The organism is Neobacillus sp. Soil_C_43, assembly GCF_057656715.1.
Window position 1 is genome coordinate 1 of the sequence record NZ_JBDGJV010000022.1, and the last position, 57,671, is coordinate 57,671.

General features: G+C 37.2%; 51 protein-coding genes, 1 tRNA gene and 1 pseudogene (1 of these 53 running past the window's edge). 34 read left to right on the forward strand and 19 right to left on the reverse strand.

The genetic code is table 11. The features are described from left to right. Window positions 1-586: 586 nt before the first annotated feature. The 3 genes from AC3A54_RS22080 to AC3A54_RS22090 all read right to left on the reverse strand — a co-directional run bounded on the left by AC3A54_RS22080 (window position 587) and on the right by AC3A54_RS22090 (window position 2,541). Window positions 587-1,477 carry a ClpXP adapter SpxH family protein gene (locus tag AC3A54_RS22080; RefSeq protein ID WP_420489840.1) on the reverse strand — a complete coding sequence of 297 codons (891 nt, stop codon included), beginning with the start codon at window positions 1,475-1,477 and terminating at the stop codon, window positions 587-589. Further along, on the reverse strand, window positions 1,449-1,859 hold the full coding sequence (locus AC3A54_RS22085; protein WP_487656252.1) for a globin domain-containing protein: 411 nt from the start codon (window positions 1,857-1,859) through the stop codon (window positions 1,449-1,451). The genes AC3A54_RS22080 and AC3A54_RS22085 overlap by 29 nt, the downstream gene beginning before the upstream one ends. Before the next feature lie 97 nt (window positions 1,860-1,956). Beyond that, window positions 1,957-2,541, reverse strand: coding sequence for a CYTH domain-containing protein (locus AC3A54_RS22090; RefSeq protein ID WP_487656253.1), 585 nt, complete (start codon window positions 2,539-2,541; stop codon window positions 1,957-1,959). Between the two features lie 118 nt (window positions 2,542-2,659). On the opposite strand from AC3A54_RS22090, the gene AC3A54_RS22095 reads away from it, so the two are divergent. From AC3A54_RS22095 to AC3A54_RS22110, 4 genes are read left to right on the forward strand one after another with little or no spacing between them, the layout of a single operon-like run. Next, entirely contained in the window at window positions 2,660-3,019 is a 360-nt protein-coding gene (locus AC3A54_RS22095) for a UPF0738 family protein (RefSeq protein ID WP_487656254.1), read from the forward strand. Window positions 3,020-3,037: 18 nt separating this feature from the next. Next, window positions 3,038-3,676, forward strand: a complete 639-nt coding sequence (gene yjbM, locus AC3A54_RS22100; protein ID WP_308080520.1) for a GTP diphosphokinase — start codon at window positions 3,038-3,040, stop codon at window positions 3,674-3,676. A 46-nt stretch (window positions 3,677-3,722) separates the two neighbouring features. After that, a complete protein-coding gene (locus AC3A54_RS22105; protein ID WP_308080519.1) occupies window positions 3,723-4,517 on the forward strand; it encodes an NAD kinase in 795 nt (264 codons plus the stop codon). A 12-nt stretch (window positions 4,518-4,529) separates the two neighbouring features. After that, window positions 4,530-5,435: an RluA family pseudouridine synthase gene (locus tag AC3A54_RS22110; RefSeq protein ID WP_487656255.1), complete on the forward strand. Its 906-nt coding sequence runs from the start codon at window positions 4,530-4,532 to the stop codon at window positions 5,433-5,435. 23 nt (window positions 5,436-5,458) lie between these two features. Here AC3A54_RS22110 and prpE read toward each other — a convergent pair whose 3' ends face one another. Next, window positions 5,459-6,199 carry a bis(5'-nucleosyl)-tetraphosphatase PrpE gene (gene prpE / locus AC3A54_RS22115; RefSeq protein WP_487656256.1) on the reverse strand — a complete coding sequence of 247 codons (741 nt, stop codon included), beginning with the start codon at window positions 6,197-6,199 and terminating at the stop codon, window positions 5,459-5,461. A gap of 95 nt (window positions 6,200-6,294) precedes the next feature. On the opposite strand from prpE, the gene AC3A54_RS22120 reads away from it, so the two are divergent. The 3 genes from AC3A54_RS22120 to AC3A54_RS22130 all read left to right on the forward strand — a co-directional run bounded on the left by AC3A54_RS22120 (window position 6,295) and on the right by AC3A54_RS22130 (window position 9,832). Next, on the forward strand, window positions 6,295-8,154 hold the full coding sequence (locus AC3A54_RS22120; RefSeq protein ID WP_487656257.1) for a cation:proton antiporter domain-containing protein: 1,860 nt from the start codon (window positions 6,295-6,297) through the stop codon (window positions 8,152-8,154). Between the two features lie 97 nt (window positions 8,155-8,251). Then, window positions 8,252-9,022, forward strand: a complete 771-nt coding sequence (gene fabI / locus AC3A54_RS22125; protein WP_335527089.1) for an enoyl-ACP reductase FabI — start codon at window positions 8,252-8,254, stop codon at window positions 9,020-9,022. Window positions 9,023-9,334: 312 nt separating this feature from the next. Next, window positions 9,335-9,832, forward strand: coding sequence for a CotO family spore coat protein (locus AC3A54_RS22130; RefSeq protein ID WP_487656258.1), 498 nt, complete (start codon window positions 9,335-9,337; stop codon window positions 9,830-9,832). Between the two features lie 49 nt (window positions 9,833-9,881). Here the strand turns inward: AC3A54_RS22130 and AC3A54_RS22135 are convergent, their stop codons facing one another. Continuing rightward, a complete protein-coding gene (locus tag AC3A54_RS22135; RefSeq protein WP_308080512.1) occupies window positions 9,882-10,391 on the reverse strand; it encodes a CotY/CotZ family spore coat protein in 510 nt (169 codons plus the stop codon). 151 nt (window positions 10,392-10,542) lie between these two features. Between AC3A54_RS22135 and AC3A54_RS22140 the strand changes: the two genes are divergently transcribed. The 7 genes from AC3A54_RS22140 to spoVIF all read left to right on the forward strand — a co-directional run bounded on the left by AC3A54_RS22140 (window position 10,543) and on the right by spoVIF (window position 14,218). After that, the gene (locus AC3A54_RS22140; protein ID WP_487656259.1) at window positions 10,543-10,899 is read left to right on the forward strand and encodes a DUF1360 domain-containing protein; all 357 of its coding nucleotides are present in this window, start codon (window positions 10,543-10,545) and stop codon (window positions 10,897-10,899) included. A 436-nt stretch (window positions 10,900-11,335) separates the two neighbouring features. Then, window positions 11,336-11,707: a sporulation protein gene (locus AC3A54_RS22145; protein WP_487656260.1), complete on the forward strand. Its 372-nt coding sequence runs from the start codon at window positions 11,336-11,338 to the stop codon at window positions 11,705-11,707. Window positions 11,708-11,722: 15 nt separating this feature from the next. Beyond that, window positions 11,723-12,202, forward strand: coding sequence for a stage V sporulation protein AC (spoVAC, locus tag AC3A54_RS22150; RefSeq protein ID WP_308080509.1), 480 nt, complete (start codon window positions 11,723-11,725; stop codon window positions 12,200-12,202). Further along, window positions 12,203-13,228 carry a stage V sporulation protein AD gene (gene spoVAD, locus AC3A54_RS22155; protein WP_308080508.1) on the forward strand — a complete coding sequence of 342 codons (1,026 nt, stop codon included), beginning with the start codon at window positions 12,203-12,205 and terminating at the stop codon, window positions 13,226-13,228. 6 nt (window positions 13,229-13,234) lie between these two features. After that, window positions 13,235-13,591: a stage V sporulation protein AE gene (gene spoVAE / locus AC3A54_RS22160; protein WP_308080507.1), complete on the forward strand. Its 357-nt coding sequence runs from the start codon at window positions 13,235-13,237 to the stop codon at window positions 13,589-13,591. A 105-nt stretch (window positions 13,592-13,696) separates the two neighbouring features. After that, window positions 13,697-13,810: a YjcZ family sporulation protein gene (locus AC3A54_RS22165; RefSeq protein ID WP_307289411.1), complete on the forward strand. Its 114-nt coding sequence runs from the start codon at window positions 13,697-13,699 to the stop codon at window positions 13,808-13,810. 153 nt (window positions 13,811-13,963) lie between these two features. Then, entirely contained in the window at window positions 13,964-14,218 is a 255-nt protein-coding gene (gene spoVIF / locus AC3A54_RS22170; protein WP_308080504.1) for a sporulation-specific transcription regulator SpoVIF, read from the forward strand. A gap of 32 nt (window positions 14,219-14,250) precedes the next feature. Here the strand turns inward: spoVIF and AC3A54_RS22175 are convergent, their stop codons facing one another. The 5 genes from AC3A54_RS22175 to AC3A54_RS22195 all read right to left on the reverse strand — a co-directional run bounded on the left by AC3A54_RS22175 (window position 14,251) and on the right by AC3A54_RS22195 (window position 18,815). Then, on the reverse strand, window positions 14,251-16,548 hold the full coding sequence (locus AC3A54_RS22175) for a UvrD-helicase domain-containing protein (protein WP_487656261.1): 2,298 nt from the start codon (window positions 16,546-16,548) through the stop codon (window positions 14,251-14,253). Between the two features lie 131 nt (window positions 16,549-16,679). After that, window positions 16,680-17,102 (reverse strand): GNAT family N-acetyltransferase, encoded by a 423-nt coding sequence (locus AC3A54_RS22180; protein WP_487656262.1) that lies wholly within the window; start codon window positions 17,100-17,102, stop codon window positions 16,680-16,682. Window positions 17,103-17,107: 5 nt separating this feature from the next. Further along, the gene (locus tag AC3A54_RS22185) at window positions 17,108-17,620 is read right to left on the reverse strand and encodes a YjcG family protein (protein WP_487656263.1); all 513 of its coding nucleotides are present in this window, start codon (window positions 17,618-17,620) and stop codon (window positions 17,108-17,110) included. A gap of 130 nt (window positions 17,621-17,750) precedes the next feature. Next, entirely contained in the window at window positions 17,751-18,473 is a 723-nt protein-coding gene (locus tag AC3A54_RS22190) for an alpha/beta hydrolase (RefSeq protein ID WP_487656264.1), read from the reverse strand. A gap of 117 nt (window positions 18,474-18,590) precedes the next feature. Beyond that, complete coding sequence (locus tag AC3A54_RS22195; protein WP_309865759.1) at window positions 18,591-18,815, reverse strand: hypothetical protein; 225 nt, start codon at window positions 18,813-18,815, stop codon at window positions 18,591-18,593. A 163-nt stretch (window positions 18,816-18,978) separates the two neighbouring features. Here AC3A54_RS22195 and AC3A54_RS22200 point away from each other — a divergent pair. From AC3A54_RS22200 to bla, 5 genes are all read left to right on the forward strand, one after another. Next, window positions 18,979-19,051: transfer RNA gene (locus AC3A54_RS22200), tRNA-Val, on the forward strand. Between the two features lie 424 nt (window positions 19,052-19,475). Beyond that, complete coding sequence (locus AC3A54_RS22205) at window positions 19,476-19,862, forward strand: BlaI/MecI/CopY family transcriptional regulator (protein ID WP_487656265.1); 387 nt, start codon at window positions 19,476-19,478, stop codon at window positions 19,860-19,862. Next, window positions 19,862-21,658 (forward strand): BlaR1 family beta-lactam sensor/signal transducer, encoded by a 1,797-nt coding sequence (locus AC3A54_RS22210; protein ID WP_487656266.1) that lies wholly within the window; start codon window positions 19,862-19,864, stop codon window positions 21,656-21,658. Before AC3A54_RS22205 ends, AC3A54_RS22210 begins: the two co-directional genes overlap by 1 nt. A 123-nt stretch (window positions 21,659-21,781) precedes the next feature. After that, the gene (locus tag AC3A54_RS22215) at window positions 21,782-23,833 is read left to right on the forward strand and encodes a peptidoglycan D,D-transpeptidase FtsI family protein (protein ID WP_487656267.1); all 2,052 of its coding nucleotides are present in this window, start codon (window positions 21,782-21,784) and stop codon (window positions 23,831-23,833) included. A 368-nt stretch (window positions 23,834-24,201) separates the two neighbouring features. Further along, on the forward strand, window positions 24,202-25,107 hold the full coding sequence (gene bla / locus AC3A54_RS22220; protein ID WP_487656301.1) for a class A beta-lactamase: 906 nt from the start codon (window positions 24,202-24,204) through the stop codon (window positions 25,105-25,107). Window positions 25,108-25,744: 637 nt separating this feature from the next. Here the strand turns inward: bla and AC3A54_RS22225 are convergent. Next, window positions 25,745-26,350, reverse strand: coding sequence for a TetR/AcrR family transcriptional regulator (locus tag AC3A54_RS22225; protein ID WP_487656268.1), 606 nt, complete (start codon window positions 26,348-26,350; stop codon window positions 25,745-25,747). Between the two features lie 308 nt (window positions 26,351-26,658). Between AC3A54_RS22225 and AC3A54_RS22230 the strand changes: the two genes are divergently transcribed. The 8 genes and pseudogenes from AC3A54_RS22230 (at window position 26,659) to AC3A54_RS22265 (ending at window position 34,015) form a co-directional block, all read left to right on the forward strand. Further along, on the forward strand, window positions 26,659-28,002 hold the full coding sequence (locus tag AC3A54_RS22230) for a GntP family permease (RefSeq protein ID WP_487656269.1): 1,344 nt from the start codon (window positions 26,659-26,661) through the stop codon (window positions 28,000-28,002). Between the two features lie 368 nt (window positions 28,003-28,370). Then, entirely contained in the window at window positions 28,371-29,903 is a 1,533-nt protein-coding gene (locus AC3A54_RS22235; protein ID WP_487656270.1) for a class I adenylate-forming enzyme family protein, read from the forward strand. 67 nt (window positions 29,904-29,970) lie between these two features. Beyond that, window positions 29,971-31,137: a thiolase domain-containing protein gene (locus tag AC3A54_RS22240; protein ID WP_487656271.1), complete on the forward strand. Its 1,167-nt coding sequence runs from the start codon at window positions 29,971-29,973 to the stop codon at window positions 31,135-31,137. A 2-nt stretch (window positions 31,138-31,139) separates the two neighbouring features. Further along, window positions 31,140-31,367: a Zn-ribbon domain-containing OB-fold protein gene (locus AC3A54_RS22245; protein ID WP_487656272.1), complete on the forward strand. Its 228-nt coding sequence runs from the start codon at window positions 31,140-31,142 to the stop codon at window positions 31,365-31,367. Window positions 31,368-31,378: 11 nt separating this feature from the next. Beyond that, complete coding sequence (fabG, locus tag AC3A54_RS22250) at window positions 31,379-32,119, forward strand: 3-oxoacyl-ACP reductase FabG (protein WP_487656273.1); 741 nt, start codon at window positions 31,379-31,381, stop codon at window positions 32,117-32,119. 152 nt (window positions 32,120-32,271) lie between these two features. Then, entirely contained in the window at window positions 32,272-33,123 is an 852-nt protein-coding gene (locus AC3A54_RS22255; protein WP_487656274.1) for an alpha/beta fold hydrolase, read from the forward strand. A 374-nt stretch (window positions 33,124-33,497) separates the two neighbouring features. Beyond that, complete coding sequence (locus AC3A54_RS22260; protein WP_487656275.1) at window positions 33,498-33,692, forward strand: hypothetical protein; 195 nt, start codon at window positions 33,498-33,500, stop codon at window positions 33,690-33,692. Beyond that, window positions 33,680-34,015 (forward strand): annotated as a pseudogene (locus AC3A54_RS22265) (M15 family metallopeptidase). The gene AC3A54_RS22260 and the pseudogene AC3A54_RS22265 overlap by 13 nt, the downstream one beginning before the upstream one ends. 215 nt (window positions 34,016-34,230) lie before the next feature. Here the strand turns inward: AC3A54_RS22265 and AC3A54_RS22270 are convergent. The 7 genes from AC3A54_RS22270 to AC3A54_RS22300 form a co-directional block, all read right to left on the reverse strand. Next, the gene (locus AC3A54_RS22270; protein WP_487656276.1) at window positions 34,231-35,319 is read right to left on the reverse strand and encodes a GerAB/ArcD/ProY family transporter; all 1,089 of its coding nucleotides are present in this window, start codon (window positions 35,317-35,319) and stop codon (window positions 34,231-34,233) included. A 13-nt stretch (window positions 35,320-35,332) separates the two neighbouring features. Next, a complete protein-coding gene (locus tag AC3A54_RS22275) occupies window positions 35,333-36,499 on the reverse strand; it encodes a Ger(x)C family spore germination protein (protein ID WP_487656277.1) in 1,167 nt (388 codons plus the stop codon). Then, window positions 36,496-38,019, reverse strand: a complete 1,524-nt coding sequence (locus AC3A54_RS22280; RefSeq protein ID WP_487656278.1) for a spore germination protein — start codon at window positions 38,017-38,019, stop codon at window positions 36,496-36,498. The genes AC3A54_RS22275 and AC3A54_RS22280 overlap by 4 nt, the downstream gene beginning before the upstream one ends. A gap of 389 nt (window positions 38,020-38,408) precedes the next feature. Continuing rightward, window positions 38,409-39,491 carry a Ger(x)C family spore germination protein gene (locus AC3A54_RS22285; RefSeq protein WP_487656279.1) on the reverse strand — a complete coding sequence of 361 codons (1,083 nt, stop codon included), beginning with the start codon at window positions 39,489-39,491 and terminating at the stop codon, window positions 38,409-38,411. Continuing rightward, window positions 39,484-40,569, reverse strand: coding sequence for a GerAB/ArcD/ProY family transporter (locus AC3A54_RS22290; RefSeq protein ID WP_487656280.1), 1,086 nt, complete (start codon window positions 40,567-40,569; stop codon window positions 39,484-39,486). The genes AC3A54_RS22285 and AC3A54_RS22290 overlap by 8 nt, the downstream gene beginning before the upstream one ends. A 20-nt stretch (window positions 40,570-40,589) precedes the next feature. Beyond that, window positions 40,590-42,080 (reverse strand): spore germination protein, encoded by a 1,491-nt coding sequence (locus AC3A54_RS22295; protein WP_487656281.1) that lies wholly within the window; start codon window positions 42,078-42,080, stop codon window positions 40,590-40,592. 217 nt (window positions 42,081-42,297) lie between these two features. Beyond that, entirely contained in the window at window positions 42,298-43,518 is a 1,221-nt protein-coding gene (locus AC3A54_RS22300) for a helix-turn-helix domain-containing protein (RefSeq protein ID WP_487656282.1), read from the reverse strand. 413 nt (window positions 43,519-43,931) lie between these two features. On the opposite strand from AC3A54_RS22300, the gene AC3A54_RS22305 reads away from it, so the two are divergent. After that, window positions 43,932-48,074: a S8 family serine peptidase gene (locus tag AC3A54_RS22305; protein ID WP_487656283.1), complete on the forward strand. Its 4,143-nt coding sequence runs from the start codon at window positions 43,932-43,934 to the stop codon at window positions 48,072-48,074. A gap of 60 nt (window positions 48,075-48,134) precedes the next feature. On the opposite strand, the gene AC3A54_RS22310 is transcribed toward AC3A54_RS22305, so the two are convergent. Then, a complete protein-coding gene (locus tag AC3A54_RS22310) occupies window positions 48,135-49,061 on the reverse strand; it encodes a LysR family transcriptional regulator (RefSeq protein ID WP_487656284.1) in 927 nt (308 codons plus the stop codon). Between the two features lie 142 nt (window positions 49,062-49,203). Here AC3A54_RS22310 and AC3A54_RS22315 point away from each other — a divergent pair, with 142 nt between their 5' ends. The 6 genes from AC3A54_RS22315 to AC3A54_RS22340 form a co-directional block, all read left to right on the forward strand. Beyond that, window positions 49,204-50,718: a long-chain-fatty-acid--CoA ligase gene (locus AC3A54_RS22315; RefSeq protein WP_487656285.1), complete on the forward strand. Its 1,515-nt coding sequence runs from the start codon at window positions 49,204-49,206 to the stop codon at window positions 50,716-50,718. Between the two features lie 73 nt (window positions 50,719-50,791). Then, entirely contained in the window at window positions 50,792-52,312 is a 1,521-nt protein-coding gene (locus AC3A54_RS22320) for an aldehyde dehydrogenase family protein (protein ID WP_487656286.1), read from the forward strand. Window positions 52,313-52,357: 45 nt separating this feature from the next. Then, complete coding sequence (locus AC3A54_RS22325; RefSeq protein WP_308080481.1) at window positions 52,358-53,566, forward strand: iron-containing alcohol dehydrogenase; 1,209 nt, start codon at window positions 52,358-52,360, stop codon at window positions 53,564-53,566. A 176-nt stretch (window positions 53,567-53,742) separates the two neighbouring features. Then, window positions 53,743-55,647 (forward strand): alkyl/aryl-sulfatase, encoded by a 1,905-nt coding sequence (locus tag AC3A54_RS22330; protein ID WP_487656287.1) that lies wholly within the window; start codon window positions 53,743-53,745, stop codon window positions 55,645-55,647. A gap of 155 nt (window positions 55,648-55,802) precedes the next feature. Next, window positions 55,803-57,074 carry an MFS transporter gene (locus tag AC3A54_RS22335; RefSeq protein ID WP_487656288.1) on the forward strand — a complete coding sequence of 424 codons (1,272 nt, stop codon included), beginning with the start codon at window positions 55,803-55,805 and terminating at the stop codon, window positions 57,072-57,074. 42 nt (window positions 57,075-57,116) lie between these two features. Then, window positions 57,117-57,671: the 5' portion of a hypothetical protein gene (locus AC3A54_RS22340; protein ID WP_487656289.1), read on the forward strand. Its footprint extends 156 nt past the window's final position; only the first 555 of its 711 coding nucleotides appear in the window; it begins with the start codon at window positions 57,117-57,119; its stop codon lies off the right edge, out of view.

Consider the following 57,671-nt stretch of genomic DNA (forward strand, 5'->3'; position numbering starts at 1 on the left):
AGTACACCAAAAATAATTCATCTGCTTAACATTGTTTTTCATGAGGAATGAATTTACACATAATAATGGGCTTGACTAAAAAAGGTGAAACACTTTCAGAAGGTAAGCGAACTTCTGACAGAGTAAGTGTGAAAAACCAAAACACTGTCAGAAGGCAAGCGAACTTTGGACAGAGTAAGCGTAAAAAACCAAAACACTGTCAGAAGGTAAGCGAACTTCTGACAGAGTAAGCGTGAAAAACCAAAACACTGTCAGAAGGTAAGCGAACTTCTGACAGAGTAAGTGTGAAAAACCAAAACACTGTCAGAAGACAAGCCAACATCAGACAAAGTAACCGTAAAAAACCAAAACACTGTCAGAAGGCAAGGTAACTTCGGACAGAGCAGGCACGAAAAACCAAAACAATGTCAGAAGACAAGCCAACTTCTGACAGAGTAAGCGCGAAAAACCAAAACACTGTCAGAAGTTCTCCCACGTTCAGACACGATTGTCATTGAATTCATTAAACCTGCGTTAAAGTAGGCAACAGAAAGCAACAAAGTCTACAAAAAAAACAGGTGTTGGTCCATATGAACCATTACCTGTCTTAGTCTTCAATATATCTCCAAAACGTTCCGTATTTAGCGGGAATTTGCTCAACAACCTGTTTAAGAAGCAATTTTTTCATTTCTCGTTCAATCTGTGAAATGGACATATTATAAACCACTGCAATTTCTTTAGATGCTACAAACTTAAAAAACTTCATAAATGATTCTAATGGCGGTGGAGGGGATAATACAGGCTTCTCAGAAAGCATTTCCTCTAATATCTGCACATAGACCTCGTAAGGATATGTTCCTGTTATTTTAATACCTTCATCCTCAGCGTTTTCATTAAAGAAAACCAAAGTTGGAATTTCAGTGACATCCATTTCTGAAGTGATTTTAAGGTCACATTGAAAGGCCTTAGCAGCACTTTCGGAATGAATGTCACTTAGAAATTCTTCCACATCTAGGCCAGATGTCTTTGCACAATCCTTTAATACCTCTAAATTAGATATATTTTGTTTTTCTAAAAACAACATCTCCTGAATTCTTCGGAAAAAACGTATTCCTGCTCGTCTTCCTTGTAACTCAGCTGCTTTTATGGCAATGGATACGGTAAATGGTGTATCGACCGGATTCTCCAACCATAGGGTGCCATCACACGACATGCCTGAACGGCTTGCAGTCTTTTCCCATAAATCTGCAATGGTTTCATAGTTCTTCTTTTTACTCAAATTTAAATCGGCCAACCGTCCACTTAATACATGCTTTATTGAAAAATATCGACCGTATTCAATTTTCAGTTTTTTTAGTATAGGTTCAATAGCCCAGCATTCGGGACATAACGGATCTATAAACATATAGATTTCGATTGGCTTTTTTTCAATTCCGCCACATCGTTGCTTGGGACCATTCGAATTCGAATTACTCACGATTTTCACCTGAAATCTCATCGCCGTCTGGCGTGTTTATCATGTGTTGAGCAGTAAGATAAAGCCTGGAGTAAAAATCATCTCTTATCGGACCATGTAATCCAACTTCGTCCATTGCTTTTGTCATACAAGCTAACCAAGCATTAGCCCGTTTTGGTGAAACAGGGAAAGGCAAATGGCGTGCTCGCATCATTGGATGCCCATGTTCTTCTGTATAGAGGGCTGGTCCACCTAAATATTGAGTTAAAAATTGCTTTTGCTTTCTAGCAATTTCTGTAAATTCATTTGGGAAAATCGGTGCAAGATCAGGATGTTGTGCAACAAGGCCGTAAAATGTGTCAATTAATTGGTGTAGTGTACCTTCACCAATAGCCTCATATGGTGTTAGCTTTTTCTCATTCATGTTGACAACTCCTTTTTACCCTTTTGTATTTTTAATTTTATCAATGCCGTTTTCATAGCACAAATTTATTGCTTTAAAAAAAGGAATTTTAGACATACTACTCATTCATTTTATATTTTTGCATATAAAAACGACGAATTTTATTCTCCGTTTTCCGTTCTGGAATCTTATAGAAAGACAAGAATTCCCGGAAAATAAGCTGACCTTCTTTGTAGTCTTCCACTTCATACTCCAATTCATAATCTTCTTTGTTTAGATATGAGCTATGATCAAGGACTAATAAGCCTTTCTTGTAAGGAATTTCTACTCTATTCGTTAACAGATGACCAAAATACTCAATTTTAGAAAAAGGTATTCCATTTGCTTCAATTAGTTGTTGAATAACCCCCGTTGGTAACTTTCCGGATTGAAGTGCCGTAGTTACTTCATCTTCTGTAAGGATTTGATTAGTTTCTAAAAGACCGACAGCGGCTGGTTGTTTTAAAGTCATCTCAAAATGATGCTTCTTTTTTCGGATTCTAAGTGCTGAGCCTGCTTCCTTTAAGGAAAAACTGGGAGTATCAAAGTAATGATTTTCCTGTGAAAAGATTTGTGTTTGATCTATTTCGAGTGCATTTAAAAGTCTTTTATATTCTGATTCAGTGAGTATATTTTTAAATTCAATCTCAATATTTTGTGACATATCTGATTCCTTTCAATTAATCAATCAATTTTTATTAACTCTTCATCTTCGACTGCAATCCTTGGGAGAAATGAACGAATTATGCTAAAATAAGAGGGTGAAAAATGGAGGTCGAACAATGAAAAAAAGAATAACAATACTAAACGCAATCATAACAGAAGAAAAGCTACTATTGGAAACAAATGAGACCATTAATGGATTAGTGCCTTGTGAACAAATTCTAGTGGACTCTGATCATTATTCTTTTATTTATTTAATGGAGCAACAAGAAGATTATACATACATTGTTTTACCAGAACAAATCTGGCCTTATTTAAAGCAAGCTCTAGAAGAAAAGATGCCGGCATGGATTTCCACAACTGAGCAACAAATAGAATTGATTAATTTTCATGATGAATTAGATTATGTCATTAATAATATTAAAGGAAACAGTAACTATGGCAGCGAAATGGTTACGAAAGTAGAGAGCTTATTTTAGTTGATTGAGGGTGGAATCATGAAGCATTGGGACCTATTTTTAGCGCCATATAAACAAGCGGTGGCAGAACTAAAAATAAAATTAAAGGGGATGAGAGGTCAATTTGATCTGGATTCTACTCATTCACCTATTGAATTTGTTACAGGAAGAGTTAAACCAATTGCGAGTATTTTAGATAAGGCTAACCAAAAAGGAATTCCGCTTGAACGTCTTGAAGAAGAAATGCAGGATATTGCGGGAATGCGCATTATGTGTCAATTTGTCGATGATATTCATACGGTAGTTGATTTGTTAAGAAATAGGAATGACTTTGAAATTGTGGAAGAGAGGGATTATATCTCACATAAAAAAACAAGCGGATATCGTTCCTATCATGTCGTAATTTGCTATCCTGTTCAAACGATTCATGGGGAAAAGAAAATTTTAGCTGAAATCCAAATCAGAACACTAGCAATGAACTTTTGGGCAACCATTGAACATACGTTAAACTATAAATATAAAGGGATTTTTCCAAGTGATATCATGATGAGACTGCAACGAGCAGCAGAAGCTGCTTTCCGATTGGATGAGGAAATGTCCTTAATTCGTGGGGAAATCCAAGAAGCACAGGCTTTTTTCTCAAGGAAAAAAGAATTAAAGCAGGAAGAAAAAAACTAATCCACAGATGCCTTTTGAATCCCATTCATACAAGGAGCAAAATAATATGAAATTTGCCATTACATCAAAAGGAGATCAAAAATCCAATATTTTGATGCACAAGATGAGAACGTATTTACTTGATTTTGATCTAACGTACGATGAAGACCAACCGGATATCGTTGTCTCCATTGGGGGCGACGGAACGCTGCTTTACGCTTTCCACCGTTATAGTAGTCGTCTTGATAAAACGGCATTTGTCGGAATTCATACAGGACATCTTGGTTTCTATGCAGATTGGATCCCTGATGAAATTGAAAAGCTGGTTATTGCCATCGCTAAAACTCCATATCAGGTAGTGGAATATCCGCTTCTTGAAGTAATTATTCGTTATACACACGCTGGTAAAGAATCAAGATATTTAGCTTTAAACGAATCTACAGTTAAAAGTGTCGAGGGAACACTGGTTATGGACGTAGAAATACGTGGACAGCATTTTGAACGGTTTCGTGGGGACGGTTTGTGTGTTTCTACCCCTTCTGGTAGCACGGCTTACAATAAGGCATTGGGGGGAGCAATCATTCATCCGTCTATCTCTGCTATTCAAGTGGCAGAAATGGCATCCATTAATAATAAGGTTTTTAGAACAGTTGGCTCGCCATTAATCCTGCCAGCACACCATACCTGTATGCTAAAACCTGTCAATCGAACTGATTTTCAAATAACTGTTGATCATTTAACGCTTCTGCATAAGGATGTCAAATCCATTCAATTTAGAGTACCTGACGAAAAAATACGTTTTGCCCGTTTCCGGCCGTTTCCTTTCTGGAAAAGAGTGCATGACTCATTTATTTCTGATTAAGCCGGAGGGAGAATGATGGATTCTCGTTTTCAATTAAAGTGGTTCATTGATGATGACCATACTGGCATGCTCATTAAAGATTTTCTAAAAAAGGAAGAGGTTTCTCGAACTGCCTTAACTGACATAAAGTTTAAGGGCGGTAGTATTCAGGTAAATAGAGAAGAGGTAAATGTCCGTTATAAATTGAGAACGGGTGATGAGTTACGGCTCTTATTTCCTCTTGAAAGCCCAAGCGAAGGGGGTAAGGGAGAAGCAATTCCCTTGGATATTCTGTTTGAAGATGAGTTTTTACTGGTTGTGAATAAGCCGTCAGGGATGAATACAATCCCATCTAGAGAGCACCCCGTGGGGAGTCTTGCTAATGCATTGGTAGGCTATTATCAGCAGATAGGGCTTCAGGCTACATCGCATATAGTCACTCGTCTGGATAGAGATACTTCCGGAATGGTTTTAGTAGCTAAACATCGACATGTTCATCATCTTTTTAGCATGATGCAGCAGAAGGGTTTAGTGAAGCGGACCTATGAAGCACTTGCAGGTGGTGTTGTGTTGTCTGAGGGCGGAACGATTAAGGAACCTATTGGACGAAAAGAAAATAGTATTATTGAAAGAGAGGTCCGTGATGACGGACAATACGCCTGTACACATTTTCAGGTAATTAAGAGGTATCCAGCTTTTACACATGTTAAATTAAACTTGGAAACTGGACGGACCCATCAAATTAGGGTGCATATGTCCTTTATTGGTCATCCATTACTTGGTGATGATTTATATGGAGGAGATACCTCATTACTTAGTAGGCAGGCTCTTCATTGCAAAGGAATCCAGTTTAAGCACCCTATCCTGGGAACGGAAATGTCCTTTTTAGCACCACTTCCACCGGATATCTATGCAATAATTAAGGAGGCTGACATTTAGTGGTCAGCCTCCTTCATTTTTCCTTAATCAAATTGTTTAAATTTTTCTTCAATGTATGGCATAGTAGAAGGAACAGAAACAAGTTCCATTTCAGGATACCTTATTGCAGTTAGTTTTCCTCCAAACACAGCCCCGGTATCGATATTATATGTATTGTTGATTACACGCGGCTCTTTAACGGGAGTATGTCCGTACACAATACAAGGATCGCCATGATATTTTTTTGCCCAATCCCTTCTGACTGGTGAGCCATCAGGATGTTTTTCACCCGAAATATCACCATAGAGGACGAATTCTTTTACTTTTGAATGGGTTTGTCCGATAAATTCTTGTTTAATTCCTGCGTGAGCGATTACAAGTTTTTGTTTGTCTAATACTAAGTAAAGAGGCGCCTTTTCATACAATTCCATAAATTTTTTACGAATGGACTCTTGCTCTTTCTTATATAATAATTCATATTCTGCAACAGTAGTTTCAAGGCCGTGTGCGATTTGAACTTTATTCCCTAGAAAGAAACGGTACAATTTATTGCAATGGTTTCCAGGTGTATAGAATGCCTTACTCTGTTTAATGACGAGCTGCCAAACAATTTCAATTACTTTTAATGATTCAGGTCCTCGGTCCGTTAAATCACCAACAAACCCAAGTACTCTTCCTTTTGGATGAATAGGAATCCCATTGTCCCAATTGTATCCTAGTTCTAAGGTAAGATCTTTAAATTCATGTAAGCATCCATGAATATCACCAATAATATCTATTTTCATAAGAAACACCCCTTTATACTTATTTTTTGTGAAATTGTTCAATTTTATAAAAAAAGAATCCTTATCCTTAAAAGGATTCGAGAGGAGGAACAAGAATGGAGCAGCATGTTTCAGTAATTTCTTTGCTCATTGTTGTCACCATGGCATTTTTAACACCCATTTTCCTACATCGCTTTAAAATGAATTTTATTCCTGTAGTTGTAGCTGAAATTATTGTGGGATTGATTATTGGAAAAAGCGGTTTTAATGTGGTTCATGAAGATATGTGGCTGTCTACACTCTCTACTCTCGGATTTATTTTCCTTATGTTTTTAAGTGGACTGGAAATTGATTTTACTGCTTTCACGGGAAGTAAAAAACGGGACCGGCTTCCAAACGGTAAAATGGAGCCCAATACATTTGTCGTGGCAACGGTTATTTTTGCTGGGATATTTATCTTTTCACTCGGCTTATCGTATTTGTTTGTAATGGCTGGCTTTATTGATAATGCCTTCTTAATGACCTTAATCATTTCAACCATTTCCCTAGGAGTGGTTGTACCAACCCTCAAAGAAGCACATCTCATGAAAACAGTCATTGGCCAAATCATTTTACTAGTAGCCGTTATTGCCGATTTGGTGACGATGATCTTACTAGCTATTTTTGTCTCACTTTATGAAGCAGGGCACGGGAACACATGGCTTCTTTTAATTTTATTTGCGGCAGGAGTCATTCTATATTTCGTAGGTAAAAGATTTAAAAATCGCTCCATCATTGAGAGCTTATCTACAGGGACCGTTCAGATTGGTACTAGAGCTGTGTTTACCCTTATTATCGTCTTAGTTGGATTATCGGAAACAGTGGGAGCCGAAAATATCCTTGGGGCATTTCTCGCTGGTGTACTCGTCTCGTTGCTATCGCCAAACCAGGAGTTGGTACATAAACTGGATTCCTTTGGCTATGGATTTTTGATTCCAATCTTTTTTGTTATGGTTGGTGTAAATCTTGATGTTTGGTCACTTTTTAGTGAGAAAAAGCTTTTGTTATTAATTCCCCTTCTTTTAATCGGACTCTTGTTATCAAAGCTTATTCCGGTCTATTTTTTAAAAATTTGGTATGATACAAAAACGGTTATTGCATCTGGTTTTCTACTCACATCGACCCTGTCGCTTGTCATCGCTGCATCAACAATTGGAGAAAGGATTGGAGTTATTACGGAACAAATGAAAGGGACATTGATCCTGGTGGCCGTGATTACGTCCATTTTTACGCCCATTGTATTTAAAAAGCTGTTTCCAAAAGAAGTGGCCGGGGGTAAAAAAGTCAGCGTATCTTTCCTTGGTGCGAACCAGGTTACTCTGCCTGTATCTCGGGAATTAAAATCTGGCCTTTATGACCCTGTCCTGTATCATACGAAAATGGATAAATCAGACAAACAAATTGCTGATTCACTGTTTGAAATTGTAGAGCTTCCCGATTATTCAATGAAAACGATTGAAAACACGAAGGTGTATCAATCAGAGATTGTTGTTATTTCGACAGGAGATGAGGAGCTGAACTCTACTCTTTCCATTGCAGCTAAAGATAAGGGCGTTCCAAGGGTTATTGCGCGAATTGAAAGTCCTGATTTAGAGCAAAACTTAAGAGAGCATGATATTGAGGTATTCTCCGCATTTATGTCATCAAAAGCTTTGCTACGGGCTATGATTGAGTCACCAACTTTAATTAACATTTTAACAAACCAAGAAGCGGGATTATACGAAATTGTTATGATGAATACTCATTTTGATGGTATGCTTCTAAGAAGATTCCCGTTTACAGGTGATATTATTTTTGTACGTATTTTCAGAGGGAAGGATTCAATTGTTCCACATGGTGATACGGAACTACAGATGCATGATCGCTTAATCGTTACTGGTACCAAGGAATATGTAGATGAGTTAAAAAGGGAACTTGAATTCTGCGAAACATGTTAGCCTTAAAAAATATGTATACTTTTCATTTGTGACAATTTAGTGTAAACTTAGTACCAAGTACTAATAACTCGTAATTATTGTAGGAGGAATTTTCAATATGAATCTTTCATTAGCTGGAAAAACATATGTGGTAATGGGTGTTGCCAATAAACGCAGTATTGCATGGGGAATTGCCCGCTCCCTCCACAATGCAGGCGCAAGATTAATTTTTACGTATGCGGGAGAAAGATTAGAAAGTAGTGTTCGTGAATTAGCGAACTCTTTAGAAGCAGAAGGAACACTTGTACTTCCTTGTGACGTAACAAGAGATGAAGATGTGGCAAAATGTTTTGCTGAAATCAAGGAAGCGGTTGGCGCTATTCAAGGTGTTGCCCACTGTATCGCTTTTGCTAACAAAGAAGAGCTTCAAGGGGAATATATGAATACAACAAGAGAGGGCTTCTTACTTGCTCACAATATTAGTGCCTACTCATTAACCGCGGTTGCGAAAGAGGCAAGAGGATTAATGACAGAAGGCGGTAGCATTGTAACCTTGACGTACCTTGGCGGCGAAAGAGCTATACCAAACTATAATGTAATGGGTGTAGCAAAAGCTTCATTGGATGCAAGTGTCCGTTACTTAGCAGCAGACCTTGGAAAAGAAAACATTCGTGTCAATTCTATTTCAGCTGGCCCAATTCGTACACTTTCCGCTAAGGGTGTAAGTGATTTTAACTCGATCTTAAAAGAAATCGAAGAAAAAGCACCATTACGCAGACCAACAACGCCTGAAGAAGTTGGAGATACAGCTCTATTCCTATTTAGTGACCTGGCTAGAGGAATAACTGGGGAAAACATTCACGTTGATTCTGGATTCCATATTCTATAATATAGGCTGTATTAAAGAACAGTGTTGATTTTTACACCCTGTTGATTGGAGCGGAAGGCACGAAGACTCCTGTGGGAGTATGGTTCAGGGGAGACCCCGCAGGCGCAAGCGCCGAGGAGGCTCGCCGAAACACCCACGGAAAGCGAAGTGCCTGGAGAGGAAATCAACAGGCAAGTTTAACAGAGCCATAATATAAGAAAGCCCGCTGCCAAAGCGGGCTTTTAATATGGGGATTTACCTATTTAGTATGAACGCGTGTAGGCTTTTCGCATACATATAAAGTGTAGAATTACGCGATAGGAGGTACTGTGCATGTCAACTAAGAAGAATCAAGGACCGCTTTTATATGTTAATCAGCCATTTTCTAGAACTCCTTCTAATACAAACATGCAAGAAATTTATATTAGTAAAGGAGATCAAGAGGAACTAGAAGAAGAGAAACCGGTTGAAACAGAAAGTAAGAAGAAAATATCTCTTGCTAAAAAAGAAATCGTGCAAGAAGCCGAAACAAAAAAAGAAGCCACTCTTCCATCCTCAGACAACCTACATCAGCAAGAACCAAAACCATCTTTTAAAAGGGTAAAACCCTTTAAAGATTTGAATATTAGAGAACGATTGGATTATTTAATTAATTTTCCTAAGGTATTACCGCCAGTGCCTTGTGTCTTTTATACAAAAGAAGAGAATTATACCGGTTACTTAACTGCCTATGATGACGGTCAGATTACCATTCAATTTCATGACCAATCAACGATAGATATTCCTTTAGTGGAGTTAAAGGACATTATTATGATTGGTATAAAAAGATAATAAAAAAGCCAGCCGATAAACGACTGGCTAATATACATTTTCTGATTTCTTAGTTACAAATACCTAGGTTAACGTCTGCGATACATTGTACTGCACAGAAGCAGCTTAAATCAACTGTAATACAGTCGTTGCTTGCACGGAAGCGCTCAACCTGGCAAACTTTTGTAAGGTCAATACAGCATTTATCTCCGCCAGAAACTAAGTTTACTGGACAGAAGTTTCCGCCATCACGTTTGCCTGGTACTAAAACACGAAGTGTTGCACAGCAGTTATCGAATACGTCTTCTACTCGGAAGTAGATGGACACACAAGCATTACTTTCGTTGCTAAAGAACGCATGGAATGGTGAACCGTCTGCTGTACTTAACACAAATACACGAGTATCAACTGGATCTCTCCTAGATGGTGATACTAGCGTACCTAGTGGTTCAGTAAAACAGCTGGTACATTCTGCACACTCTTCTTCTACAGCATTATCTTGGATGTCTTTAATGGCACGAACTACTTGGCAAACACAGTTTGCACTGTCATTGTCATGATGATTTCTTCCACAACCCATTTATTTTTTCCTCCTTATTCGTGATATATCTTACACTACTAACATATTTAACAGAGCGGTTTTGGGTTACGGACAATAGCCTGTTTTAGCTAAATTAGGCGGATAATGAGGAATTTTCGCAGGGTTTTCGAAAAGGAAAGGGTGAATAACCATGAAAATAACGTTTCTCAGCTTCTTAGTCTTATCCTTGGCTAGCTTTCGGTTAACACGATTACTTGTATTTGATAAGATAACTGAATTTATTCGTCAACCCTTTTTTGATGAAGTAAGTGAGAAGAATGAGGACGGGGAGATAGAGGTTTATTATATTACGAAAAGAACAGGGATAAAGAAATTTATGGGTGAACTATTAAGTTGTTATTGGTGTACTGGCATTTGGGCAGCAACGTTCATAACAAGCTTCAATTATCTTTTCCCTGGTGTATCGGAACCCATTACTCTTATATTGGCGATAGCCGGGTTGGCTTCCATTATAGAACTATTTGTTCAGCAATTTATCAGAAATTAATTGTTTCGCTGAGACAAGACATAGTTGTCGTTCATATTCTATCTTAGTAGAAATTTTTTCGACAAAAGGAGAGAGGTAGATGGATACGAATAAGAAAAATACACAATCAACACAAACTACACAAACAATTCAATCTTATAAGCCGTCCAATAAGATTAAGAAAAAAGGCTGCGGCTGTGGAAAGAAAACTTCAAAGTGATAGAAAAAACTGCTAGTTAATCTGGCAGTTTTTTATTTTTACCCAAAGGGCTAATAAGTAAAAATAAAGATGATCTTGTCATAATTTTGGGCTTTCTCGAAAAAACTAATTATAAATAATGGAATAAGGAAAGGGAATCAGATGATCACTAGTTATCGATTAATATTATTCACCTGTCTAATTTTACTGTCCGCTTGTAGTAATAATCAACCTGTCAAGGATAGCCAATTAGCTCTCATGAAAACAACTAATCCTAAGCCGGTTATTATTTCTAATAAGAAGCATAGTGACCGTGTGGAAGAAATTAAAAAGGATGTTAGTTCTCATCCAGAGCTTTACGATGTTGCTGTGGTCAAGGGTAAGAAAGATACTTTAGTTGTTTATAAAGTTAAACATTTACATCGTTTTCGAATGAAAGCGATAGAAAAAAATGTAAATAAGATGCTGGAGGAAAAATACCCAAAAGAAAACTTTACAGTTTCAAGCGATTATAAGGTATTTTTAGAAGCTGTGAGACTAAAGGAACATATTAAATCATCTGATTTCTCTAACCAGAAAGCTGAAAAACGCTTTAATGAAATTGTAAAAATGACAGAAGATATGAAGTAAGAAGGGGAGAATACGATGCCGAGTAACAAACAAAAAAACACAACACTTCAGCAGCGAAACTATCAACAACTACAGCAAAAACATGAAATAAAGAGACCGGTCTTAAAGAATTGTATAAAAGCTTTTTTTGTAGGTGGGCTCATTTGTGTAATTGGTCAAGCTGTTAGTTATTTTTATATTTACTTTTTTAATTTTACTGAACAGAGCGTTGGAAACCCAACAGTCGCAACTATGGTCTTTTTTTCAATGCTATTAACTGGGTTTGGCGTTTACGATCGATTAGGTCAATTTGCAGGAGCAGGGAGTGCTGTGCCGGTAACTGGTTTTGGTAATGCAGTCATCTCGGCTGCCATTGAGCACCGGACAGAAGGGTTTGTTCTTGGAGTTGGTGGAAATATGTTTAAATTGGCTGGATCGGTCATTCTCTTCGGAGTTTTTTCCGCTTTTGTAGTTGCATTAATTAAAACGCTACTTGTGATGTGGGGGGTATTGTAATTGTTAAAAGGGCATCAATCATGGGTGTTCGCAAACCGCCCAATGATCACAGCAACTGGCGTAACGGGTGGACCATTTGAAGCAAATGGAAAATTGGCCAATGATTTTGATCTATTGTATGAAGACTTATGGATGGGAAAAGAGTCCTATGAAAAGGCCCATAGATTATTACTTGAAGAAGCAATTAAGGTTGCCTTGGATAAAGGAAAAGTTCAAAAAGAACAAATCCAATTTTTATTTGCAGGAGATTTGATCAATCAAATCACACCGACGAGTTTTGCGGCACGGACGATGCAGATTCCATACTTTGGTCTGTTTGGAGCTTGCTCGACTTCCATGGAAGGCTTAGCGCTGTCTTCTTTCGTGGTGAACTACCAGGGAGCTAAATACGTCCTTACAGGTGCATCAAGCCATAACGCAGCAGTAGAGAAACAGTTTCGGTATCCAACTGAATATGGTGGTCAAAAACCTCCTACCGCGCAATGGACCATTACGGGTGCAGGAGTAGCACTTGTGCAGCCTAATGAACCTGATCGGTTCGAACCTGTGACAACTGCTGCAACCATCGGAAAAGTGATTGATATGGGCTTAACCGATCCCTTTAATATGGGTGGGGCAATGGCGCCAGCTGCGGCAGATACCATCATGGCTCATTTTCGTGACTTAGAGTTGGACCCATCCTATTATGATTTAATTGTTACTGGCGATCTTGGAAGAATCGGACATGATACTGCCTTTGAATTATTAAACAAAAGCGGCCTTAAATTGGAGCGAAGACAATTCCAGGATTGTGGTTTATTGATTTACAAGGAGGACCAACCGGCGCAATCTGGGGGAAGCGGTGCAGGATGCTCAGCAACCGTTTTATACGGTCACTTATTAAATCAAATGAAAAAAGGGCAATATAGAAGAATTTTAGTTGTTGCAACAGGGGCTTTATTGTCACCGTTAAGTTTCCAGCAGAATGAATCAATTCCGTGTATTGCACACGCAGTTGCGATAGAAATGAATGGAGAGATGGGGTGAGCCTTTGTGTTAGCGATGTTTTTCTGGGCCTTTGTAGTGGGTGGAATCATCTGCGTCATTGGACAACTATTATTTGATGTAGCTAAACTGACTCCAGGTCATACTTTAAGCTTGCTCGTTGTTGCCGGAGCAGTTCTGGATGGTTTCGGGTTGTATGAGCCATTGGTCGACTTCGCCGGGGCAGGGGCAACCATTCCAATTACCAGTTTTGGGAATGCCCTCGTCCATGGAGCCTTACAGGATGCCAAGGCACATGGAATTATTGGGGTATTAACGGGGATGTTCCAGGTGACAAGCTCTGGAATTTCAGCTGCCATTATATTTGGTTTTATCGGCGCACTTATTTTTAAACCAAAAGGGTAAAAACACAATTTTACTTGTTTTTTTAGTTTAGTCTGTCATGCCTATACACTTTTTTATGTACTTTCATATGTTATTAGTGAGATTACAAAAGTGAGGTGACAGTTTATGTGGTGTGGATATGGAGGCGGCTACGGCTATGGCTACGGCGGTGGTTCAACTTTTGTTCTAATCGTTGTGTTGTTCATCCTATTAATCATTGTTGGTGCAAGCTTCTATTAAGAAATAGTGAGCTTGAACTGAAGGAAAGGGTTGGCCCAATAGAATGGCCGACCCTTTCTTAACCTATGTTTCTTTTTAGCTTTTCCAATTTTATTCACCATTTTATGACTCCTTCATACAATAGAGTAGTTTATGAAGGAGTGTGAATTTACGATGGATAATGGTTTCTTTAAAAATATAGAAAACAAAACGGGCGTAAATATGAAGGATATTTTCGACCTTGCTAATTCTTTGCAAAATGCGAATTTTAAAGATGAAAAAACTGTCCGTAATGTAATTCGGAGAGTTTCCCAAATTGCCAATAAACCGGTAAGTAAAGATATGGAAGACCAAATTGTGAAATCAATTGTGAATGATGGTAAGCAGCTTGACTTCAATACAATCACTAAAATGATGAATAAAAAGTAAAAAGAGAAGAGAGGCTGACTTAATTATATAGGTCACCCTCTCTTCTTTTTATTAAGGGGTGTTAAAAAACGTGATGGGTACGCCTTTTTCCCCCTTCTATGCTGGGGAACGGAAATAAAAAGCTGATTCTGTGCACGGGTCATGGCCACATAAAATAATCTTCGTTCTTCTTCTAAAGCAGTGAAATCACCGTTTCTATATGTTTCGAGTGCATAATCATGTGGAAGACTGCCGTCGACCGCACCAAGCATATAGACAGTTTGATACTCTAGCCCTTTCGCCCGGTGAATCGTGCTCAGGCTAATGGCATCGGTAAAATGCTTACTTAAGTTTTTAATTTCCTTATTCATGGCCGACATGTGCTCCGCATGTACTAATAAGGCTTCAATGGTATCGAAGCTTCTTGCAGCCACCTTCAGGTCCTTCAGGTCATCTGAACCCTTTTCCAGCTTACTCGATTCATTTCCACGTTTTTTAAGAAAATCAAGAAAACCAATGTCCTTTTCAATCTGTTCAAGTGCCTTAATCGGAGACAAGTGTTTTAACCCGCGAATGAGCGTCACTGCTTTTTTTAATTTTTTCTCTTGAAAAGCATGTGTCGTTTTCAAGTGTGAAAGAGACTCAAGAAAACTACAGTCTTTTAAGATGCTTTGTGCTTTTATTTCTTTAAGTAGAGACTGTTTTAAAAACAGAAAAGGTAAGATGTCAGCAATTGCTTGGGGATCATCTTCATTTAAACTCACTCTTAGAAAGGAAAGGGTGCTTCTTACTATATAACGGTCATAAAAAGAGTCTGCGTCCAAATCAATTTTAAACGGAAGGTTTGAGTTCGCTAAGCGCTCAAACACGGCTCTAGAGCTAGCATTGGTTCGATAAAGAATCGCAAAATCAGAAGGGTTCGCTCCTGCTGCAATTTTCTCTTGAATGTCAGTAACAATCATGGTTGCTTCTTCTTCTTCATCATAGGGGAAAAATAACTTTGGCAGTATTCCCGCTGAGAATTGAGCCTTCATTTTCTTCGTTCTTCTTAATTTATTTGCAGAGATCATTTGATTGGCTGCCGAAACAATCTCATGAGAGGAACGATAATTTTGGTCTAGAGTGACCAATTTTGCATATGGAAAGTCTTTCTCAAACTCAAGTAAATAGCTAGGGTCACTGCCTCGGAAGCTATAAATGGCCTGGTCATCATCACCGACTGCGCAGACGTTCTTGTTTTTTCCTGATAAAAGCTTAACCAGCTCGTATTGCACCTTATTAATATCCTGAAACTCATCGATTAAGAAATAGTGAAAACGATCTTGATATTGTTGAAGAAGTGCTGGAGATGTTTTGAGAAGCTGATAACAGCCAATCAGCATGTCATCAAAGTCAAATAAACCTTCTCTTTGTTTGAACTCTTCATACTTTGTATATAAAAAGACAACTTTCTCTTCCCACTCTGTTGAAGGTTTAACTTCATTAGGCAGGAGTAGGGAGTTTTTCCAAAATCCAATTTGCTGAAGAGCCAGATCATAAGCAAATTCTTTTTCCGATAAATCAAGTTCTTTACCCGCTTCCTTCAGGATTTTGTCCCGTTGCCATTCCTTTTTTAATAGTTTATGAGCCGACCAATTCACTGAATCATGATACATAAGTATGCGGTAAAAGATGCTGTGAAAGGTTCCTGTAACCAGTAAGTTGATTTTCTCTCGGTTTATTTCTGGATATGTGAGCAAACGATGCTTCATTTCCGCAGCTGCTTTTGATGTAAAAGTAACAAGCATAATCGAGCGGGGATCTGTTTGTTTTACTTCCATCATATAGGCTGTTCTGGCAGTCAACACCCGAGTTTTCCCACTGCCGGCACCAGCTAAGACTAGCAATGAACCTTCTGTTTCCATAACAGCAGCCGCCTGGCTATCATCTAGGACCACTCCCTGATCTTCGAGTTGCTGAAGGTATGACGGGCGCTCATTTTTCTGCCTGGCATCTGCTGGTTTAAATGGAATTTGATACTCTATATGTTTTGCAGACTTGAAAAATTCAACATCTTTGGGGGCCTCTGTAATGATTCTGCCTTGCGGTATTTTAAAGCCGTTCCGTTCGATATAGATTGGTGTGTCATCTAATTGGGTTACTGGAGAATTTGGTTCCAAACAAGCTTTTTTAGGAGCATGTGCATGAAAAAAATGTGGATGATCTTGAATTCCTAAAAACAGTTGCACCTTTTCCTTGCAAGCAGGACATAGGAGTTCACCATTTTTCCCAGCTAGGAATATCTTTTGATGTTGTTCCCTCGCTAGTTGCTCAAGTTCAATGGTTTGATTTTGGTAGATAGCAGTTTTCATATAGTAAAACCTCAATTTCAATAAATACGACTGTTCTATCATAACAAAACCTGATAGGGACGGAAAGTGTTTCATATATTAACCATTCAATTAAAAAAACCACTTGCCGTCTCTGGCAAGTGGTTCGTATGTTACATTTCTTTCATCATTGTTTTATGAGGAATGCCTGCATCGAGGAATTCTTCAGAGACAACTTCATATCCAAGACGAGCATAAAAGGGGATGGCTTGTGTTTGGGCATTAAGTTTTAACCTATGAAGCCCTTGTTCACGAGCATGCTCCTCAATGCCATTCATGATGGCATTTCCAGCACCCGTCTTTCTTGCTTCCTTTAATACACAAATTCGTTCTACTTTTCCATAGCCTTCAACCACACGGAATCGACCTGCACCGATTGGCGCACCATCGTTATACAGGACAAAATGAACAGCTTCATCTTCGAATTGATCGATTTCCTCTTCAAGAGGTACTTTTTGTTCTTCAACAAATACAGTCTTTCGAATGGAGAATGCATCTGCTAGTTCTTTTTGATCTTCAACCACTTTAAGCTTCACTTTACCTATTCCTTTCCAAGACGAAATGTTTCATATACAGTCCAAGAACCATTTTCTAATTGATAGAGAAGGTGGAATCGGTCAATGGTTTCTTCGTGATCAATTTTTGTCATTCGGAGTGAACCAAAGACATCGGAGTGTTCGTCATTAGAGAGGTTTTGACCAATCGTAATATGAGGGACAAAGGCATACTCTAATGGTGAATCACTAAAAGTTTGATTGATTTCGGAATGCAGATTTATTAGTTCTTCTGTCGGATCAACTTTAAAATAAATCACGTTATTTACGGGTTGAAAAGAGCTAATCTTTGAAGTTTTTAAAGAAAATGGATGGGTATTTTGAGCGATTTGCTGTAGCTTATTCGCTACATCCTTTGCATCCTCTTCAGTTGCTTCAAAGGCATTTTTTAATGTTAAGTGTGGAGGAATAAGTGAATAGTGTGGATCATAACGTTTACGGTAAGAATTCACTAAATCTTGAAGCTTTTTTGATGGAAAAATGACAACTCCAAATTTCATACGTATATACCTCCGTTTTAAAAAATTATTTAAATAGAAAAATAATACTCATAACAGCCTTCTTACTATTATAGCAAATTTTCTAACAATATTAAATAATAGAAAATACTCAAACTTTTGTTAATATGTGTTAGAAAAACATGTTCAGTGCCCGTCTTAAATCTGGCTGCCAATAGGTCCACGTATGATCACCATTAAATTCTTCATAAAAGTATGTAAATGGTTTATCTGAAATGATTTTTGATAGTTCCCTATTAGGGTCTAAAAAGTTCTTCACTTGTCCATCTGTCGTCGGTACTTCCGTTTCTTGGGTTCCGATTACATGATAAATCTCTAGTAGCTGAGTATCTGTAAAATCTTCCACTAATTCTAAGATCTTTTGATTCACATAGGGTGATTGCAAAAGCACCTTTCCAAATGTATGTGGATATTGAATCGCTGTCATTAAAGAGACGGTTGCCCCAAGAGAATCACCAATAAGTGCCCGGGTCGTACCCATTTGATAGGTTGGAAACTCCGTATCAAGAAATGGCACTAATTCATGTGCTAGGAAGCGTATATATTGCTCATTTTGATCACCATTTGGATGATATTTTCTGCGGCGATCGGCAACATCTTTATAGGGTACCCCAACAATAATTAAGTTTTCAATTTCTCTGGTATTAAGAAACTCATCTGCTAATCGACCAATTCTGCCAAGTTGAAAATAATCCCGGCCATCCTGGGCAATCAGCAGAGAGTATTTATAGAGTGGTGAGAAGTTTGCTGGAAGGTAAACGAGAAGTAGTATTTCCTCTCCCAGCTCTTTACTATGAAAGGTAAGTTCTTTAATCTTGCCTTTTGGAAATTCCATGTGATAAAACCCCCATATTCAGTAGATACATTAGAATTTTACCATAACTCGACTGGAAATGCTTTCACAACGGGGAATAAAGGGATTGGTAAGCTGCTGTTAAGAGGTAAAGAGGAATTAATGAAGATATCGATTTTTTGATTGTGATTCGGGCATTAGGGATAAGATGTTTTCACGTTTAAAGGTGCGCATCTGTTTCCGAAGCAAACAGTACCCGCGGATATAGTCATCATTTATTTCCTTCACAATCAGTTTCCGTTGTGAAATTTCTTGGTTGTCGGCAAGGTAAATCATTTCCAAAGGCATGTTTTCTTCAATTGAACGAATAAAAAGCCCATCCATGTAAATCACTCCTTTCTTTATATACTATCATTATAACCGAACATTAGTTCTTTATTCAACTGAAATAAGAACTAATGTTCTTGTTTTTTGAGGTTGTATATTGGAAATTAATTATTGACTTTTGCTACAATATTACTATAATTAGATATGTAGATTAATAAGCGATCTGTTAGCTCAGTTGGGAGAGCGCAACCTTGACAGGGTTGAGGTCGGGGGTTCGAACCCCTCACAGGTCATCCGAACGGTAGAAACGTTGATATAACGGTGTTCTACCGTTTTTTATTTCCAATGACTTATGCGTTGACTTAATTGCAGGGTAGCGCTCCTATTTACAACATGGTAGCGCTGCGTTTATGCGTCTTTTGTTCCGTTGACTTAACCGAACAGGAGGCGTTTTTATTTTGGCTGACAAACGAATAGGAAATCGCGTTAAAAACGTTTGAATATTGTGAAAAACTGCACATAACCTCGATAGTTTATTTCAATCTTTTATGGCGATAAAACGTGAGGAGGGAGTAAAAAGCTCCCTTCTACTATTAGAAGAAATCGTCAACACACAGGGGGAATATTTACCATACGCTAAAGTCACGACTATTTCTTTATGTTTTTGGCCCGTCTTGCTATAATAAATACTACAGTTGTAAAAGTAGGAGGGTTATCATGAAGGAGATTCCTCAAATATCAGAAGCAGAATATGAAGTGATGAAGGTTATATGGAACTTTGAGCCGATTTCGACTCCTGAGGTAGTGGAGAAATTTTCGAATAAGAGTGATTGGAAGCCAAATACCATTCACACCATGCTGGCGCGCCTAGTTAAGAAAAAGGCTTTGCACGCAAGAAAAGATGGCCGGGTGTTTATTTATACTTCACTGGTTGAAAAGCACGAATATGTTGAGCAAAAAAGTAATTCCTTTCTGCAGCAGTTTTTCGGCGGCACGTTAAATTCAATGATATTAAATTTTATTGAGAATGAAAAGTTATCGAATGAAGATATTTCGGAATTAAAGGAAATATTATCCACAAGGGACAAGAAAGGGGAAAAATAATGGATACCATGCTGCTGCGGATTTTAGTTAGTACAATCGTGGTATCCCTCCTTATTTTCATAATTCTGTTAATCAAAAAGCTATTAAACCATCATATGACGGTGAAAGCACATTATCAAATTTGGTATTTCCTTTGCATTCCAATCCTTGCTACCTTTTTACCTAGGAATTATTTTCGACTTGGAGAAGGAACGCGCTATTTTAAAAGCTTACTTTTTTTTCATAGAGACGCGCCATTGAAGAGTGAAAGGAATAATGGAGTGGATGCCTCTCAGGCGCCAAACAGCGATCTATTAAATGATTTCACGATATCGGTTAACAAGTCAACGCCCGATTTCCTCTACCATACATTTTTTACAGTTTGGGTCATTGGAGTGGTTCTTTTTATTGTGGCTGCTGTTTATTCAAACTATCAAATCTATCAAATGAAAAAGTCAGCTGCGGCTGTTCATAACCAAAAGTTAAATGAACTATTAGAAGCGTGCAAAGAGTTGGTTGGGGTGAAAAGAAACATAAGGTTGAGGGAGACCTCTCTTATTACCTCGCCAATCACGGTGGGGATTTTTCAACCCTATATTTTTTTACCAAGCAAAACGCGAGAAGCATTCTCGTTAAATGAATTAAAGTACGTGTTTTTGCACGAGCTGCATCATCATAAAAGCAAGGATCTGTTCGGGAATTACGTCATGTGTTTATTTCGTATTATTTATTGGTTTAACCCGTTCGTTTGGTATGCCTTAAAAAGGATTCGAATCGATCGGGAGTTAGCCTGTGATGCTTCCGTTTTAAATCTCTTGGATGAGAGTGGATATATCGAATATGGGCATACCATCATTCGGTTTGCAGATAAAAAACATGATCGTACCCTTGAACAGTTTGCTCCAGGTATAGGTGGCACAAAAACACAAATCAAACAAAGAATCCAGTGCATTGCAAGCTTCTCTAGCGATTCTCTATTATTGAAATGGAAAAGCAAGGCCATCTGCGCAGTTTTAGGAATTGTTGTGCTATTCCTTGCTCCAATCACCACCGTTATTGCGAGCCCAGATGATGTGTATCAGTTTAGCGGGAAGAATGCGGTCTATGAAGATCTAGGCTCCTATTTTAAGGGCTACAAGGGTAGCTTCGTTTTATATGATTCTTCTAAAAACCAATATCAAATTTATAATCGAGAGTTTAGTGAACAGAGGATTTCTCCTGATAGCACCTATAAAATATTTTCTGCCTTATTTGCAATGGAATCTAATGTGATTTCAACGAATAACAATAAACAGGTTTGGGATGGGAAAATTTATCCTTTTCCAGAATGGAATCAAAATCAAAATTTAGCGACTGCCTTGAGCCAATCCGTGAATTGGTATTTCCAAAATACCGATCGAGAGGTAGGAAGAAAGCAGCTGCAAGATTATTTTCACAAGATAAAATACGGGAATGAGGATCTTTCAGGCAATATGGATAGTTACTGGATGGAATCTTCCTTAAAAATATCGCCCATTGAACAAGTTCAATTATTATACCAATTAGAAGAAAATCAATGGGGTTTTAAAGCGGAAAATATCAAAGCGGTAAAAAAGGCAATTTTAATAGATGTGCAAAAGAATGGGCGGTTGTATGGTAAAACGGGAACCGGCATGATTAATGGAAAGAATGTAAATGGCTGGTTTATTGGCTTTGTCGATAAAGGAGATGATCGTTTTTATTTTGCCATAAATATTCAAAATATGGATGGGCAGGCCCAAGGAAGCAAGGCAGCGGAGATTGCCAAGCAGATCCTGCATCATAAGAAGATATATTAATAATTAACCCCAGAAAGGATTACCCTTCCTTTTTGGGACTTTCTCGGGCTAAATACTACAATTGTAGTATTTAAAGCAACCTTGTACACAAACTTTCAAGTATGAAAGGGCTGATGCGTTTTGATGCAGAAAAGGCAGAAAGAAAATATAGTAAAAAACCCAATTCGATGGAGACTGAATGGTCTTTTTTTCATGGTCTTTGTTCTTTTTTCTATCCTGATTCTCCGCCTTGGCGTTATCCAAATTATCAAAGGGGAAAACTATGCGGCTCAGGCAGAGAAGACAGATGTGACGCCCGTCAGCTATTCAGTTCCGCGTGGAAAAATATATGATATGAATCATAAGTTAGTAGTCTACAATATTCCGGAAAAGGCGATTATCTATACACCGCCCAAAAATCCGCAGCCGGACGAATTGCTTGAACTGGCCAAAAAGTTAAATACCTTTCTGGTCATGACTGATAAAGAGATCAATAAAGTAACCGATCGGGATTTGAAAGATATCTGGCTGGCGGTACATAACAATGGCACGGATTTAATCACAAAGAAGGAGGAGAAATTATACAAACAGGAAAGGCTGAATGACAAGGATTTATATCAATTAAAATTGAACCGCATTACAGAAAGCGATCTCCAGGCAATGGACAAAAACCTGGCGGCCATATACCGGAAACTTTCTTCCGCCAGCGCTTTAACCCCGACGATGATCAAAAATGAAAATGTAACAGAGGAAGAATATGCGAAGGTCAATGAAAATCTGGAAAACCTGCCGGGTGTGGATGTCACGACCGATTGGAAGAGGAGCCGCACCTACGGGGAAACGTTTTGGAATATGCTTGGGGAAGTAACGAGTGCAGATGAAGGACTTCCGGCAGAAAAGGTAGATTACTATACGTCTAAAGGGTACAACCTGAATGACCGCGTCGGGAAAAGCTATATTGAAGAGCTTTATGATGGCGTGTTGCAAGGCCAAAAGGAAAAAGTGGAAACGGTGACAGATCCAAACGGAAATGTGGTGAGTACAGAGACTGTATCGGAAGGGAAGAGCGGCAAGGATATTGTTCTGACCATTGATATGGAGTTTCAAGCCCAAGTGGAAAAAATTATGCAGGAAGAGTTAGTCAGTGCAATCCAAAAGCCGCATACGGATACGCTTGACACTGCCTTTGTTGTGGCAATGGAGCCGAAAACAGGCCGCATTCTTGCGATGTCAGGAAAAGTGTATAACAGGCAGACCCGGGAGTTTACCGATTTTACACCGGGAACCTTCACTTATGCGTTTGAACAGGGGTCCGTTGTAAAAGGGGCCACAGTATTAACCGGATACCAAACGGGTGTCAGGGATTTCGGGGAAATCGAGCTGGATGAAGTCATGCGATTTAAGGGGTCGGGAACCTTTTCCTCTTACCAAGTCATGAACAGAATTAACGAATTAGAGGCATTAGAGCGTTCATCAAACGTTTATATGTGGAAAACCGCGATAGAAATTATGGGCGGCAAGTATGTCCCCAATGGCACATTGAATATCAATCCGAAAAAAATTGAAACCATCCGCTATTATTTCAACCAATTTGGTTTGGGCATCCCTACTGGTATTGATTTTGATAATGAAACGGCGGGAATTAAAGGAACCAATCCAAGCACCTACTTTCAAATTGCCATCGGACAATTAGATACCTATACACCGATGCAAATTGCCCAGTATATGACAACGATTGCCAATGGAGGATACCGGATGAAGCCTCAATTGGTGAAGGAGATTCGTGAACCCAATATGAATGGCAATGAAGCGGGTAACGTGATCGATGAAATCGAACCAGTGGTGCTGAATCGGGTGGATATGAGTGAGGAGATGATTAAGCGGGTTCAACAAGGTTTTTGGCTGGTTACCCATGGTTCCAAAGGAACAGCGAGAGGATATTTTAAAGATGAACCGTACAATGCCGCGGGTAAAACCGGGACCTCGGAATCCTATAAAAATGGGGTGAAGACTTGGAATCTTTCTTTTGCTGGTTATGCTCCATTTAATGATCCCGAGATTGCCATTGCCGTTATTGTGCCCAATGCCTACCGAGATGGTTATGCTTCGCCGCACAGTGCTGCTAATATCATCAGCCAGCGGGTTTTTCGGGCATATTTTGACCTTAATGAAAAAGGAAAGCAAACGACAAAATGATATTGACAACTTTTTATTACACATGTAGTATTACCTTTGTAATAAATACTACATGCGTAGTATTTAGTGCGTAATCTACTATTACACATGTAATTAAATTGGAGAAAGGAGGAAATTCTCCCCCAGCATTTCGGGGCAGCATAAGGTTATGAAAGTGATATTGAATATGGTTCAAAAAGCTGCAAACGAAATAAATTTTTCGTTGTATAAATAATCGGAATTGAATCCGAAAGTTTTTAGAATCTGCTGGTTAATAGCCGACGGTGTTAATCAAAACATAATGTTTAAACCCGCTTATTCTATTTTTAGGACATCTAATACTAATAGAAAGAGGTAAGATCTTGAGGAAAACAAATGATATTTTCAGTATGAATAATTTAATATATGCCCTGCTTATGCTAGTGGTTGCAATTGTACCCCTCGCCGGCTGGTCGATGACCACCAATAACCATTCTGACAAACCCGATAAGGCAGTCATGAAAACACCAGCATTCCCTATACACCGTGAGTTTGCAGAACTTGAGAGCAAGTTTGACGCCAGGCTCGGAGTCTACGCTATCGATACAGGTACAAATCGAATCGTCTCCTATCGGTCTCATGAGCGGTTCGCTTACGCATCTACTTACAAAGCTCTAACAGCAGGTGCATTGCTGCAGCATTACTCAATTGATCAACTCGACGAGTTAGTTACATACAACAGCGAAGACATAGTTTCGTATTCACCCGTGACAAAGCTTCACGTAGATACCGGGATGACTCTTCGGGAAGTTATCGAGGCTGCTGTCCGATATAGCGACAACACCGCTGGGAACCTTTTATTAGAGAAACTGGGAGGACCTGAGGGATTTGAAACAGCACTGAGGCAGATTGGCGATAACGTTACCAAGGTTGATCGCTACGAGCCGGATTTGAACTCAGCTGTTCCTGGAGATACACGTGACACAAGCACACCAAAATCACTTGCTACGAGCCTCCAGGCTTTCGCAGTCAGCGACTTGCTCCCTACTGAAAAACGTAAGATCCTGACAGATTGGATGCGGGGAAATACCACTGGAGATGCATTAATCCGTGCAGGCGCACCAACAGGTTGGGAAGTCGATGATAAGAGCGGGGCAGGAAGCTATGGAACGCGGAATGATATTGCGATTGTTTGGCCGCCGAATAGAGCTCCCATTGTCATCGCAGTCCTATCCAGCTGCTATACACAGAATGCCACCTATGACAATGTGCTTATTGCAGAAGCTGCCAAGGTCGCACTTAACGCTCTGAAGTGAATGATAAATAAATTCACTCATCACAATTCTCGGGTTGCATCAGTGAACAGGCTTATCATTCAGTCATCATATACACACATATGATTGTTACTAGGGTTACTCCTAAAATTATTTAATAGTAGTTATTTTTCTAATTAATTTTGTTTAACAGTTTTGATTTAACCTCATCAAAAAACTCATAATAAATCATTGTTTTCCATATTTATTTAATTTATTTTATACAGATTAAACAAAGGAAACAAAATTGACAGGGTTGAGGTCGGGGGTTCGAACCCCTCACAGGTCATCGATACAGAGCCTTGGTAACCGTTGTGTTATCAGGTTTTTTTCTATATAACAGGAAATTAAGTTTGAAGTAATACAGATGAATTGGTGGCAAAATAAGCCACGAAGATAAGGGCAGAAAGGTGGGCGATATTCATGGATAACTTATTAAAATTGTTTAATCAGAAAACAAGAAACTTTATTGATTGAAGATAATACATTTTAAATTAGAGGTAGGTAGGGTGGTTTTGAAAATGTAAGGAAAGATTGCCAATTTAATAAAAATCAGGACCTATTCAGAATACGAATAGGTCTATTTTTTTAACTTTTTAGTGATTAAGCGGATTGGATTAGCTATTGAATCCACATTGCTTTAGTTTTTTATTTTTAAACCCTCAATGATAGTTTTAGTCAACGGGATAGCCAATGATTCTAAGTTTTTCTCAGAATCATGTATTCCCCAGTGATAAATGATTCCCATTAGGCTTTGAGTTATCAGTGTTGAAATATCATCTAGAGATATTTCAGTATTAATAGCGCCGAGTTTCTTTCCTTCTTTAATTAATGAACGGATGATTAAAAAAAGTGAGCGATTTTGATTTAAGAAGTACGTGTGTTCATTTGAATTTAATGCTGCACTATAAATGACTTTCACTAGATCTTTGCCCATTTCCTCCTCAAGAAATTGCATTAATTTCCTTATGAAGATAAATAATTTCTCTAAAGCATCCATTTCTTTTGGAAAGGATTGGATTACCTTAAGATAATAATCGTCTACTTCTGAGAATCTAACTAAAAATATGTCCGATTTAGCTGAAAAATGCTGGTAAAATGACCCTTTTGAGGTGCCGCTTTTTTTTACAATTTCATCGACTGTCACTTTGTCATAACCCTTTTCACTAAAAAGTTTTAAAGACGTTTTTAAAATTTTTTCGCGGGTTTTTTCTCCCCTACGTTGCTTATTTTTTTGTTCAAGCATAAAAAAACCTCCAAAATATTCATTGACAGAATATTTTAAAATTTAATAAAATTGGACTGTGGTCTAATTTGTATTTCTATGGTAGTGTTTTTAATCTAACTTAGATTACGAGTAATCACAACATATGATATTTATTTTACCAAAAAAGATAACGCTTACATTTTAAAGGGGAATGGAGGGAGGAATATGGACCAGGTAATTCGGTTTATGGCATCGAACCGTTATGGGAGATGCTAAATGGAGTTTTTGTTTCAATGTAAGACAACTACATTAAAAAATCTAAATGTTCTTATCAGGGGGAAATAAAAATGGAGATTATTTTGCTCGTGGTTGCACTGGGGTTGCTAACATGGATGACATTACGTGGAATAAACATTATTATTGGGGCAATTATCGCATCATCCTTCGTCGCAGTAACAGCAGGACAAAACTTAGCAAAAGTTTTAACTGAAACTTATATGAAAGGGTTTACGGGGTTCTTCGCATCATGGTTTATTTTGTTCTTACTTGGAGCGATATTTGGAAAAGTTATGGCAGATACAGGAGCTGCTGATTCCATCGCTAACACACTAATGAAGTATCTAGGTAAGAAATGGGCAATCCTTGCAACCGTGATTACTTGCGCCATTATGACTTATGGGGGAGTATCACTTTTTGTGGTTGGATTTTCAGTTTACCCAATCGCGGAATCACTTTTTAGGGGAGCGAATTTACCAAGACGTTTTATACCTGCCGCAATTGTTCTTGGTTCTGTTTCCTTTACGATGACAATGCCTGGGTCACCGGAAATTCAAAACCTAATCCCAAGTAAGTTTTTTCATACAACTCCTTGGGCAGGCGGCGTAATAGGGATGATTTGTGCTGCAGGAATTGCAGTAGCGGGATGTTTTTACCTGTTACGGGCTGTAAAAAAAGCAGCTGCACGCGGCGAACATTTCGAGGAGCATTCGTTTGTTAATCATACACTAACGAATGCCCAGCAGGAAATGGCAGCATCAGCAGAAACTGCTTCTTTTGCTCAAATAAAACGTCCTAATTTTATTGTAGCTTTGCTTCCTTTGTTGGTGGTAGTGGTTAGTCTGGCTGTTCTGACGAATGGATATCATGTTGAATCCACAATCTCGGCAGTTTATTCAATGGTAGCGGGAATTATTATTGCTTGGTTGTTAATGTTCCGCTTCATCCGACAATTCTGGGGTTCGCTAGCAGAAGGAGCTTCAGAATCTATTATCGCGATTTCCAATACATGTGCTGTCGTTGGATTTGGATCAGTTGTTGCAATGACAGAAGGCTTCAGACAGGTGGTTTATGCGGTCACCCATATTCCTGGACCACCATTGTTGGGCCTTGGTATCGGAGTAACGTTGATTGCAGGGATTACGGGTTCCGCTTCAGGCGGGCTTGGAATTGCACTCCCGATTTTGGCACCTATCTATACCAAGTTGGGAGTTGACCCAGGTGCTATGCATCGGGTTTCAGCGTTAGCTTCTGGCGGTTTGGATGCTATGCCTCATAACGGGTATGTGGTGACATTGATTCGCTCTATAGCAAAGGATACACATAAACGTGCTTATTGGCCTCTTTTTGTAGTCGCCGGAGTCATTACAACCATTGCGATGTTAATTGCTATTATTCTCTTCTCCCTTCAATAAAGCTTAAAAATTAGGGTTCTGGTGCAAATTTTGAGTTTAGACAAAGAATTAATAAAAATAAAAGGTTAATACCGAATATCCCAGGTTTTAATTAAAAATTCGGTATTAACTTTTTTTTATATACACCTCCGCTATATTAAGGGAATATCTGATTGAATATAGAGTGAAGTTGTAGATTTGTTTGTAGTGAAATCCCAGTTACAGCCTCTATTTGAATCGTGGGTTTTTGACTTTCTTTTTGATTGATTTATAGTTAAATTTTTCATCATTTTTGTGTTTTTTCAAAAACTAACAGTCGTTATACAGGCTGATATCAAGTAAAATCTTTTTCAATTTGAAAAATAGTCCTTTTAAAATGGGGGTAAAGTATGGAAAAAATCAACGTTAATTTTATGAATGTAGGATTTATGCTTAAAAGAAATGCACTTCACTATCCAAATAAACTTGCTGTAGTTGTGGGAAATGAACGACTTACATATGAAGAATTTAATAAAAGAGTTAATAAAGTTGCCAATATGCTTACAAACCTAGATGTGGAAAAAGGTGATAGAGTTGCAATGCTTCTTCCTAATAGCATTGAAATGCTTGAATTATTTTGGGCAACTGCAAAGATTGGGGCGGTCGTTGTACCTTTAAATATCATGGTAAAAGGAAAGGATAACGCATTTATAATAAATGATTGTCAGCCAAAGGTGTTATTCGTTGGAGATAAATATTGGGAGGAAATACTAGATATTAAAGCAGACCTTGACTCAATAACAACCTATGTGTTTGTTGGAGAGAAATCTGTTAACGAGGCTCTCCACTTTCAAACTGAAAAGGACAGGGCTGCTGACACAGAGCCGATTGTAGAGATTCACGAAAATGATGACTGCAATATTATGTATTCCTCAGGGACGACAGGACTTCCAAAAGGAATCTTGCATACTCATAAAACACGAATAATGTATGCGTTATTATGGGCCATGGAGTACGGAGTCAATTTCGATAGTATCGTCCTTGCTGCCGGAAATCTTGTTTTTAACGGGTCAGTAGCATTTATGTATCCCGCAATTTGCGCAGGTGCAACCTTTGTTGTGATGCCTAAATATAATACAGAACTAGCAATAGAATTAATTAAGAAAGAAAAAGTAACCCATACGATGTTAGTGCCTACACAAATCATTACATTACTAGAAAATCCACAGTTTGAACAGAAAAAACTAGCATCATTACAAGTCTTGTTAACACTAGGGGCGCCGCTGCCAACGGCTCGAAAAAAAGAAGTTTGTGAAAAACTTCCAGGACGTCTTTTTGAGTTATATGGGTTAACCGAAGGCTTTCTTACAACATTACGACCAGAAGATGTTTTAAGAAAGACAAATTCCGTGGGACCTCCAATGGTCTTTAATGAGTGTAAAGTGATAGATGAAAATGGAAACCAGCTTCCTTCAGGCGAGATTGGAGAGATAGTAGGGAGAGGCCCTACACTTATGGCAGGTTACTATAATAATAGTAAAATTACAGAAAGTACAGTTGTGGATAAAAATTGGATTAAGACGGGTGATATAGGTTATTTTGATGAAGAAGGCTTTATTTACCTTGTTGATCGGAAAAAAGACATGATTATTTCTGGAGGAGTTAATGTTTACCCACGTGATATTGAAGAAGTAATTAGCAGGCATCCACTAGTTTCTGAATGTGCTGTTTTTGGGATTCCTCATGAAAAATGGGGAGAGACTCCAGTTGCTCAAGTTATTATCAAGAATGATGGAACTATCTCAGAGGAGGAACTCTTTAATTGGGTAAACATTCAGGTTTCTGCTCGTTTTCAAAAGCTTCATCACTTAAAAATAGTAAAAGAATTTCCGAGAAATGCATCCGGTAAGATTTTGAAGAGGAAAATGAGAGAATATTATTAAGATATTGGAAGAATTTTAGATGAACTGCGAAAATTTGTTATGTAAAAGTATGATATGAGGTGAAGAAATGCGAAGTGTTTCTGTTGTTGGAATAGGTGAAACGAAAATGGGTAAGCAACCGGAAAAATTATTAAGAGATCTTATTTATGAAGCAGGCACGCAGGCATTGATAGATTCAAAAATTGAAAAGGATAAAATAGAAGCTTTATACATTGGAAATTTTAATGCCTCACAATTAGCAAATCAAAGCCACGTTAATGCTTTGGCTTCTGAAGTGTTAGAGTTGGGGTATATTCCTACTATCCGTACAGAAGGTGCTTGTGCTTCTGGAAGTTTAGCATTTAGGCAAGCCTATATTTCGGTAGCCTCAGGTTTATATGATGTTGTTCTCGTTGGTGGAGTGGAGAAAATGACGCATCAAAATACAAATACTGTGACTTCAGCCCTTGCGAGTGCAGCTGATGCAGAATTAGAAGTCAACCTCGGGACAACATTTCCATCTATTTTTGCAATGATTGCCAATCGTTATATGTATGAGTATGGTGATGTGCGTGATGCCATGTCTTTATGTGCTGTACAAAATCACGATAATGCTTTATTAAACCCGAATGCGCAACTTCATAAAAAAATTGATATAGACATAGTTAAATCTGGTGTGCCTGTTGCAGAACCTTTTACAGTTTATGATTGTTCGCTGGTTACTGATGGAGCGGCTTTTGTAGTTCTTGCCGCTACGGAAATTGCTGCAAAGCTGTCTGACAACACTTTAATAGAAGTAATTGGATCTGGTCATGCTGGAGATTCATTAACTTTAGCTTCTAAACCTTCCATGACTACTTTTAATGCGACAGTACATGCAGCGAATGAAGCTTATAAAATGGCAGGAGTGAAACCTTCAGATGTTGATTTTGCTGAAGTGCACGATTGTTTTACGATTACCCAAATTATTAATATAGAAGATCTTGGTTTCTTTGAAAAAGGAAATGGTGCAAAAGCCGTTTTAGAGGGAAAAACTTCATTAACAGGCACTATTCCAATTAATACAAGTGGTGGATTGAAAGCGAAAGGCCATCCAATTGGAGCAACTGGAATTAGCCAAATTTATGAAGCGGTTACTCAACTAAGAGGCGAGGCAGGAGGACGTCAAGTCGAAGGAGCAAAAATTGGTCTTACACATAATATTGGCGGCTCTGCGGCAACTTGCGTCGTTCATATTTTTAAAAGGAGGACGTAAAATTGTCTAAAAAAGCAAAAATATATACCTATTCAGTTATTCATGTAGGATCCGTAGAATTTTATGAAAAGGCTCCTTATCTTATTGCTGTAGTAGAGGATGACCAAAAGAGGTTCCTTACCCAAATAGAAGGATATTTGGAAGGACAAGACATTAAGATTGGGATGGAAGTGGAATTTCTAAGAAATGATGAATCAGGGAGATCTATTTATACATTAACAACAGAATAGGAGTGGAAACTATGAGATTAAAAGACAAAATATCCATTATTACAGGAGCAGGTACCGGAATAGGACGAGCAACAGCCATAAAATTTGCTAAAGAAGGTGGGAAAGTAATTGTTGCAGATTTAAATGAAGTTGGTATGGAAGAAACAGTTTCTAAAATTGTTGAATTTGGTGGCGAAGCTATATGTTTTAAAGTTGATATTACTAATAAACTAGAAATCTCTAAAATGGTTGATGAAATCATGGAAAGATATGGCCGTATAGACGTTTTAGTAAATAATGCTGGCATAATAGATGATGGTCAGTTATATAAAATGACTGATGAGCAGTTTGACAAGGTGATAGATGTAAATTTAAAAGGAACCTATAATACTGCAAGAGCTATTGTTGATATTATGAAAAAGCAGAATGCAGGAGTGATCTTAAATGCTTCTTCGATTGTTGGGATTTATGGGAATTTTGGTCAAACCAATTATGCCGCTACTAAATTTGGCGTGATCGGTATGACCAAAACCTGGGCAAAAGAACTTGGAAAAAATGGTATCCGTTCCAATGCTGTTTGTCCTGGATTTATTGCGACTTCCATTCTAGATCCCATGCCAGAAAAAGTAATTAAGGCTATGGAAGAGAAAGTGCCGCTTGGCCGGTTAGGAAATCCTGAAGAGGTTGCGAACCTCTATGCTTTCTTGGCTTCAGATGAAGCAAGTTATATAAATGGTTCTGTAATAGAAGTTAGTGGAGGGGTTGTTATTTAATTTTTTCCATTTAATAAAAAAAGAAATAGGTCCTAATTGATGCTTTTGCAGCTCTATTTTGTTTTTACTCAGGATGTTTTATTGAAGAAGGGATTCTTGCCATTAAAGCAAATGTTAATTATCAGAATATTATAAATATATGGAGGTGTTTTATGTTTTCTCCTAAATCTAGATTTGCAACAATTAATGGAATGGAAGTTCATTTTTCAGAATGGGGAGATCCCAAGAAACCAACTGTGGTTTGTTGGCACGGCCTAACTCGGAATGGGCGAGATTTTGATATCTTGGCTCGGAATTTAGCTCAAGATTACCATATCCTTTGTCCAGATACGATTGGGCGAGGATGGAGCCAATGGAGTACTTCCCCTGAAAAGGATTATTGTTTTGAAAATTACTGTAACTTAGCTATTGGATTATTGGACCATTTAGGAATTGAGGAAGTCCGTTGGGTTGGAACCTCGATGGGAGGAGTTATTGGTATTCTTATAGCTGGAAAACCTCTTCACCAAAAACGTATAACCCACTTAATTTTAAATGACATTGGTGCTAGTGCTACTGACAATAATTTCCGGTATATTGAAGTCATTAAGCGAATTATAAGTTACGTAGGGGCTCCTCCACAATTCAAAACCTTTAAAGAATTAAAGAATTATTATAAAACCATTTATGCCACATTTGGTCTTTCTAATGAGCATGAATGGATTGATTTTACCCAAAATTCTTGCAGACGAAGAGATGAGGGTGGGATTAGTCCTGATTATGACCCGAACATAGTTATGCAATTTCAGCAAATAGAGGATTTAAATTTATGGAACTATTGGGAAGCTATTCAATCTAAAATATTACTCATTCGGGGAGAAATATCAGACGTTTTGCCCCTAGATGTAGCGATAAAAATGAAGCAAAAACCAAACTGTCAAATGGTAACGATTCCAAAACTTGGTCATGCTCCAGCTTTAAATACAGAAGAACAAATTACCTTCATTAAGAATTTTCTTCGGTAAATATTAATTGGAAAATTAAGCTAACATGGTTGGCTAACGATTGTTTAAATGAAATAGCCCACTAGTAGCTATTAAAGGGTATAAGCCATATTAAACAAGGGGTTTAACTGGTTGCAAGTTGGAGGCAGACTGATGGCAAAACCAATCATACTGCCACCAATTACATCCGTTTAAATCATACTTAGGAAAAATTAAAGCCTATTTAATCAACGATTTCCAACTAAATCTGTTATAATTGGATTCGCTTTACAACCTTGACAGGGTTAAGGTCGGCGGTTCGACCCCCTCACAGGTCATACATGTTGCGAGGCTAAAAGCTTTGATTTATCAAGGTTTTTAGCCTTTTTGTTTTGTCGTGGATACTGTAATCTATAATGGTTGAGTTAATAGCCATAGAACAATTAAAAAGACTCTTTAAAAGTCTCAGCTTGTGGAGAAAGGTACTATTTTTTCTTCACAAGCTTTTTATTTTCAAAGAGAAAACGGAAAAGCGAGAAATGCAAGCAGAGGATGCAGCAGCGATTCATGAATTATTTACTGATGCAAAAGCACAGGTATTTCATTCTTAGGTGTTTCAGCTTATCGAAAATATTCAACATTATTTTACTCTTATGTAAGTAGAGATGGATATGAAGTGGCAAGAAGGTACAGTGCTTCGCCTGGCACGAGTGAACATGAAACAGGTCTTGCCATCGATGTTACCGGAGGAGATGGAAGGTGTGCTGTAGAAGATTGCTTCGGAGGAACTAAAGAGGCGATTTGGCTAGAGTAGAATGCAACAAAGTATGGCTTTATTATTCCATATCCGAAAGGCAAAGAAGCCGTTACCGGTTATCAATATGAGCCTTGCACCTTCGTTATGTTAGAAAATCTATCGCTCTTAAAATTATGAATAAAGGTATTACTCTGGAAGAGTATTTAAATGAAGAACCAGTTTATAAGAAACAAAAGCCGTCAAGTTCCAAAAGAATTGACGCTTTTTTTAATGTCAATTTATTTTCTGGGTAAATTTAGTTTTTTCATTATGACAGTTATTACGGGCAAATTAGTATAACAGAGGTTTCTAAACCAAAAATTTGATATATTTTAAAAGATAGTATTAGAGCTTCAATCCGACTTAGTTAACATTTTCCTGACAAAAAGTGAAACGAGCATGCATAACGGGATGCCAATTTGAAATGGTAAATGTAAATAATAGGGAACCGTTTTTAAGCCGACTGTAATATGTTCAATATAATTTTTCATAAAGATGATGGTTATGAAAAAAACACAAATTAGGACAGGTATGATCAACTTTTTGTGGTTTTTTACGTGAAATAACGAGGATAGAATCTCAATCCCACCTTGAAAGAAAATGCTAATTTTGATGATTCCTCCGATCATAAAGATAATGATGATGATAATTTCAAGATGAGGTAAAAATTCAATATTGATGTTTTGCACGGCTTTGACAAACGGAAAGGTAAATTCGGCCATTAATTCCTTCGATAATGTACCTAATGTCAACACCGAAACGGTTGCGAGTAGAAAACCAGATACAACAACTCCAATCCATCCTCTTTTTATGAATGTCCGAAAATCATTGACATATTTAAACAAAGTGAAAAACACGACGAGTTCTCCAAAGGGCACGGTAATTACTAAAGGGAATAAAGCTTTTATCACTTTATTCAGATCTCCTCTGATCGGACGTAAATTTCGGAAGTCCATAGTATCGCTTATGAAGAAAAAAGAGAAAATGGGAACCAGGATGATCAAGGTTATGAAAAATAACACTTCCCCGGATCTTCCTAATGTTTCAATTCCTAAATAGGCGATATATCCAATTGCAAGGACTATGGTAACTTTCACCAAAAAAGAACTGACGGTTAAAAATTCATTCTGAATAAAAAAAGCAAAATCACCAAGAACCCGTGCGGATATATAGATAAAATACAGTGCATATAAAAATGCAAGAATATTGCCAATATATTTTCCGAAAGAGAAGCAAAGCAAATCTTTCATTGTATTCTTCTTTCCTAATGAATAGATCAGTGCATATAGAAAAAAGAACAAGATTCCGATTACAGTACCTGTTAAAATGGCCACCCATGAGTCCTTTCCTGCCTCACGCCCTATGCCTAATACGATGGCGCTGCCGATTTGAAATAAAATAATGAGCATGGTTATTTGAAAGGTATTGATTTTTTCCGTCATACGTAGTTCCCCTTTATAAGATGTCACCGAAATTTTCAATATTCACTTTCACATGAATATCGAATACGCTTTTTTCAAATAAATAATCCCAATTCTTTTCAATTTTCCTCCAGTTGGCATAATCGTTTATTTCAAGTATTTCTCCAAGTCCTAAAAAATCGGATCGATATTTTTGAGAGGTATGAAGCACTTGACTGATCTCTTTGGACAGGGTTTTTTCAAGTTTTTTCTCCAATTTACGAGAAGTTGCTTGATCCTGCAAATCCTCAGAACAAAAGTAGTTAAGTAAATTCCCCCGTAGAGTGGTGTTGATGGAAAAATGTGGGATTCCATTCATAATCTTGCCCTTCATTCTTGTGCGAGCTTTAAATGTACGAATGACAAACTTTGAATCATTTAAGCATTTTTCCTCAAAATACCCCATCTCCAGCTTATTCTCCAATAAATTGAATATTTTACTTTGGTTTTCATCTATCCAGCCTACCGGTCGATATCCGTTAAATACCTCTAATCCGTCAAATTTAAGCTTTGCACTAATTTTAGACGATTCTAATGATGCTTTTTCTTTCCCTTTTTTTATATCTCCTTGCAATTCGATGACGGGAAGAACCGCATCTTTTCCTTTTTTTAACACCGTTGATTTAAAATTTACGGGTGAGGCCATCCCCGGAACTCCCCAGTTTTCTTGTAAGTTCTTACCTAAACTTTTAATTTCAGTAGAGGTTAAAGGTTCGATTAATGAAAAGGTCTCAAGAAAATCACTTGCATTATTTTTTTTCGTAAATAGTAGAAGGACGTTATAGGGAAACCGGACCGGTCGAAACATATTTTCCATTGTTTGTTTCAACGCATGTTTTTTAGCTATTTTTTCATTGATTATGATCAGTTGGACTTGTGAGTAGTTAGCGAATCTGGAAACACTTCTCGATATGTTGCTGTATGCCTCCATAAAGCTGTCTCCTTCTCCCTCCGCCACAAAAAAAGGTGTTTTTTGACTCGTGTCTTTCGTAAATCCAGCAGGGTTAACAATTTGAAGGGAGACCTTGTATTTCTTTTTCGTCCCCTCATCTACTCCGATGGCAGATATAAAGGCATTTCGACTGAGTTCGTTTTGTTTCGCATTGGTCAGGATTAAGATAAGTAATACGAGTGAAGAAACCGCCATAATGATTTTTTTCACTTTTTGGTATCTCCTTCATGATGATATTTCTTTGGAGTATTTATGATTTTCTTTATGGATGACCGGATCAAACTATCCTTTTGATCTTTTAGATTGAAGGGGCCCCATGGACTGAAATATGGGACTCCAAACGATTTTAGGTTCGTTAAATGGAAAACTAGCAGTATCGTCACGAGGATGATGCCATAAAGCCCTAGCAATGCCCCAATGATAATAAGAGAATAGCGAAATAAACGAATCGGGGTTTCCATGGTTTGGATCGGGACGGCAAATCCTAAAATGTAGGAGAGGCTTATAACAACCAGTGATGCCGGTTGGACGATTCCTGCATCAACCGCTGCTTGTCCAAGAACGATCGTACCCAAAATGGAAATCCCCATTACCAAACTTTTTTGCACTCGAAGAGCGCTTTCAATAATCATTTGGAAAAAGAAAGTAAACAAAAGCAGTTCCAGTAATAAGGGCAATGGTCTTCCTTCACTTTGCCCCATTAAGCTGATTAACAAATTATAGGGAATGAGCCCTGTATGAAAATTGGTGAACGAGATATAGAGGCCTGGGATATAAATTGCCAAAATGACAGATACAATCCGGAAGAGGCGACCAAAGAGTAAATTCCATTTAAAATAGTAATCATCCGGTGTTTGTAGAAATATAACAAACGGGGCGGGAGCGATTAATACATAAGGCGTACCATCTACTATAATTCCAATTTTATTGCTTAATATTTCAGCCGCCGCCACATCTGGTCGGTCCGTATTCAAAATCATTGGAAAAGGACTAAAAGGACTATCTGCTATATATTCTTCTATATAGTTAGAACCTATAATTTCATTTATTTTTATGGAGTTAATTCTTCTTATCACTTCATTCAAAACATTTTTATCTGCACTATCTCTTAAGTAAAAGATTGCGATATCGGTATTTGTTTTTTCTCCTAGCGTGAATTTTTCGAATGTCAGTTGTTTATTTTTAATGATTTTTCTAACAAGAGATACATTTGTATCTAAACTCTCAACAAATCCCGCATTCGGACCTTTAAGTGAACGTTGACCTTCTGGTGACGCTACATCCCTTTCTTTCCATTTCGCTGTCGATGCAGATATGGCATAGTCTTGTTGCTCAAAAAAGAGCAGCGTCTTTCCGTTTAACAATTCCGTAATTAATTTATCTGTCTCCTTTACTTTCAATAATTGATAGTTTTTAATCTGCAGAACATTATTGGCAATATCGGCTGTTTCATTAAAAATCGAACTTACTTGTGATTCATAATTTTTTTGAAGAGGCTTAATAATGGTTTCCTCAATTTCAGATGTATCAACAATGCTCATAAGATAAAATATCTTACAATTTATCCTTTTGCGTGGAAGGGTTAAGTTAAAATCTCTGTTGATTACATCAAAAGAGTGTCCTAATTCATTTTTTATGATCTCTTGACATGACGAAAGAAGTGAAGACAACTTTTTTCCTCCACTCACTAAATTTTCTTTATTTTTCCTCTCATTAGGTAGAATATTCATACTCGTCTTTTTTCTGAAATAAAAAGTAAAAGAAATTGATCTGCTTTCAGAGAAATTAGCCCTAGACTTTGTCAATAGTACGTAGTACTAGTTGTTCTAAAGCTATCATTTCTAATTGGTCACGATTCATCTGAATATTTTTAGTTAGTATTTCATCTTTAAAGGGCAGTACTGATTTTATTACGTTGTTGATTGGAATGGAAGGCGCAATGCCCCGGAAAGTGAAGCGCCTGGAGCGCAAAACTATTTAATAAAGACATAAAAGCCTGCCGTCAAAACCAAAGTTTCTGGATTTGTCTACAGGCTGAAACCTTGATAACCATTTCGTTATCAAGGCTTTTTTCTATATAAGGGGAAAATAGTATGAAGCAATACAGATGGATGAAAGATCACTCAACAATTCCTGTTTGCTTAATTTCAACTTTAGCATGAACAATCACTTTTACTTGAGGGTAAATTAAATTCCATGATTTCTCATTAAATTTTCGATAATGTTCTTTATATTTTGCTCCAAGACCTATCGGGTCCACTTGATGGTCCCTAAATCGAGAAACCATTTTCAAGGTACTCTTTTCTAAAATTTGTTCCACTCCCTTTTGAAGTTTTGGTTTATCAATAGGTACCCTTTGTTTCTTTGGAGAAGAGAACTCTTGAAGTCTAGTGTTCATTTTTAAGTAGATCGTAAATACCGGTCTACCCTTTACTAATTTCACTTTGTATTTTGCCTTTGAATGAAGAATATCTAAAACGACCTTCTCACCATTACTTAAAATAAATTGGTGTAGTCCATGCTTATAAGTATCAACTAGTCCTTTAAATATGAACTGATCGTCTAATGATAAAGATGTGACAAATCGATCATCTTTAAAAATGGCCAAACCATTGATTTTAATCGAGCCTTTTTCCTTCTTTATTAATGGCAAATAGGGATCCTGTCCAACCTGAGAAAATTGAAATAGAAAGCTCTGTAAATTAGTTCGAGGAAGTTGTCCGGAAACCATGTTTTGGTCAAGTAATTCTTGTATAAATATGGAAATGTTCTCTGTTTTAAATTTCTCTGTCATTAATATATCAGATGATTCACCATCTACAATGGCTAATTGAACAAGGCTTCCAATGGAAGGATCACGGTTTAGGGTATCTACAAAATCGTTAATCCCTCTTTTTGACAAAGCTTTCCCGTATAAAGCTAAACGAAGCTGCCCACTAACTAAAGGATATCTTGTTTCGTTATTTATGAGGGCACGAATCTCTTTGCTCGATTGCCCAATACCTTCTTTTATTTCAGTAGAGGAAGACTTGTCCTTTTTAAAAATAGGAAAAACGATCGTCTCTCTTATTCTGTTATTTGAAGCGGCATCATACCCTACGCCCTGTGCCATATTTATTTCATTAACAATGGTAGGAGGAATAAGGGAACAACCAGTTAAAAATAGTGGTAGAAACAATCCAAGTACAGAGTGCTTAGCCATTTTTATGACCCCTTCTTAACAAGGTAAGGACTAGAAGTAGTACAGGGATATACACATAAAATATCCATAAATGCATTTGCGTAATCAATTGATCAAACAGTTCTTTATAAGGATCTTTAATGAATTGGCATAGTAGAACACCAGCAATGCTAAGGGCAATTAAGCTGTATTTTTGCTTTTTATTAAAAATTTTCTTAAGACCCCTGCTAGAACACCATAGTAAGAGTGCGAGTAAGGCGGTAACGATGACTAAATACATAGAAATATAGATGTATTCAAATCGTTCCAAGTAAGAAAACTTCATGATTTTAGTTAAAGACAGTTCTGGCCAAAGGGTTGATGCTAATTGTTTTTCACTATAGAAGGAAAACGAAACAATAGCAGAAAAAATATAGAGCAGGGTAGTAAATAAGGCCCCCAGATGAGCATATTTTCTGGATGAGTGTACATTTTTTATAAAAGGATAAAACATGAGCAACGTTTCCGTGCCCGCTAATGTATACATGGAGCTTTTAACAGAATCCAATAAATCCATAAAGGTATGATTCATAATCGGCAATAAATTAGAAAAGTGACCCACTTTTATTGGAAAAACATATAGAATGATGAGATAAATTTGTGGATAAATAAAGGATAAAAATGAGATTCCAACGACCACTCGAAATCCCCCAGATACACAATAATAAACGAGTACCAATATTATGATGGAAAGAATCCATGCGGACAAATTGGGAAACATCCAGACCTGAATGATTTCAATATAGCCAAGTAAAACGGATACACTAGCTAACCAGTAATACAACAATATGATCAAGCTGAAACATTTGCCAATGGCTTTACCAAAGACCATTGTATGAACATCCACAATGTCCCCATCAGCTTTTGCTAAAAGCTTATACATCATCCCAATAAATAGTTGAACAAAGCAGCCAGCCAGTAAAACCCCTATCCAGGCATCATAACCTGCCTTTTTAGCAATGATTCTTTGAAAACTTAATATTCCCACACCAACCTGTGAACTATAGATGGTAAAAAAGACTAAATAGGGAGAAATTTGATGCCTTTTATCAATTTGCATAAAAAAAATATCTCCCTTCTTTATTCATAGAAATCATTCATGGGCTCTGGGTTCTTTCCACCTTCAGTAGATTTTCGCTTTTTTTGCGGCCGAAGCGATTGCGGATTCTCTTTTTGCATTGAAAAAGGAAGTCTGATCCATAGATCTTGGAAGGCTGTTTTCCTTAAAGGATACATACTTAAATAGGGACGACCAAGTGAGGTTAATCTGAGCGTATGTAAAACAGTAAATAATAATCCAACAAACACCCCAAATAATCCTAAAAATTGGGCAAGAATGATGACAGGGAATTTAAAAAATCGAATGGTGTTGCTAAATTTATAAACAGGTGCGATATAGGAAGCTAAAGTTCCAAGCCCTACTAGGATAAGCAAAACATTGCTGGTTAATCCTGCTTCAACGACGGCTTGACCAATGACAATACCACCAACAACGCCAAGGGATTGTCCGATTTTTGTAGGTAGACGAATTCCAGCTTCTTTGACCATTTCTATCATAATTTCTAAAATTAGTGCCTCCAAAAAAGGAGAGAATGGAACGGATACTCTTGAACCAACCAAATTTTCTAATAATTTCGCAGGTATCAATTCATAATGATAGGTCATTGTCGCAACGTATAAAGGACTGACTAGACTTGATATGAAAATCGAGAAAAATCGCAATAAGCGAAAAAAATTAGAAATGATCCATGAGAAACTATAATCCTCCATGGCTATTAAGGATTCAATTAAAGTAACAGGTGCGATGACAAGATTCGGTGACCCGTCAGCCGCAATAATAATTTTCCCTTCAGGAAGTCCTGCCGAAACCCGGTCCACTCTCTCAGTTGAGATGGATTGAGGAAACAAAGAGTGAGAATTATCCTCTATCATAGACGCAATATAGGAACTGTCTAAAATTTGATCATATTGAATATCCTCAATTCGTTGGATCACTGTGTTTACGTTTTCTGGATCAGCGATCCCATCCATATAAATAACCGCTACTCTGGTTCTCGACAGTTCCCCGACCGTCATTTCTTTTACAAGTAGTTCAGCGGCGGGTAATCTCTTTCGAATCAGATTGATGTTCGTGTCTAATTCTTCAATAAAGCCAACCTGTGGTCCTAATGCCGAAGATTCCATGGTCGGAATGCCGACATCACGAAATTTACTGTTAGCTATATTGATTAATAAGCATTCTTCATCAAATCGATGACTTTGTATTGCCAAATATCCATTCAATATGTTTTGGATGATTTTATTTGTATCCTTTGTAAAAATAATTTCTTGAACAGGGATTTTGCTTTTTAATTCTTCGAGACTTAGCTGTTCCTGTAAATATGGCAACACATCTTTATGTAAAATGTCTGATGATATGAGGGTACGAAAATAGGAAAGCCAAAATGGCTCCTTATCTAGTAGAGAAGTATGCACATGAACAAAGTCATTGGATTTAGAAAAGCGTTCAATCCAGTTTTGTTCGGGTGAATTTTGGGATTCCTGTTCCGTATCGTTGTTTTGTAACTTCATCTGTATCCCTCAACATAATTTTTTCTCATTATGTGTAGAATCGGGAATTTTATGCGTATGAACCATTTTTAAACATTTGAAGGATAAAATAAAAGCTGAACTTCACAACCCTGATAGAGTTAGGGTATTTATTTGTGTTCTCAAAAAAAATCTGCAGACCCTTTAAAGAGAGGATCTGCAGATTATTTCGATAGGTAAGTTTACATGCAATTTCTATTTAATGATTAATCAATACATTTGCCATTTTTAAGGCTTTACCATTTTTTTTCTGTTTAAAATAATAATTAAATAATTCTTTTTGGGAACGTTTAATTAAATAAACAAAACCAAATTTTTTAAAGAAAGGTAATGAATTATCGAACAAGTAATGATAGTATTCATGTTCTTTATTTTGAAGTAAATAACTAAGTAAGGTAAATAAGTTTATATATAAGTGTTCATTTTTATTTAGAGCTTTTTCAAGTCCTTCATTTACAAGTTGTAATAATTCATCTTTTGGAAGTAAACTCCCATAATATGCACTACGTATATACCCTTCTAAAGAAAGTAAATAAGGACTTGATTCATTATCTTTAAGACACATTGACTCATTATAGTATTTATTGGCTAGTTCATAATTTTTTCTTCTATAGTATTCAAAAGCTAAGTTGTGTAACACCTTTGCTTTTCGATCGGGTGAATTACAAAGGTCACAGCTTTTGATTAAGCTTTCAAACCTCTGAATGGTCTCCTTAAAATCTCCATCATCTTTTACTTGAATCACCATAAGCATTTCTGCATCAATCACTCTAAGATAGTTATTAATTTCTTTAAAAAATTGACGCGATTTATCTGCGAAAAAATAAGCCATAGCTGGTGATTCGATCGAATGATACGCAACTGCTAAATGATAGGTATATTCCTTGTTATTGTAATCTGTGTCATTTATTGATTTTAATACTTGAATAGCTTTGAGATTTTCATGTTTTGCTAAATAGTAAACTCCTAAAACGTGTTTGAACAAATTAGCTTCATAGGCAGATAATTTATGTTCTTTCTTTTGGATTTCCTTGATGATGGTAAATGCTTCGTCAGTCAAATTATGCAATATTAAATACTTAACCCGAAGTAATTTGTAAAAATAAATATAATCAGAGATTTGAATTAAATCTTCCTGCTGAAGTTCATAATTAATAAGATCCATTTCGTCAAATAATTGCATGATAATAACATCATGCCAATGGCTTAAGCGCTTTTTTATATTATTAAGTTTTGCTATTTCATTTTCGATATTTATTCCTAGACGATCTGATAAAAGAGTGATTATTTCAGGTGCATATTCAGTATGTAAACGCTCAATTTTACTAATATGTGTTCCAGAACAAATCCCTTTTCCTAATTGCTCTTGAGTTAATTGGTATTTTTCGCGATAAAACCTAATGATTTTCCCCTCATCCATAATGAAATTCTCCTTTAGATAAATTTTCTTTGATGTGTTTGAGCATTAGAAAACCATGATTCCCCCAAGTACAAAGATATTTTTTCGATATATATTACTAAAAATTGTTTAATTCTCCAAAATTTGATGATATTTAATGATATTTTTGAAGAATTATGCAGCGGAATTAGAACAACATGTTGAACTATTCCCCCAATTTACCGAGAATAAAAGCTCAAGTAGAATATGAATTAATAGAGTTGTCTAATTATTCACACTCTTATTTTACACTATCATTCTATCAGGAGGAAAGCGATGCTCTAAGTGAAATGTAACCATTTTTTTTTGAGGTAACCTGTTAGATTCTTATTTTTAAAAAGTAATAGGTTTAAAATTTGTAGCTGAAATCAAAACAGTAGAAGGAGCGTTGAGTAATGAAAATTCGAAAGAAACAACTCCTAAATGTAATGGCATCAGGTGTAATAGCATCCAGTTTACTTACATCTTATTTAATGCCTCAGCAAAAAACGTATGCTATATCAAATTCTGTTGAATCGATTTTAAAAGGCCTGACAGAAGAACAAAAACAATCTATTAAGAGATTAACCCCACAAGAAGGGTTCATTATTGATCCAAGTTTATTGTCACTTAAAGATAAAACCGCAAATGTCATTGTTGAGTTCAAAACAGCTCCGGTCGAAAATGCTCAGCAATCAAAAACAAAAGGTACATCTAAAAATAAAGCAGAAAAGATAAAAGGGGAACAAGAATATTTTAAACAACGATTAACTGAAATTTTTAAGAAGAAGGAAGAGTTAAACAAAAATATAAAAGAAAATTCAATTAAATATCAAATTAAACAAACTTATCAGAATGTATTTAATGGAATGGCTATGACGATTCCTACAAATGAAATTCATACCTTGCTTGAGACTGGTGTAGTTAAAAGGATTTGGAAAGACAATGTCGTTAGTTTACCGATAAATGAATCGACTACTACTCAAGAACTAACAACTGGAAAAATAATTCCACCAGCGCTACCTCATATAGGTGTTGATCGTTTACATAATGAGGGCTTAAAAGGACAAGGAATAAAAATTGGTGTACTTGATACAGGGATTGACTATAATCACCCTGATTTAAAAGACGTTTATAAAGGTGGCTATGATTTTGTCGATAATGATTCCGATCCAATGGAAACAACTAGAGCGAAATGGCTTGCATCTGGTCAACCTGAAACGATAGATGGTAGTTCATTCTATACAGAACACGGAACTCATGTTGCTGGAACAATCGCATCTAACCCTAAAAATGATGTTGAATATGCCATGACTGGTGTAGCTCCGAATGTTGACTTGTACGCATATCGAGTATTAGGAGAATATGGATCAGGATATGATTCAATGGTTATCGCAGGAATAGAAAGAGCGGTAGAAGATGGAATGGACGTAATAAATCTATCATTAGGTAATGGTAATAATCATTCCTTAGACGCAACATCTGTAGCCATCAACAATGCAGCATTAAAAGGGGTCATACCAGTTATAGCCGGAGGAAATGCAGGGCCAACTCCTGGTACGTTAGGTTCACCAGGTGCTTCTCCACTAGCAATCACTGTGGGTGCTAGCGATGTGCCGACTGATATTCCAACCGTTAAAGCAAGTTTAGCAGATATCTCAGTTCAAAATACTTTAATGGGGCATGGCCTTGGTAAGGATTATCTACAATTAATTGATAAAGAGTATGATGTTGTTGAAGTAGGAATTGGTACTGAAGAGGATTATACTGACAAAGACATTAATGGGAAAATGGCATTAATTTCTCGTGGTACTATTTCATTTGATGAAAAAATCCGACGAGCTCATGATAAAGGTGCTGTAGCTGTATTGATTTACAATAATGAGGATGGAGAAATTCCATATTTCTTGGGTGAAAATCATGGCTATGTCCCAACATTTAAAATGTTACAAGGTGATGGAGTAAAACTTTCAGATAAATTAAAAGCGGATCCAACTACTAAACTTAAAATATCAGATTTACATTCAAATATGACCTCTGGTGATGTGTTAGCCGATTTTAGCTCACGTGGACCAGTAAATAATAACTTTGATATTAAGCCAGATGTGGTAGCACCTGGGGTGTCTACTTTCTCTACTGTTCCAGAGTATATTAATAGTCCAGAAGATGGTGTCGATTATTCCAGTAGTTATGCAAGTATGAGTGGTACATCTATGGCCACTCCACATGTAGCTGGAATTGCAGCCTTATTATTACAATCACATCCAAATTATACAGTGGCAGATGTAAAAGCGGCGCTTATGAATACGGCAGACCCTTTAAATGGGCGTACGTACAATGTTAATGAAGTTGGAGCAGGACGTGTAGATGCTTATGAGGCAGTACACAATACAACGTTATTGGAAGTACAAAATAAGACGACTTCCTTAGATGGAAATGGTTTAAAAATAGAAATCGATGACATTTCAGGATCTATACCTTTTGGTAGTATTGCACAATCCAGTGAGACGCAAAATAGAGCAACCTCGATTTCTATTAAGAATTTAAGTAGTGAACTAGAAACATATCATACTAGAGTTGAATTTTTAACAATTGATGGTGTCTCAAAGGATGCTGCAAAGAGTTGTGTGACGCTTCAATTACCATCCACGATTGAAGTGAATGGAAATGAGAGTAAAAATCTAAATGCAGAAATATCAATTCCAGCTAATGCAGAATTTGGTATATATGAGGGATATATTTATATTGAAAATGAGTCCAAAACTGCAGAATATCAAATTCCTTTCCATGTTCGTTATGCTAAACCTGGATTCGAAAAATTAGAATTTTTTAAACATGCAATTACAAATGACCTAAGTAACTTTCATCCATACATCCAGCCGTTTACACCAGTCGAATTCAAGTTAAATAGTCATATGAAAACGATTGATGTCGTGGTTAGCGATCTTGAAGGAAAACCAATTGGGTTTTATGGCACATTTAATTTAGAAAATGCGTCAGTTGATACGGATTACTTAATTTTCTTCGGATTTTCAGGTGAAGTAAAGCATTTTACAGGTGATCCGAATAAACCGTTAGCACTAGAATATGAATCACTTAAAGAAGGTAAATACATCGTTTCTTATATTGGTACAGGGGAAGATGGTAAAACATATAAGATTGATAATGACATGGTGATCGATAATACCGCTCCAACACTGGAATTTGATAAGAAAACAGGAATCCATGAACTTTCTAGTTCAGATTTAACAACTGAAAGTTATGACGGACAAGATTATACAGCATATTGGGTGCATGGAAAATTGTATGACCATACGATTGATTATTTAAAAAGTAGAGGTCATGACATCACTCAAGAGGCAAATACCGCGTATGCTTATCAAGATTCTTATTGGCCAACAGCTGAATTTTTCCCAAATGCAAATGGTGAATTTAAATTTGGTGTCCTACCAGAAGAATATGCAAACTATCCAACAAATGTAGCTATCTATACTTATGATTACGCTACAGCTGGAAATCCGACTTTCCCAGACTTTACTTTTATTAATAAAGGAAGTAATTATTCCTTAATAAAAAACAATACAAAAGGTGTAAGTCTTGGATCGGAGTTTGTAAATACATTTACTGTTCAAAACGCTTTAGATTTAACAAGTGCTTCTGTAACAATCGATGTCCCTGATTTCTATAAAGTTGTAGACGTTAAGCCATCTAAACAGCTAGATGATCTTGCAAAGAAAAATAATTGGACAATTCACGTTGCAAAGCCACAAATTACAGAGAACACTTGGTCTAATATTTCAACATTTGCTGTAGATATTTCAGACAAAAAAACAAAATTACCAGTTTCAATTAATGATGATATTGATTTATTGGATATCACATTAAAAGTAGTCGATGACCATAATTACTTTGTAGAAAGTGGATTCTATTATCAAGAATCTTCCTATCAAACAAGCTCTGGTAGTAAGTCTTCTTTACCAACATTTGCTGAAAGGTTTAAATTCATTTCTCAGCACTCATGGTTCGAAGGGTACTATCATGGTGAAGCAGTTAATTTAGATAATTATGATTTAGACTATTCAAAGATTGGGACAAAAGCTTATCTGGTAGATAAAAACGGTAAAAAGTATCCTGCAGATATCTCAGAAAATGGTTATATGACAATAACGGATATTCCTGCAACGAAGGATGAATATACGTTAATCGTAGATATTCCTGGGCATTTCCAATACAGCAAAAAAGTAACTTTAAGCAGGACGATCGATGGAGTAGTCCAAGGTATTTTCTATAATGTCTATACGGATACGGCTGCTGCTGGTGATGTCAACGGAGATAATGTAATCGATATTTATGACGCAAAGCTTGTTGCAAACAATGCTGGAATTTCAGGGGATAGATTGAAAGAAGATCTTAATAAAGATGGAGTCGTTAACATTATTGACTTCAACTATATCGAAAAGAACTTCATGTCCATCAACCCATACATTCCAACGTCCAATAAACCAGTTGAAAAAACTAAGAATTTAACATTAGAAGAATTGAAAAAAAGTTTTAATTAAAAAAAGAGGCTGCCTTTTGATATCAAAGGCAGCCTTTATTGTAATTATTTAATTTCTATATTATTCATTACGTGGTGAGTAATTCAGCATTCGCGAGTAGAATTTAAATTGTTCTAAAAATTTCTTTGTGTTTATTGAAAAATGATTATTGTCTGAGCGGACCCATCCTAACCCTACATTTTCCTGTTCAAACTCTATTATTTCGAGAGGGACTATTTCACCGCTTAAAATATCTGGATCATTTTTAAAAGTGAAGTCAGGTGCTAAACTAATTCCTAAACCTTCAACAATCGCTTTTTTTATTACTGCTGAATTGTCCGTCGTAAATAACATATTCAATGGCCCAAATTGACTGATTAATTTATTTGCAAATCGTTTCACATAATCACCATTATATAAAATAACGTTCTGAGTCATTAGTTGTTGAGGAGTTATCGTTTTAAGTAACGCTAATGGAGACGTTTTGCTGACGGCCACCATCATCTTTCCTTCAAGTATTACCTCAAATATTAGATCATCTCCTTTTTTTAATATATCTTCGTAAATCGTGATTAGGCCAATGTCAAGCTGATTATTTTGGACTTGTTCAATAATATGCTGGGTAGTTTTTTCAGAGATTTCTATATTCACATTTGGATAGGCTTTTTTATAGGCGGATAAAGGTTCCAACAGAAACAGCATAAAGCCAGGGATGGATGATAATTTTAAATTTCCTGTATGGACAGTGTTATATGTTTGGGCTTCCTCTTTAAATTCGTGAAGCTTCATTAATACTTCATAAGCCTTTTTAATTAACGTTTTTCCTTCATTCGTTGGAACGGCACCAAGTCGTCTGTTGCGTTTAAAAATTTTAACCCCCAGCTCATCTTCTAATTTAGTAATAGATTGACTGATTCCAGATTGAGAAACATGGAGGTTATGTGCAGCTATAGATATAGAGCCTGTTTCTGCTACCTTTACAATGTACTCTAGTTGTTCGATATGCATAGGTTTCTCCTTTTAATATAGAAGTCTAGCTTATATATTCATCAGTAATGGTTGATTTATTTAAGTGTAAATTATATATATAATAAATTCAAGTAATTCTTAATTTTCTTAAACTTTAAAAGAGTGGGGGAGTAAGAAAAGAATGGTTTTGAATTTGAATGAGAATTTAAAGAACAGTGCAGAAAGATATCCAAGTAATATAGCCTATACGTTTTTGTACCAAAGTACAACGTATGCAGATCTTGATAATGAGGTAGATTGTGTTGCAGCGGGGTTATCTTCAATAGGACTCAGAAAAGGGGACAAAGTTGCTTTACTTCTTGGAAATTGCCCTGAGTTTGTAACTGCTTACTATGGGATTCTTCGTGCAGGTGCAGTAGTTGTTCCAATTAATCCAACCTTCACTTCAGGAGAAATTTCTTATATTTTATCAAATAGCCATGCGAAAGCTGTGATTACTGATTCTCCTTTAGAGTCAACAATTTCTCCATTGAAAGAGCAATTAGAAAATTTGAAGATGGTCATCTATACAGAATCGATCAAGTCTGAATTGTCATGGGAGGTTCTCTTTCAAGAAACAAATGATATTTTTGTAAGCCCTTCTATCCATGAGGATGATCTGGCAGTCATTCTCTATACTTCCGGAACAACTGGAAAGCCGAAAGGTGCCATGCTATCCCATCGAAATATGGCTTCCAATGTTGAATCATTATCTAAGCTTACAGAGTTCACAGAAGGAGACCGTATGATTACTGTTCTTCCAATGTTCCATGTGTTTTCTATGTCGGTTTGTATCAACTTGCCCATTGCCTGTGGGGCAACAATTGTCATTGTTCCGAAATTTAGTCCTGTTGAGGTAATAAAAACGATTAGAAGAGAGAAAGCGACCTTGTTTGCTGGGGTTCCAACCATGTTTAGCTTCATGCTTCAGTTGCCCGAGACAACAGCAGCAGATTTCTCTTCTATTCGCGCTTGTTTTTCAGGTGGTGCTTCGATTCCGGTTGAACTGCTTCATCGATTTGAAGAAAAGTATAACGTTCAAATTATAGAAGGCTATGGGCTTTCTGAAACTGCCCCTGTTACAGCTTTCAACCCATTGCGGGGAACACGTAAACCTGGTTCTGTTGGTATAGATATACCAGATGTAAAGAACAAAGTGGTGGATCCGGATGGAATGGAAGTTCCAAGAGGAGAAGTCGGAGAATTGATTGTAAAAGGTCCGAATGTGATGATGGGGTATTTAGGAATGCCGGAAGCTACATTTTCAGCCTTGAAAGATGGATGGTTTTATACAGGTGATTTGGCCCGAATGGATGAAGAAGGATACATATATATCGTGGACCGTAAAAAAGATATGATCCTTGTTGGCGGGTACAACGTCTATCCGAGAGAAGTGGAAGAAGTATTATATCAACACCCGGCTATTGTGGAAGCAGCTGTAATAGGGATTACGGATACAGAATATGGAGAGATTGTAAAGGCTTTCGTTGTATCTAACGATGAATGTTTAACGATGGATGACATCTTGCATTTCTGCAAGGACAAGCTTGCAAAGTACAAGCTTCCAAAGCTAGTGGAATTTATGAAGGAATTACCTAAGAACAGTACAGGTAAAATTTTGAGAAGAGCTTTGCGTGTTGAACCAGTGGAAGTTTAATAAGTTTGATAAAGAACTTGTCTAAAAAACAATTGGTGGATTTTTAATGAGTAAATAACAAGGAGGAATTTCTATGGTATCAACAGTGCAAGTATTGGAATTTCCACTCTTTTTAAATGGAGAGTGGAAGCCAGCTATAAGCGGAGAAACGTTTAATGTAATAAACCCTGCAACTGGTGAAGTCGCGGCTAAGGTGGCGAAAGCTGGGAAAGAAGATGTAGAGGCAGCTGTTTCATCTGCCCGCCAGGCTTTTGATTCAGGAGTATGGTCTAAAAAATCTCCACAAGAACGTGCTCACGTACTTGTCCAATTTGGAAATAAGATCATTGAACATGCTGAAGAATTGGGTTATTTAGAGTCTATTAGTTCGGGAGCTACCGTTCGACGGATTTCAAACTTAGACATCCTATCCATTGTGGATCTCTTACAGCAAACTGCAAAGTTTACTGTCGAGTATCCGTATGTTGAGTCTCTTCCTACTGTCCCATTTCCTGGACCAAGTAATAATCAAGTTTGGCGAGAGCCGCTTGGGGTGGTAGCAGCTATAACTGCTTGGAACTTTCCAATGATTTTAGCAATGTGGAAAATTGCTCCTGCGTTAGCTATGGGGAACTCGATCGTAGTTAAACCAGCATCCAATACTCCGTTATCTACCTTGAAATTAGCTGAATTGGCTGCTCAAGCTGGAATCCCGGCAGGTGTATTCAATGTTGTACCTGGCCCTGGTGCCAGCATTGGAGAAGCACTTGTCACGCATCCAAGTGTAGACAAAGTAGCATTTACCGGTTCTACAGAAGTAGGGAGCCGCATTATGGAGCAGGCATCTAAAACGGTGAAACGTGTCACGCTTGAGTTAGGCGGGAAATCACCGGCAATCGTATTGCCTGATGCTGACATGAGCATTACCATTCCTGGCATTTTATTCGGATTCTTGACACACTCTGGACAAGTTTGTGAATCCGGTACGCGTGTATTAGTACATGATTCCATTTATGAACAAGTAATTGAACAATTAGCTGAACTTGCCAGCACGATTAAAATTGGAAATCCATTAGATATCGCAACAGGAATGGGACCGATGGTATCTCAGCAACAATTGGATACCGTACTTTCTTATATTGAATCCGGAATTCAAGAAGGGGCACGATTGATTTGCGGAGGAAAGCGTGCAATTGTTGAAGGATTTGAAAATGGCTATTATATTGAGCCTACCATTTTTGCCGATGTTCATAATGACATGAAGATTGCTAGAGAAGAAATCTTCGGTCCTGTGCTCTCAGTCATCCGTTACTCCACAATTGAGGAAGCAATCGAAATCGCGAATGATACGATTTATGGATTAGCAGGTGGAGTTTGGACAAAAGATGTAAATAAAGGAATGAAAATAGCTCGTGAATTAAAGGCTGGAACGATCTGGATCAATGATTGGCATATGCTCCGCAGTGATGCTCCATTTGGGGGATACAAGCAAAGCGGTTTCGGGCGAGAGCTAGGCCGCCATGCACTGGACGAATATTCGCAGCTAAAGCATGTTCACTGTTCACTTGTACCTGAAGTAAGCCAAAAACATTGGTACCAAATATTATTGGGATAATACAGATTCATTTATTAATAAAAAAATAAAAAAGCAGGTGATTCTATGTCGACATCATTTTTTCAATTTTCTGTTCGAACGGTTGTAAATAGCGGGGCGGGATCAAGAACTTTGCTTCCTGAGATGATAAAAGGGCTTGGGGGTAAACGAGCAGTACTTTTCACGGATAAGGGTTTAACCCAGGCCGGAATTACAGCTCAAATTAAAGAATTATTTGAAATCATGCCGGGTACGCCTGAGCTGGTTGGGGTGTTTGAAGATATCGAACAGGATGCAAAAGGTGAAATTATTAATCGAGGAGCTCGTTTCTTTAAAGAATGCAACGGTGATTCCTTAATTGCTCTTGGTGGCGGCAGCGTTTTGGATACGGTAAAAGGGATCAAGTGGATGCTCCATAAAGGTTTGAATGATATACGTGATTCCCTTCTTACCGGAAATGTGATGGAGTGGTGGCCAGAAGCCCAATATATTTTTATTCCGCATGTAGCTATTGCGACAACGGCGGGTACGGGTGCTGAAGTATCACCAGTAGCCGTTATCCTTAATGAAAAGATTGGAATAAAAACAAATCTTCTTCATCCATTTATCAATGCAGATATGGCGATTCTGGATCCGGATTTAACTGTAGGGCTTCCTCCTAAAATCACTGCCTTTACAGGATTTGACGCATTAACTCATGCAGTGGAGGCTTATTTTTCACAAAAGGCCAATCCGATGACAGACGCCTATGCAATTCAATCGATTCGAATGATTGTAGACAATTTAGAAACTGCTGTTCGAAAAGGGGACGATCTTTCAGCAAGAGCGAATATGCTAATGGCAAGTTCGATGGCTATCTCTGCTTTTTGCCTTGCGATGAATGCGGTTCCAGTCCATAACATGGCACATGCGTTAGGGGCAAAATTTCATATCCCGCACGGGCTTGCAAACGCTGTATTGTTGCCAAATGTAATGGAGTCCCTGCCGACGTACTATTTGCCAAGAATTACGGGGTTTGCCCAAGCGTTGGGAATCGCAAATCCATCAGAGCAACCAGAGAAATGTTTAGCGGAAGTTGTCCAATATATAAGAGATCTCCGCAAAGCAGTGAATTTGCCAGACACTTTTGGTGAATTTGAATGTAACGAAGAGACGCTTCAACATTTGGTACCAGCTGTTCATAATGACCCTGCCGGAGTTTTCTATAAGATACCAGCCACGATAATCACCAAAGTGATAAATGAAGTTTTCGAGGTACCTGCGATAAAGGCTTAATCTCGTTTACAAGATGTAAAGCGCTAATTTTACATTTCATAGTCTGGCAATCTAGTTATATGGAAAACACTTGAAAACTCCTCTTAATGTTTGGTTGGTGAACTGACATTATAGCCAGGTAGTCAAAAGTGTTTTCCTTTTTTTAAAATTTAAAATAATAATCCTTGGAGGTTTGTATGAAAAGTAAAGTTTCAACTCAACCTATGTCCGCAACTTCTTTTACAAAAAAGGCAAATTTAGCAGTGTACGAATCTCTAAATTTTGATGATTTACAGGATTTCGTAGATGCAAACCGAGGCTTTATTGCACCTTTAGAATCCAACGTGATTAAGGATGATTCTGGGGAAATCATCTGGGACATAGAATCGTTAGAATATCTAAACGACACGGCTCCGGACACAGTGAATCCAAGTTTATGGAGAAATGCCCAATTACAGGCTATCTCGGGTTTGTTTGAAGTAGTAGAAGGGGTTTATCAAATTCGTGGACAATCAATCGCCACCACTTTCTTTTTTGAAGGTAAACAAGGAGTCATTGTCTGTGATGCATTAGGAAGCACTGAAACTGCTGAAGCTGCAATGGAATTATATTATAAACATCGTCCAAGAAAGCCAGTTTCAGCCATCATTATTAGTCAAAGTCATGCTGACCATTTTGGCGGTATTCAAGCAGTTCTAAAATATGCGGAGAATCCAGATATTCCAGTTATAGTTCCCCAATATTTTACAGAAGAAGCGTTAAGTGAAAATGTGCTTTTAGGGACAATCATGGCGCGTCGAGCAGAGTATCAGTTTGGGAAAAATTTACTTGACGGCACAAAGGGCTCCGTATCTATAGGTATAGGTAATACGATGAGTTCAGGGACGATGAGTTTTGAAAAACCTACTGTTGAGATTGTAAACGAAATCCAAACGATGGAAATCGATGGGGTAACCTTTCAATTTCTATTAACTCCAAACACAGAAGCACCAGCTGAAATGCATTTTTATATCCAAGAGTACAAAGCATTATTCGTATCAGAGAACGCCAATAAATTGATGCATCAAATTTATACGGTAAGAGGGGCAAAAACCCGGGATGCCCTTCATTGGGCTAATTCACTCGATAAAACAATCGATTTATTTGAAAATAAAGAGATTGATGCCTTGCTCATGATCCATGCATGGCCTGTTTGGGGTAAGAATCAGGCATTAAACCATTTGAAATTGCAACGTGATTTATATAAATATATGCACGATCAGACTGTTCGTTTAGCCAATCACGGATATACGATGGATGAAATAGCTGAAACAATCAAACTTCCAAAAGCATTGGATACTTATTGGGGGAATCGTGGATATTACGGTACTTTAAAGCATAATTCAAAAGGGATTTACAATTTTTACTTAGGTTATTATAGTGCTCATCCTTCAGATTTAGACCCATTGCCACAAGTGGAAGCTGGACTTAAATATGTAGAATACATGGGTGGAGCGGCTAACATTTTGAAACAGGCAAAAGCTGACTTTGAAAATGGTGAGTATCGCTGGGTAGCTCAAGTATTAAAAAATGTCATCATGGCCGACCCGGAAAATTCGGAGGCAAAAAATTTATTAGCGGATGCATTCGAACAATTAGGATACCAAGCTGAATCTGCCAATTGGCGTAATATTTATCTTGTCGGTTCATCGGAACTAAGAAATGGAATTAATAAAGATAATTCCCCATTAGATGTTTCCGGCATCATAAAAAATATGCCAGTAGATGAATTCTTAAAGCTGATTGCTGTTAAACTAAACGGTCCAAAAGCAGAGGGTAAAAAAATAACGCTGAATGTAACGTTATCAAATTCCAATCAAGAATATGCGATTTACTTAGAAAATTCCGTTTTAATTTATAAAGCTGGTAAGTTTGATGCTAATTCAGATGTTTCCTTAACTCTTGATCAATTTACATTCTATGGAATTGGACTTGGTATGCTTTCTCCAGAACAGGCTGTAGCAGCAGGTAAAGTAATCATTTCTGGTGACCAAACAAAATTGAATGAATTTTTATCCCTTTTAGATAAGTTCGAAGCTCTTCCAAATATCGTAACTCCTTAATTAACAAAGAAAAATATTTAGATTCAATTTTTTTATATTAAGCACCTGCTCAATTTTTCTCGCTATTAGGGCGAGCAAAGTAGGTGTCTTATTTCCTTATGTATGATTGCTAATTTTTATCGAAAGAAATGAATGGATGAGAGGCTGGAGTTGTAATGAAAAGATGGACAAAATGGATTATTTTACTTGCAATTTTTATTATGTCTATTATTAATTTTGCTGATAAATCAATTACAGGTTTAGCCGGAATTCATATTATGGAGGATTTGAATCTAACCTCCACTCAGTTTGGTATTGTTGGCAGCAGTTTTTTTTGGTTGTTTTCAATAGTTGGAATAATAGGGGCTTCTTTATCTGATCGTTATGGAACTGGGAAATTACTGGCTATCATGGCACTTATTTGGACAATTGCGCAATCTATGTTGTTGGTTGTATCAAGTCTACCGCTACTAATAATTAGTAGAGTATTACTAGGTGCAGGAGAAGGTGCTTTTCAAGCAACCGCAGTCAGCCATATTAGTAAATGGTTTAAACCAGAATCACGTGGACTTGCCATATCGATCATAAATTTTGGCAATATTGTGGGGATCGCTGTTACTGCCCCAATTGTGGTTTTTCTAATCTCAAATTATGGTTGGAAGCAGGCGTTTTTTGTTTCTGGTATTTGTAGCTTTGTCTGGTTAATTTGTTGGATTTGGCTGGGACGCATGAAAGCACCTGTATCTTTTGAAGAAGAAGTAAATATACAGGGAAACAAACAAAATATTAAGAGGAAAGATATCTGGAAAGCTTTACGATCTCCCATTTTTATTTTTACAACTTTAACTTCATTTATTGCCTATTCTTTAATTGTCTTTGGACTCACCTTTAATCCTTCATACCTAATGAAAGTAAAGGGATTATCTGAACAACAGTCTGCAATGGTTATTGCCATTTCCGGATTAATAGGAGCGATACTTGGAATGGTACTAGCCATCATTTCAGATCGTTTATACAAAAAAACTCAAAGTTTGTGGAAGTCGCGAACTCTATTTACTGCCATTTGTGCTATTCTAGCAGGGATTTTGTACTCAATGTATCCCCTATTAAATGGTTCGGGTTCAATAATCATCCTTCTTTCTTTAGTAAATACATTAGTAGCCACAATAAACACACTTAATCCTACGGCAGTAACTAGCTTACTCCCACAGCGGAGAGGTGTTATGACTGGTACTTATTATGGAGTAATGACTTCATCAGGTATTGTTACTCCAATTATTTTTGGAAAACTCATCCAAGCTTCTGGTTCAAATCCAGCAGGTGGTTTTAGTACATCCATTTATGGGATGGCAGTTGGTATGGTGATTGCAGCTATACTCATATACCTTTTCGGAAAACCAAAACAACGAATCTCAACTGAGAATGATAAAAGAATAGTGAACCTCTAATGGCAACTTTGATTAAAAAAATTTTAAAAGGATGTGCGAAATATGGCTGCAAAAAAAGATAATCTAAAAGAATCATTGAAAGAAACAATAACGCGAAAGAAAAAACAAGAAGTTGACGAAACGCTTGAAACTGTAAGTGAACCATTAAAAGAGGAAAAAGAGGACGAAGCAATCACTGTCGATGGCGAAAATGAAGCATCGGTTTCTAGCCTAGACCTGCTCTGGAAATTTGCATATCAGGAATTTGATGAATGGGTAAAGTGTGCTGAACATCGCGACGAAGTCTTTTTAGAAAAGGTGAGACGATTCTCTGAAAGTGTACAACGGAATCAGGGAAATAAAATAGCAATAGCAGAGCAATTTACAAAGGAATTTACTGAATGGGAGAAGACTGTTCGAGATGAATTTTTAATGTCAACCACAACCTTGCAGCATTTCTTTCCGGTTCAGTCTTATGAGGAAATGAATGCGCAAATGAATCAAATTCAAAAGACAGTATTGTCACTCTTAAGTACACCGTGCCGAAATATTGCAAACTACCAATCGATTGAGAAATATGTAGAAATGATGGAGCATTATATTGTGCTTAGGAAAAAA

Excerpts from the sequence above, each read along its gene's own strand:
- AC3A54_RS22080 (WP_420489840.1), bottom strand. The coding sequence starts at position 1,477 with ATGAGATTTCAGGTGAAAATCGTGAGTAATTCGAATTCGAATGGTCCC.
- AC3A54_RS22085 (WP_487656252.1), bottom strand. The coding sequence starts at position 1,859 with ATGAATGAGAAAAAGCTAACACCATATGAGGCTATTGGTGAAGGTACA.
- AC3A54_RS22090 (WP_487656253.1), bottom strand. The coding sequence starts at position 2,541 with ATGTCACAAAATATTGAGATTGAATTTAAAAATATACTCACTGAATCA.
- AC3A54_RS22095 (WP_487656254.1), top strand. The coding sequence starts at position 2,660 with ATGAAAAAAAGAATAACAATACTAAACGCAATCATAACAGAAGAAAAG.
- yjbM (WP_308080520.1), top strand. The coding sequence starts at position 3,038 with ATGAAGCATTGGGACCTATTTTTAGCGCCATATAAACAAGCGGTGGCA.
- AC3A54_RS22105 (WP_308080519.1), top strand. The coding sequence starts at position 3,723 with ATGAAATTTGCCATTACATCAAAAGGAGATCAAAAATCCAATATTTTG.
- AC3A54_RS22110 (WP_487656255.1), top strand. The coding sequence starts at position 4,530 with ATGATGGATTCTCGTTTTCAATTAAAGTGGTTCATTGATGATGACCAT.
- prpE (WP_487656256.1), bottom strand. The coding sequence starts at position 6,199 with ATGAAAATAGATATTATTGGTGATATTCATGGATGCTTACATGAATTT.
- AC3A54_RS22120 (WP_487656257.1), top strand. The coding sequence starts at position 6,295 with ATGGAGCAGCATGTTTCAGTAATTTCTTTGCTCATTGTTGTCACCATG.
- fabI (WP_335527089.1), top strand. The coding sequence starts at position 8,252 with ATGAATCTTTCATTAGCTGGAAAAACATATGTGGTAATGGGTGTTGCC.
- AC3A54_RS22130 (WP_487656258.1), top strand. The coding sequence starts at position 9,335 with ATGTCAACTAAGAAGAATCAAGGACCGCTTTTATATGTTAATCAGCCA.
- AC3A54_RS22135 (WP_308080512.1), bottom strand. The coding sequence starts at position 10,391 with ATGGGTTGTGGAAGAAATCATCATGACAATGACAGTGCAAACTGTGTT.
- AC3A54_RS22140 (WP_487656259.1), top strand. The coding sequence starts at position 10,543 with ATGAAAATAACGTTTCTCAGCTTCTTAGTCTTATCCTTGGCTAGCTTT.
- AC3A54_RS22145 (WP_487656260.1), top strand. The coding sequence starts at position 11,336 with ATGAAAACAACTAATCCTAAGCCGGTTATTATTTCTAATAAGAAGCAT.
- spoVAC (WP_308080509.1), top strand. The coding sequence starts at position 11,723 with ATGCCGAGTAACAAACAAAAAAACACAACACTTCAGCAGCGAAACTAT.
- AC3A54_RS22165 (WP_307289411.1), top strand. The coding sequence starts at position 13,697 with ATGTGGTGTGGATATGGAGGCGGCTACGGCTATGGCTACGGCGGTGGT.
- spoVIF (WP_308080504.1), top strand. The coding sequence starts at position 13,964 with ATGGATAATGGTTTCTTTAAAAATATAGAAAACAAAACGGGCGTAAAT.
- AC3A54_RS22175 (WP_487656261.1), bottom strand. The coding sequence starts at position 16,548 with ATGAAAACTGCTATCTACCAAAATCAAACCATTGAACTTGAGCAACTA.
- AC3A54_RS22185 (WP_487656263.1), bottom strand. The coding sequence starts at position 17,620 with ATGAAATTTGGAGTTGTCATTTTTCCATCAAAAAAGCTTCAAGATTTA.
- AC3A54_RS22190 (WP_487656264.1), bottom strand. The coding sequence starts at position 18,473 with ATGGAATTTCCAAAAGGCAAGATTAAAGAACTTACCTTTCATAGTAAA.
- AC3A54_RS22195 (WP_309865759.1), bottom strand. The coding sequence starts at position 18,815 with ATGGATGGGCTTTTTATTCGTTCAATTGAAGAAAACATGCCTTTGGAA.
- AC3A54_RS22205 (WP_487656265.1), top strand. The coding sequence starts at position 19,476 with ATGAAGGAGATTCCTCAAATATCAGAAGCAGAATATGAAGTGATGAAG.
- AC3A54_RS22210 (WP_487656266.1), top strand. The coding sequence starts at position 19,862 with ATGGATACCATGCTGCTGCGGATTTTAGTTAGTACAATCGTGGTATCC.
- AC3A54_RS22215 (WP_487656267.1), top strand. The coding sequence starts at position 21,782 with ATGCAGAAAAGGCAGAAAGAAAATATAGTAAAAAACCCAATTCGATGG.
- bla (WP_487656301.1), top strand. The coding sequence starts at position 24,202 with ATGAATAATTTAATATATGCCCTGCTTATGCTAGTGGTTGCAATTGTA.
- AC3A54_RS22225 (WP_487656268.1), bottom strand. The coding sequence starts at position 26,350 with ATGCTTGAACAAAAAAATAAGCAACGTAGGGGAGAAAAAACCCGCGAA.
- AC3A54_RS22230 (WP_487656269.1), top strand. The coding sequence starts at position 26,659 with ATGGAGATTATTTTGCTCGTGGTTGCACTGGGGTTGCTAACATGGATG.
- AC3A54_RS22235 (WP_487656270.1), top strand. The coding sequence starts at position 28,371 with ATGGAAAAAATCAACGTTAATTTTATGAATGTAGGATTTATGCTTAAA.
- AC3A54_RS22240 (WP_487656271.1), top strand. The coding sequence starts at position 29,971 with ATGCGAAGTGTTTCTGTTGTTGGAATAGGTGAAACGAAAATGGGTAAG.
- fabG (WP_487656273.1), top strand. The coding sequence starts at position 31,379 with ATGAGATTAAAAGACAAAATATCCATTATTACAGGAGCAGGTACCGGA.
- AC3A54_RS22255 (WP_487656274.1), top strand. The coding sequence starts at position 32,272 with ATGTTTTCTCCTAAATCTAGATTTGCAACAATTAATGGAATGGAAGTT.
- AC3A54_RS22260 (WP_487656275.1), top strand. The coding sequence starts at position 33,498 with ATGGTTGAGTTAATAGCCATAGAACAATTAAAAAGACTCTTTAAAAGT.
- AC3A54_RS22270 (WP_487656276.1), bottom strand. The coding sequence starts at position 35,319 with ATGACGGAAAAAATCAATACCTTTCAAATAACCATGCTCATTATTTTA.
- AC3A54_RS22280 (WP_487656278.1), bottom strand. The coding sequence starts at position 38,019 with ATGAATATTCTACCTAATGAGAGGAAAAATAAAGAAAATTTAGTGAGT.
- AC3A54_RS22285 (WP_487656279.1), bottom strand. The coding sequence starts at position 39,491 with ATGGCTAAGCACTCTGTACTTGGATTGTTTCTACCACTATTTTTAACT.
- AC3A54_RS22290 (WP_487656280.1), bottom strand. The coding sequence starts at position 40,569 with ATGCAAATTGATAAAAGGCATCAAATTTCTCCCTATTTAGTCTTTTTT.
- AC3A54_RS22295 (WP_487656281.1), bottom strand. The coding sequence starts at position 42,080 with ATGAAGTTACAAAACAACGATACGGAACAGGAATCCCAAAATTCACCC.
- AC3A54_RS22300 (WP_487656282.1), bottom strand. The coding sequence starts at position 43,518 with ATGGATGAGGGGAAAATCATTAGGTTTTATCGCGAAAAATACCAATTA.
- AC3A54_RS22305 (WP_487656283.1), top strand. The coding sequence starts at position 43,932 with ATGAAAATTCGAAAGAAACAACTCCTAAATGTAATGGCATCAGGTGTA.
- AC3A54_RS22310 (WP_487656284.1), bottom strand. The coding sequence starts at position 49,061 with ATGCATATCGAACAACTAGAGTACATTGTAAAGGTAGCAGAAACAGGC.
- AC3A54_RS22315 (WP_487656285.1), top strand. The coding sequence starts at position 49,204 with ATGGTTTTGAATTTGAATGAGAATTTAAAGAACAGTGCAGAAAGATAT.
- AC3A54_RS22320 (WP_487656286.1), top strand. The coding sequence starts at position 50,792 with ATGGTATCAACAGTGCAAGTATTGGAATTTCCACTCTTTTTAAATGGA.
- AC3A54_RS22325 (WP_308080481.1), top strand. The coding sequence starts at position 52,358 with ATGTCGACATCATTTTTTCAATTTTCTGTTCGAACGGTTGTAAATAGC.
- AC3A54_RS22330 (WP_487656287.1), top strand. The coding sequence starts at position 53,743 with ATGAAAAGTAAAGTTTCAACTCAACCTATGTCCGCAACTTCTTTTACA.
- AC3A54_RS22335 (WP_487656288.1), top strand. The coding sequence starts at position 55,803 with ATGAAAAGATGGACAAAATGGATTATTTTACTTGCAATTTTTATTATG.